At 41.9% G+C, this 54,579-nt stretch carries 64 protein-coding genes, 4 tRNA genes and 1 pseudogene (2 of these 69 cut by a window edge); 37 read left to right on the forward strand and 32 right to left on the reverse strand.

Annotated features, from left to right (window positions below):
- The 4 genes from K217_RS0104805 to serA all read right to left on the reverse strand — a co-directional run.
- Positions 1-388, reverse strand: the 5' portion of a protein-coding gene (locus K217_RS0104805) for a lysylphosphatidylglycerol synthase domain-containing protein (protein ID WP_029551998.1). Its footprint begins 428 nt before the window's first position; the window shows 388 of its 816 coding nt (coding positions 1-388); the start codon lies at positions 386-388; the stop codon falls past the left edge of the window.
- Positions 385-981, reverse strand: coding sequence for an FAD-dependent oxidoreductase (locus K217_RS0104810; protein WP_231476994.1), 597 nt, complete (start codon positions 979-981; stop codon positions 385-387). Before K217_RS0104810 ends, K217_RS0104805 begins: the two co-directional genes overlap by 4 nt.
- 8 nt (positions 982-989) lie before the next feature.
- Positions 990-3,944 carry an AAA family ATPase gene (locus K217_RS0104815; RefSeq protein ID WP_029552000.1) on the reverse strand — a complete coding sequence of 985 codons (2,955 nt, stop codon included), beginning with the start codon at positions 3,942-3,944 and terminating at the stop codon, positions 990-992.
- A gap of 72 nt (positions 3,945-4,016) precedes the next feature.
- Entirely contained in the window at positions 4,017-5,609 is a 1,593-nt protein-coding gene (serA, locus tag K217_RS0104820; RefSeq protein WP_029552001.1) for a phosphoglycerate dehydrogenase, read from the reverse strand.
- Positions 5,610-5,661: 52 nt separating this feature from the next.
- On the opposite strand from serA, the gene pdxA reads away from it, so the two are divergent.
- Positions 5,662-6,639: a 4-hydroxythreonine-4-phosphate dehydrogenase PdxA gene (gene pdxA, locus K217_RS0104825; protein WP_029552002.1), complete on the forward strand. Its 978-nt coding sequence runs from the start codon at positions 5,662-5,664 to the stop codon at positions 6,637-6,639.
- On the opposite strand, the gene K217_RS0104830 is transcribed toward pdxA, so the two are convergent.
- Positions 6,610-7,281 (reverse strand): YggS family pyridoxal phosphate-dependent enzyme, encoded by a 672-nt coding sequence (locus K217_RS0104830; RefSeq protein WP_029552003.1) that lies wholly within the window; start codon positions 7,279-7,281, stop codon positions 6,610-6,612. The two genes, pdxA and K217_RS0104830, sit on opposite strands and share 30 nt — an antisense overlap.
- Before the next feature lie 16 nt (positions 7,282-7,297).
- Here K217_RS0104830 and K217_RS0104835 point away from each other — a divergent pair.
- The 5 genes from K217_RS0104835 (at position 7,298) to K217_RS0104855 (ending at position 11,314) form a co-directional block, all read left to right on the forward strand.
- Positions 7,298-7,381 (forward strand) — tRNA-Leu (locus K217_RS0104835).
- A 6-nt stretch (positions 7,382-7,387) separates the two neighbouring features.
- A complete protein-coding gene (gene queC / locus K217_RS0104840) occupies positions 7,388-8,035 on the forward strand; it encodes a 7-cyano-7-deazaguanine synthase QueC (protein ID WP_029552004.1) in 648 nt (215 codons plus the stop codon).
- Positions 8,036-8,045: 10 nt separating this feature from the next.
- A complete protein-coding gene (gene purL, locus K217_RS0104845) occupies positions 8,046-10,274 on the forward strand; it encodes a phosphoribosylformylglycinamidine synthase subunit PurL (RefSeq protein ID WP_029552005.1) in 2,229 nt (742 codons plus the stop codon).
- On the forward strand, positions 10,244-10,720 hold the full coding sequence (gene lspA / locus K217_RS0104850; protein WP_029552006.1) for a signal peptidase II: 477 nt from the start codon (positions 10,244-10,246) through the stop codon (positions 10,718-10,720). The genes purL and lspA overlap by 31 nt, the downstream gene beginning before the upstream one ends.
- An 84-nt stretch (positions 10,721-10,804) precedes the next feature.
- Positions 10,805-11,314 carry a type II secretion system F family protein gene (locus K217_RS0104855; protein WP_029552007.1) on the forward strand — a complete coding sequence of 170 codons (510 nt, stop codon included), beginning with the start codon at positions 10,805-10,807 and terminating at the stop codon, positions 11,312-11,314.
- On the opposite strand, the gene trpA is transcribed toward K217_RS0104855, so the two are convergent.
- The 10 genes from trpA to K217_RS0104905 are packed head-to-tail and all read right to left on the reverse strand — an operon-like array spanning position 11,294 to position 19,457.
- On the reverse strand, positions 11,294-12,109 hold the full coding sequence (trpA, locus tag K217_RS0104860) for a tryptophan synthase subunit alpha (protein ID WP_029552008.1): 816 nt from the start codon (positions 12,107-12,109) through the stop codon (positions 11,294-11,296). The genes K217_RS0104855 and trpA overlap by 21 nt on opposite strands.
- 13 nt (positions 12,110-12,122) lie before the next feature.
- Positions 12,123-12,623, reverse strand: a complete 501-nt coding sequence (locus tag K217_RS0104865) for a DUF29 domain-containing protein (protein WP_029552009.1) — start codon at positions 12,621-12,623, stop codon at positions 12,123-12,125.
- 30 nt (positions 12,624-12,653) lie between these two features.
- On the reverse strand, positions 12,654-12,848 hold the full coding sequence (locus K217_RS0104870; RefSeq protein ID WP_029552010.1) for a CDGSH iron-sulfur domain-containing protein: 195 nt from the start codon (positions 12,846-12,848) through the stop codon (positions 12,654-12,656).
- 23 nt (positions 12,849-12,871) lie between these two features.
- The gene (locus K217_RS0104875; RefSeq protein WP_029552011.1) at positions 12,872-14,152 is read right to left on the reverse strand and encodes a PDC sensor domain-containing protein; all 1,281 of its coding nucleotides are present in this window, start codon (positions 14,150-14,152) and stop codon (positions 12,872-12,874) included.
- The gene (locus K217_RS0104880; RefSeq protein ID WP_029552012.1) at positions 14,152-15,315 is read right to left on the reverse strand and encodes an LL-diaminopimelate aminotransferase; all 1,164 of its coding nucleotides are present in this window, start codon (positions 15,313-15,315) and stop codon (positions 14,152-14,154) included. Before K217_RS0104880 ends, K217_RS0104875 begins: the two co-directional genes overlap by 1 nt.
- A 3-nt stretch (positions 15,316-15,318) precedes the next feature.
- Positions 15,319-16,104, reverse strand: coding sequence for an iron-sulfur cluster-binding protein (locus K217_RS0104885; RefSeq protein ID WP_029552013.1), 786 nt, complete (start codon positions 16,102-16,104; stop codon positions 15,319-15,321).
- Between the two features lie 10 nt (positions 16,105-16,114).
- A complete protein-coding gene (locus tag K217_RS0104890; protein WP_029552014.1) occupies positions 16,115-16,648 on the reverse strand; it encodes an NTPase in 534 nt (177 codons plus the stop codon).
- Between the two features lie 32 nt (positions 16,649-16,680).
- Positions 16,681-17,316: a superoxide dismutase gene (locus tag K217_RS0104895; RefSeq protein ID WP_029552015.1), complete on the reverse strand. Its 636-nt coding sequence runs from the start codon at positions 17,314-17,316 to the stop codon at positions 16,681-16,683.
- A 33-nt stretch (positions 17,317-17,349) separates the two neighbouring features.
- The gene (locus K217_RS0104900; protein ID WP_029552016.1) at positions 17,350-18,129 is read right to left on the reverse strand and encodes a citryl-CoA lyase; all 780 of its coding nucleotides are present in this window, start codon (positions 18,127-18,129) and stop codon (positions 17,350-17,352) included.
- 2 nt (positions 18,130-18,131) lie between these two features.
- Positions 18,132-19,457, reverse strand: coding sequence for a peptidylprolyl isomerase (locus K217_RS0104905; protein ID WP_029552017.1), 1,326 nt, complete (start codon positions 19,455-19,457; stop codon positions 18,132-18,134).
- Positions 19,458-19,546: 89 nt separating this feature from the next.
- Between K217_RS0104905 and K217_RS0104910 the strand changes: the two genes are divergently transcribed.
- Positions 19,547-20,293: a motility protein A gene (locus tag K217_RS0104910; protein ID WP_029552018.1), complete on the forward strand. Its 747-nt coding sequence runs from the start codon at positions 19,547-19,549 to the stop codon at positions 20,291-20,293.
- Positions 20,293-21,033, forward strand: a complete 741-nt coding sequence (locus tag K217_RS0104915; protein WP_038028117.1) for an OmpA/MotB family protein — start codon at positions 20,293-20,295, stop codon at positions 21,031-21,033. The genes K217_RS0104910 and K217_RS0104915 overlap by 1 nt, the downstream gene beginning before the upstream one ends.
- On the opposite strand, the gene K217_RS0104920 is transcribed toward K217_RS0104915, so the two are convergent.
- Genes K217_RS0104920 through prfB form a run of 6 tightly spaced genes read right to left on the reverse strand, consistent with a single transcriptional unit; the run spans position 21,008 to position 25,939 of the window.
- Complete coding sequence (locus K217_RS0104920) at positions 21,008-22,051, reverse strand: DegT/DnrJ/EryC1/StrS family aminotransferase (protein WP_029552020.1); 1,044 nt, start codon at positions 22,049-22,051, stop codon at positions 21,008-21,010. The genes K217_RS0104915 and K217_RS0104920 overlap by 26 nt on opposite strands.
- A gap of 8 nt (positions 22,052-22,059) precedes the next feature.
- Positions 22,060-22,953 carry a methionyl-tRNA formyltransferase gene (fmt, locus tag K217_RS0104925; RefSeq protein WP_029552021.1) on the reverse strand — a complete coding sequence of 298 codons (894 nt, stop codon included), beginning with the start codon at positions 22,951-22,953 and terminating at the stop codon, positions 22,060-22,062.
- On the reverse strand, positions 22,950-24,026 hold the full coding sequence (gene ribD, locus K217_RS0104930) for a bifunctional diaminohydroxyphosphoribosylaminopyrimidine deaminase/5-amino-6-(5-phosphoribosylamino)uracil reductase RibD (RefSeq protein WP_029552022.1): 1,077 nt from the start codon (positions 24,024-24,026) through the stop codon (positions 22,950-22,952). Before ribD ends, fmt begins: the two co-directional genes overlap by 4 nt.
- On the reverse strand, positions 24,026-24,406 hold the full coding sequence (locus K217_RS0104935; RefSeq protein ID WP_029552023.1) for a DUF302 domain-containing protein: 381 nt from the start codon (positions 24,404-24,406) through the stop codon (positions 24,026-24,028). Before K217_RS0104935 ends, ribD begins: the two co-directional genes overlap by 1 nt.
- Positions 24,390-24,806: a hypothetical protein gene (locus K217_RS0104940; RefSeq protein WP_052178090.1), complete on the reverse strand. Its 417-nt coding sequence runs from the start codon at positions 24,804-24,806 to the stop codon at positions 24,390-24,392. The genes K217_RS0104935 and K217_RS0104940 overlap by 17 nt, the downstream gene beginning before the upstream one ends.
- Positions 24,807-24,823: 17 nt before the next feature.
- The gene (gene prfB / locus K217_RS0104945; protein WP_029552025.1) at positions 24,824-25,939 is read right to left on the reverse strand and encodes a peptide chain release factor 2; all 1,116 of its coding nucleotides are present in this window, start codon (positions 25,937-25,939) and stop codon (positions 24,824-24,826) included.
- Positions 25,940-25,985: 46 nt separating this feature from the next.
- Here prfB and purS point away from each other — a divergent pair, with 46 nt between their 5' ends.
- Together purS and purQ are read left to right on the forward strand one after the other, a co-directional pair.
- A complete protein-coding gene (purS, locus tag K217_RS0104950) occupies positions 25,986-26,201 on the forward strand; it encodes a phosphoribosylformylglycinamidine synthase subunit PurS (protein WP_029552026.1) in 216 nt (71 codons plus the stop codon).
- The gene (purQ, locus tag K217_RS0104955) at positions 26,198-26,881 is read left to right on the forward strand and encodes a phosphoribosylformylglycinamidine synthase I (protein ID WP_029552027.1); all 684 of its coding nucleotides are present in this window, start codon (positions 26,198-26,200) and stop codon (positions 26,879-26,881) included. The genes purS and purQ overlap by 4 nt, the downstream gene beginning before the upstream one ends.
- On the opposite strand, the gene purH is transcribed toward purQ, so the two are convergent.
- On the reverse strand, positions 26,871-28,388 hold the full coding sequence (purH, locus tag K217_RS0104960) for a bifunctional phosphoribosylaminoimidazolecarboxamide formyltransferase/IMP cyclohydrolase (RefSeq protein WP_029552028.1): 1,518 nt from the start codon (positions 28,386-28,388) through the stop codon (positions 26,871-26,873). The genes purQ and purH overlap by 11 nt on opposite strands.
- A 127-nt stretch (positions 28,389-28,515) precedes the next feature.
- On the opposite strand from purH, the gene K217_RS0104965 reads away from it, so the two are divergent.
- From K217_RS0104965 to K217_RS0104995, 7 genes and pseudogenes are all read left to right on the forward strand, one after another.
- Positions 28,516-28,914: a hypothetical protein gene (locus K217_RS0104965; protein ID WP_029552029.1), complete on the forward strand. Its 399-nt coding sequence runs from the start codon at positions 28,516-28,518 to the stop codon at positions 28,912-28,914.
- 2 nt (positions 28,915-28,916) lie between these two features.
- Positions 28,917-29,165, forward strand: coding sequence for a metal-sulfur cluster assembly factor (locus K217_RS0104970; RefSeq protein ID WP_029552030.1), 249 nt, complete (start codon positions 28,917-28,919; stop codon positions 29,163-29,165).
- 4 nt (positions 29,166-29,169) lie between these two features.
- The gene (locus tag K217_RS0104975) at positions 29,170-29,613 is read left to right on the forward strand and encodes a DUF1858 domain-containing protein (protein ID WP_029552031.1); all 444 of its coding nucleotides are present in this window, start codon (positions 29,170-29,172) and stop codon (positions 29,611-29,613) included.
- A gap of 338 nt (positions 29,614-29,951) precedes the next feature.
- Positions 29,952-30,782, forward strand: coding sequence for a hypothetical protein (locus K217_RS0104980; protein ID WP_231476995.1), 831 nt, complete (start codon positions 29,952-29,954; stop codon positions 30,780-30,782).
- A gap of 14 nt (positions 30,783-30,796) precedes the next feature.
- Positions 30,797-31,477: pseudogene (locus tag K217_RS07495) on the forward strand (menaquinone biosynthesis family protein).
- Positions 31,478-31,517: 40 nt separating this feature from the next.
- The gene (locus tag K217_RS0104990; RefSeq protein WP_197017594.1) at positions 31,518-31,694 is read left to right on the forward strand and encodes a hypothetical protein; all 177 of its coding nucleotides are present in this window, start codon (positions 31,518-31,520) and stop codon (positions 31,692-31,694) included.
- 73 nt (positions 31,695-31,767) lie between these two features.
- Positions 31,768-32,676, forward strand: a complete 909-nt coding sequence (locus K217_RS0104995; RefSeq protein WP_425477617.1) for a TerC family protein — start codon at positions 31,768-31,770, stop codon at positions 32,674-32,676.
- Here K217_RS0104995 and K217_RS0105000 read toward each other — a convergent pair.
- From K217_RS0105000 to K217_RS0105025, 6 genes are all read right to left on the reverse strand, one after another.
- Entirely contained in the window at positions 32,651-33,865 is a 1,215-nt protein-coding gene (locus K217_RS0105000) for a hemolysin family protein (protein WP_038028118.1), read from the reverse strand. The two genes, K217_RS0104995 and K217_RS0105000, sit on opposite strands and share 26 nt — an antisense overlap.
- Positions 33,853-34,662, reverse strand: a complete 810-nt coding sequence (prmC, locus tag K217_RS0105005; protein ID WP_038028119.1) for a peptide chain release factor N(5)-glutamine methyltransferase — start codon at positions 34,660-34,662, stop codon at positions 33,853-33,855. Before prmC ends, K217_RS0105000 begins: the two co-directional genes overlap by 13 nt.
- Entirely contained in the window at positions 34,568-34,906 is a 339-nt protein-coding gene (gene secG / locus K217_RS0105010; RefSeq protein ID WP_029552037.1) for a preprotein translocase subunit SecG, read from the reverse strand. The genes prmC and secG overlap by 95 nt, the downstream gene beginning before the upstream one ends.
- Positions 34,907-34,914: 8 nt before the next feature.
- Positions 34,915-35,373: a hypothetical protein gene (locus K217_RS0105015; protein ID WP_029552038.1), complete on the reverse strand. Its 459-nt coding sequence runs from the start codon at positions 35,371-35,373 to the stop codon at positions 34,915-34,917.
- A 16-nt stretch (positions 35,374-35,389) separates the two neighbouring features.
- Positions 35,390-35,461: transfer RNA gene (locus K217_RS0105020), tRNA-Ala, on the reverse strand.
- Positions 35,462-35,468: 7 nt separating this feature from the next.
- Positions 35,469-35,558 (reverse strand) — tRNA-Ser (locus K217_RS0105025).
- 23 nt (positions 35,559-35,581) lie between these two features.
- Between K217_RS0105025 and pyrF the strand changes: the two genes are divergently transcribed.
- From pyrF to pyrG, 8 genes are all read left to right on the forward strand, one after another.
- Positions 35,582-36,277 (forward strand): orotidine-5'-phosphate decarboxylase, encoded by a 696-nt coding sequence (gene pyrF / locus K217_RS0105030; protein WP_029552039.1) that lies wholly within the window; start codon positions 35,582-35,584, stop codon positions 36,275-36,277.
- Between the two features lie 40 nt (positions 36,278-36,317).
- Positions 36,318-36,390, forward strand: a tRNA-Val gene (locus K217_RS0105035).
- Between the two features lie 20 nt (positions 36,391-36,410).
- Entirely contained in the window at positions 36,411-36,596 is a 186-nt protein-coding gene (locus K217_RS0105040; protein ID WP_029552040.1) for a YgaP family membrane protein, read from the forward strand.
- Positions 36,593-36,994 (forward strand): Holliday junction resolvase RuvX, encoded by a 402-nt coding sequence (gene ruvX, locus K217_RS0105045; RefSeq protein ID WP_029552041.1) that lies wholly within the window; start codon positions 36,593-36,595, stop codon positions 36,992-36,994. Before K217_RS0105040 ends, ruvX begins: the two co-directional genes overlap by 4 nt.
- The gene (mltG, locus tag K217_RS0105050; RefSeq protein ID WP_029552042.1) at positions 36,991-37,950 is read left to right on the forward strand and encodes an endolytic transglycosylase MltG; all 960 of its coding nucleotides are present in this window, start codon (positions 36,991-36,993) and stop codon (positions 37,948-37,950) included. Before ruvX ends, mltG begins: the two co-directional genes overlap by 4 nt.
- 18 nt (positions 37,951-37,968) lie before the next feature.
- Positions 37,969-38,382, forward strand: a complete 414-nt coding sequence (locus K217_RS0105055) for a molybdenum cofactor biosynthesis protein MoaE (protein ID WP_029552043.1) — start codon at positions 37,969-37,971, stop codon at positions 38,380-38,382.
- A 27-nt stretch (positions 38,383-38,409) separates the two neighbouring features.
- Positions 38,410-40,164 carry a biosynthetic-type acetolactate synthase large subunit gene (gene ilvB / locus K217_RS0105060; RefSeq protein ID WP_029552044.1) on the forward strand — a complete coding sequence of 585 codons (1,755 nt, stop codon included), beginning with the start codon at positions 38,410-38,412 and terminating at the stop codon, positions 40,162-40,164.
- A 12-nt stretch (positions 40,165-40,176) separates the two neighbouring features.
- Positions 40,177-41,760, forward strand: a complete 1,584-nt coding sequence (pyrG, locus tag K217_RS0105065) for a CTP synthase (protein ID WP_029552045.1) — start codon at positions 40,177-40,179, stop codon at positions 41,758-41,760.
- Between the two features lie 40 nt (positions 41,761-41,800).
- Here the strand turns inward: pyrG and K217_RS0105070 are convergent, their stop codons facing one another.
- Together K217_RS0105070 and mtaB are read right to left on the reverse strand one after the other, a co-directional pair.
- Positions 41,801-42,337 carry a fasciclin domain-containing protein gene (locus tag K217_RS0105070; RefSeq protein ID WP_029552046.1) on the reverse strand — a complete coding sequence of 179 codons (537 nt, stop codon included), beginning with the start codon at positions 42,335-42,337 and terminating at the stop codon, positions 41,801-41,803.
- Between the two features lie 85 nt (positions 42,338-42,422).
- Positions 42,423-43,649: a tRNA (N(6)-L-threonylcarbamoyladenosine(37)-C(2))-methylthiotransferase MtaB gene (gene mtaB / locus K217_RS0105075; RefSeq protein ID WP_029552047.1), complete on the reverse strand. Its 1,227-nt coding sequence runs from the start codon at positions 43,647-43,649 to the stop codon at positions 42,423-42,425.
- Positions 43,650-43,669: 20 nt separating this feature from the next.
- On the opposite strand from mtaB, the gene K217_RS0105080 reads away from it, so the two are divergent.
- The gene (locus K217_RS0105080; protein WP_029552048.1) at positions 43,670-44,416 is read left to right on the forward strand and encodes a YebC/PmpR family DNA-binding transcriptional regulator; all 747 of its coding nucleotides are present in this window, start codon (positions 43,670-43,672) and stop codon (positions 44,414-44,416) included.
- A gap of 290 nt (positions 44,417-44,706) precedes the next feature.
- A complete protein-coding gene (locus K217_RS0105090) occupies positions 44,707-45,438 on the forward strand; it encodes a hypothetical protein (RefSeq protein ID WP_029552050.1) in 732 nt (243 codons plus the stop codon).
- On the opposite strand, the gene K217_RS0105095 is transcribed toward K217_RS0105090, so the two are convergent.
- Both K217_RS0105095 and accC read right to left on the reverse strand, forming a co-directional pair.
- Positions 45,428-46,228 (reverse strand): LpxI family protein, encoded by an 801-nt coding sequence (locus K217_RS0105095; protein WP_029552051.1) that lies wholly within the window; start codon positions 46,226-46,228, stop codon positions 45,428-45,430. The genes K217_RS0105090 and K217_RS0105095 overlap by 11 nt on opposite strands.
- Positions 46,225-47,559 carry an acetyl-CoA carboxylase biotin carboxylase subunit gene (gene accC / locus K217_RS0105100; protein WP_029552052.1) on the reverse strand — a complete coding sequence of 445 codons (1,335 nt, stop codon included), beginning with the start codon at positions 47,557-47,559 and terminating at the stop codon, positions 46,225-46,227. The genes K217_RS0105095 and accC overlap by 4 nt, the downstream gene beginning before the upstream one ends.
- A 358-nt stretch (positions 47,560-47,917) precedes the next feature.
- Between accC and K217_RS0105105 the strand changes: the two genes are divergently transcribed.
- The 10 genes from K217_RS0105105 to gatC form a co-directional block, all read left to right on the forward strand.
- On the forward strand, positions 47,918-48,619 hold the full coding sequence (locus K217_RS0105105) for an energy transducer TonB family protein (protein WP_197017595.1): 702 nt from the start codon (positions 47,918-47,920) through the stop codon (positions 48,617-48,619).
- Between the two features lie 4 nt (positions 48,620-48,623).
- Entirely contained in the window at positions 48,624-49,421 is a 798-nt protein-coding gene (locus tag K217_RS0105110; protein WP_029552054.1) for a 2-amino-3,7-dideoxy-D-threo-hept-6-ulosonate synthase, read from the forward strand.
- Complete coding sequence (locus K217_RS0105115) at positions 49,422-50,246, forward strand: enoyl-ACP reductase FabI (protein ID WP_029552055.1); 825 nt, start codon at positions 49,422-49,424, stop codon at positions 50,244-50,246.
- Between the two features lie 116 nt (positions 50,247-50,362).
- Positions 50,363-51,022: an endonuclease V gene (locus K217_RS0105120; RefSeq protein WP_029552056.1), complete on the forward strand. Its 660-nt coding sequence runs from the start codon at positions 50,363-50,365 to the stop codon at positions 51,020-51,022.
- Entirely contained in the window at positions 51,019-51,645 is a 627-nt protein-coding gene (locus K217_RS0105125; RefSeq protein WP_029552057.1) for a lysophospholipid acyltransferase family protein, read from the forward strand. The genes K217_RS0105120 and K217_RS0105125 overlap by 4 nt, the downstream gene beginning before the upstream one ends.
- A 7-nt stretch (positions 51,646-51,652) precedes the next feature.
- A complete protein-coding gene (locus K217_RS0105130) occupies positions 51,653-52,618 on the forward strand; it encodes an SDR family NAD(P)-dependent oxidoreductase (protein WP_029552058.1) in 966 nt (321 codons plus the stop codon).
- Complete coding sequence (galE, locus tag K217_RS0105135) at positions 52,615-53,598, forward strand: UDP-glucose 4-epimerase GalE (protein ID WP_029552059.1); 984 nt, start codon at positions 52,615-52,617, stop codon at positions 53,596-53,598. Before K217_RS0105130 ends, galE begins: the two co-directional genes overlap by 4 nt.
- An 18-nt stretch (positions 53,599-53,616) precedes the next feature.
- The gene (locus K217_RS0105140) at positions 53,617-54,099 is read left to right on the forward strand and encodes a V4R domain-containing protein (protein WP_029552060.1); all 483 of its coding nucleotides are present in this window, start codon (positions 53,617-53,619) and stop codon (positions 54,097-54,099) included.
- Complete coding sequence (locus K217_RS0105145) at positions 54,096-54,494, forward strand: secondary thiamine-phosphate synthase enzyme YjbQ (protein ID WP_029552061.1); 399 nt, start codon at positions 54,096-54,098, stop codon at positions 54,492-54,494. The genes K217_RS0105140 and K217_RS0105145 overlap by 4 nt, the downstream gene beginning before the upstream one ends.
- A protein-coding gene (gatC, locus tag K217_RS0105150; protein WP_029552062.1) for an Asp-tRNA(Asn)/Glu-tRNA(Gln) amidotransferase subunit GatC crosses the window boundary here: on the forward strand, positions 54,488-54,579 show its start. The gene runs 193 nt beyond the window's last position; the window shows 92 of its 285 coding nt (coding positions 1-92); the start codon lies at positions 54,488-54,490; its stop codon lies off the right edge, out of view. Before K217_RS0105145 ends, gatC begins: the two co-directional genes overlap by 7 nt.

Genomic DNA, 54,579 nt, shown 5'->3' on the forward strand with positions numbered 1-54,579 from the left:
AAGCATAAAAAAAAGAAAGGAGCACAAACAAAGCAAGCAAGTCCATAAGTCTTCCCAACAGAAAAACTCCAAGAGACCTTTTGAACTCCACACCCATAGCTTTTGAGTAGTAAAACCAGCTTAGCTCTCCAGTCCTTGCGGGTAGTAAGTTGTTCAAAAACACGTTAGCACTGTTCACAAGAAAGGTCTGAAAAAAAGACAGGTCTTTCAGAAGAAGCTTCCACCTTATGGTCCTTGCAAGATGGCTTAGTCCATAAAAGGCAAAGGCAATAGCAAGGTTTTGCAAAGAGACAAGGCTCAAAAAGTTAAAAATTTCCTCCGGTGGAAGAAAGTAAAAAAGTAATACAAAAAAGGTTAAAGAAACTAAAAACGGAGAGAGCTTTTTCAATCCTCTGGCACGTCGTGGATCACTATTCTCTTTCCAGCCATTCTTGAAAGAATTTCTACTGCTACCTCTACACCAGAGCCTGCGCAAGAGGTAAAGTGGGAGCTGATCCCAGCCAAGGTTCCAACCACAAACAGGTTTGGCATTACTTCGTAGTTTTCGTGCTTTATCATCACCCTTCCTGGTTTTGGAGACTTAGGATTTTCCAATACCTCAAAGTCTATACCTTTTATGCTAAACTCCTTAAACCCACCCGCAAGCACAACGTACCTGCCTACGTATTCCTTACCCTCTTCTGTGATTACTCTGTAAGCTTCTCCATCCCTTCTTATCTCCACCACCTTCTCCTGCAAGAATTCCACACCACCCCATTCTTCTATTTGCTTTCTAATAACCTGCAAAAGTTCTGTACCGCGCATTGGCTGGAGTCCTGGGACGTTTTTCAAGTACGCTTTGTGTAGGTCTGACTCGTTTTTATCAAAAATTAGATATTTTTTGTCTTCTGCCCAGCTCCAACCTCTTCCTCTTGAAGAGACCAAGGTTAAAGCACAAGCTAACCCACTTGCTCCACCACCAACTATGATCACATCATACATGATAAATATTATACCCTTTCAAACACAAGATTTCCATTTTCATATTCCACACGCACTCTGTCCCCTTCCTTTATTTCACCCTTTATTATCTTCTCTGCCAAAGGATTCTCTAAGTATCTCTGAAGGGTTCTCTTCAAGGGCCTTGCGCCGTAAGCAGGTTCGTATCCTAACTTAACCAAATGTTTCTTAGCTTCTTCCGATAGCTCTATACTTATGTTCTTCTCCGCAAGACGTTTGTTAATGTTGGCTATTAGCAGGTCTATTATCTGAAGTAGTTCCTTCATGGTCAAAGGCTTGAAGACTATAATCTCGTCTATCCTGTTTAGAAACTCTGGCCTAAAGTAGTATCTCAGTTCCTCTAACACTTTTTCTTTGGCCTTTTCAAACTCCTCCTCTATCTTCTTTTCTTCTCCATCAAGGGGAAGGCTGAGAAGATATTGGGAGCCTATGTTGGAGGTCATGATGATAACCGTATTTCTAAAATCTACCGTTCTTCCGTGTGAATCTGTCAGCCTTCCGTCGTCCAGCACTTGCAAAAATAGGTCAAAGACCCTGGGATGAGCTTTTTCTACTTCGTCTAAAAGAAGCACAGAGTATGGTTTTCTTCTTACTGCTTCTGTGAGTTTTCCGCCTTCTTCATAGCCCACGTATCCTGGAGGAGCGCCTATGAGCTTTGCTACGCTATGTTCTTCTTTAAACTCAGACATATCAAGTCTTATAAGAGCGTCCTCTTCTCCAAAAAGAAGTTCTGCCAGTGCTTTTGAAAGCTCCGTCTTTCCTACACCGGTGGGACCCAAAAACAGGAAACTGGCTATGGGTCTCTTTGGATCCTTCAGTCCTGCCCTTGCCCTTCTTATAGCCTGTGCTACCGCCCTAACCGCATGTTCTTGGTCTATAACTCTTTTGTGAAGCTCTTCTTCAAGCCTTAACAGCCTTTCCATCTCTTCTTCTTTTAGCTTGGAGAGGGGAATTCCGGTCCATTCAGAAACCACTTGGGCAACGTCTTCTGCACTAACTACCAACTGTTGGCTTTTGGCACTTTCTAACTCTTTAAGTTCCTTTTCAAGTTTGATCTTTTCTATCTTTAAGTTTGCTTCTCTTTCGTAGTCTCCCTTTTCGGAAGCTTTGATAATTTCGCTGTCTAACTCTTCCATCCTTCTTTTGATTTCTTGGATCCTAAGGTCCGCGCTTCCCAATTTGGAAAGTAGATCCTGCTTTTCCTTCTCAAGCTGGACTTTCTTTATCTTCAGTTGGGCTTCCTTTTCGTAGTCTCCTTCAAGAAAAGCCTTTTGGATCTCCTCATCAAGAGCTTTTATCTTTCTTTCAAGCTCTTGAACCTCCGGAGGGACAGAAATCACCGAAAGCTTTTTCCTTGCGCAGGCCTGATCCAAAGCATCTATAGCTTTGTCCGGTAGTTTTCTAAAGGTAACAAACCTTTTGGTTAGCTTTACCGCACTCTCTATGGCTTCATCCGATATTTTCACCTTGTGATGGTTTTCCAATCTTGGGCGCAGACCTTTAAGGATCTCTATAGTTTCTTCTTCGCTGGGTTCATCTACGTATATAGGTTGGAACCTCCTTTCCAAAGCAGGGTCCTTTTCTATGTACTTTCTGTATTCATCTACGGTAGTAGCACCAATAAGCCTTATCTCACCCCTTGCCAAGGCAGGCTTTAGCATGTTCCCTGCATCCAAAGAACCCTCAGCCCTTCCAGCACCAACCACCGTGTGAATTTCATCTATAAACAGTATTACGTTAGACTTCTGTTTTACTTCTTCCAAAAGGCTTTTCAGCCTCTCTTCAAACTCACCCCTATATTTGGAACCTGCCACCAAGGAACCCATGTCTATGGCTATAATCTCTTTGTCCTGTAGCTCTGCTGGAACCTCCTTGTTGGCTATTCTTTGGGCCAGTCCTTCCACTATGGCAGTTTTTCCCACACCTGGGTCACCCACCAAAACTGGATTGTTTTTGGACTTCCTCAAAAGCACTTCTATAACCTGATTTATCTCCCTTTCTCTGCCTATAACCGGGTCCAACTTACCTTCCTTGGCAAGCTGAGTCAGGTTTGTACCAAACCTTTCCAACGCAGAGCGTTCTTCCTCTTTCAACTCTTGGCTTACGTCCTTCATCTTTTCACCTCCTAAGCTTTCTTTTAATAGTTTATTACCTACCGATTCCTCCACTTCAAGCAAAGCGCTGGCTATGTGATAGGGTTCTACCTGTGCCTTTCCCTCTTCCACCGCAAGGTCCTGCGCTCTTTCCATCACCTTTACGAGGTTCTGAGAATAGTCAAAAGCTGGCACAATACCAAACACCTTCTGATAGACTATGTCTTTGAACCTCTCAGGAGACAACCCAATCTCTTTTAGCTGTTCCAAAACAGGAGATTGTTCTAAAGCCTTTTTAACCAAACCATCTATGGAAAGTTTATTTTCCAAGAAAGCTTTAACATCCTCCTGTCTAAAGACTCCAGTCAAACTCTTCTCTACGCTATCCAACTGAGCCCTATATTGGGATTCTATCCTTTCAAGCCTTGCGTATTCTACCTCCAACTCCCTAAGGCTCCAGTAGTCCCCATACCTTCTTGCCCTATCTAACTCCCTTTTTAGCTCCTCTTTTGCCCTTTTTAGCCTTTCCAACTCTATTTGAACTTGTCCTATGTCCGACTTTATCTGCATTATCTTGCTTCTTAGGTCTATAAGGTGCTTAGCTTCTTGTTCCGCTACCTTTTGAATTTGGGACTTTACCTTGTTTAGATAATCTCCGATCCTTTTGAGAAACTCTTTTGGCTCAATCCCCCTCCTTTCAAGATATTTTCTAAGAGCGGACTTCTCATCAGCAAGCATTACCAAAAGCAGATGGTCTGTATCCACTTTAGTGTCCTGCTGAGATCTTGCCAACTCCTTTGCTCTGTTTAGGTATTCCAAAGACTTTGCAGAAAGCATATTTTCACTGAACATCCTTATCCTCCAAATTGATATTACTGTTAATAATTGTTAATAATAATCTTTAGTGAGTTATTGTCAAGTTTTTCAGACTGTCACCTGTTTTACAAACAAGATCTCCGGAAGCTTTTTAATTTCCTCCAGCACCTCTTCTGGCACTTGATCATCCAAGTTTAGAATCCCAAGGGCTATCCCACCTTTTCTTTCTCTTCCAAGCCTAAATCCTGCAATATTTACATTTGCTTTTCCAAGCATGGTCCCTATCTTTCCTATTACCCCTGGCACGTCTTTGTTTTCAAACAAAAGCATTATCCCTTCAGGCTCTACATCCACTCTGTATTTGTCTATCTGCACGATGCGTGGAATATTGCCTTCCAACACAGTGCCAACTACTACCTTTTCAGTGCCATCTGACTTGGCAACAACTTTTACGTAGTGCTTAAAATCTACCGTTTCCGTAGATGTTAGTTCCTCAACTTTTAAACCTCTGTCTCTGGCTACATAGCTTGCATTTATTATGTTTATTGGAAAATCCACAATCTCTTTTAGGATCCCCATCAAAACCGCAGAAGCTATGGGATGAAAGTGTTCTGCAATGTCTCCTCTAACCTCTATATGCACCTCCTTTATTCCTTCTTCAGCCCATTGCACCAAAAATTTACCCATTTTCTCAGCCAGATCCAAGTGAGGCTTTATGAGAGTAAGCACAGAAAGGTCTGGAAAGGGAGCATTCACCGCATATTCTACTGTTTGACCCCTAAGGGCTTTAACAACCTGCTGAGCTATTATAACTGCCACATTTTCTTGAGATTCGTAAGTATTAGCTCCTATGTGAGGTGAGAGGGAAACGTTGGGAAATTTTTTGAGCTTTTCTATAAACTCATAAGGTGGAGGTTCCACTGAATAGACATCCAGTCCTACTCCCCCAAGCTTACCTGTCTCTAAAGCCCAAATTAAATCTTCGTCCTTTACTATTCCACCTCTTGCACAGTTGATCAATATGGCTCCATCCTTCATCAGTTCAAACTCTTTCCTCGTTATCATATGTTTGGTTTCGTGTGTCAGCGGAGCGTGAATAGTTAGAATATCCACCTGTTTTAACATTTCTCTCAAATCATCAAAGAGTTTTACCCCAAGTCTTTCGGCCTTTTCCTTTGGAATGTATGGATCATAAGCAAAAACCTTCATTCCGAAGGCTTTGCACCTGATAGCTACCTGAGAACCGATATTTCCCAAACCTATTATTCCTAAGGTTTTTCCGTATAACTCTGTTCCCATAAACTTCTTTCTATCCCACTTCCCCTCCAGCATGGAGTTATGAGCCATATGAAAGTTTCTTATAACGCATAACATGTGGGCTATGGTAAGCTCTGTAGCACCTATAGTATTTGCACCGGGTGTGTTTATAACTAAAATGCCCCTTTTTGAAGCTTCCTCAATATCTATGTTATCCACACCTACGCCAGCTCTTCCAATCACCTTCAAGTTTTCTGCTCTTTCCAGAAGCTCCGCAGTAACCGGTGTTCTGCTTCTTGTTATTATGCAGTCATATCCCTTTACCACCTCCAAAAGCTCCTGATAGGTAATATCCGGTTCATAATCTACCTCAAAGTCTTGTTCCCTTCTCAGTATCTCAATACCCTTTTCTGAAATGGGATCTGTAATAAGAATTCTAAACATAGGAAACCTCCTTCAGTTTAAAATAAGTTATTATATTACATAGTTTTAATAGATGCTTAAAATAGGCATAACCATCGGAGACCCCGCAGGTGTAGGGCCGGAGCTCATAATTAAACTAAGCGAACACTTTGATAAAGAAAAGGCTTACATCATATATGGAGAAGAAAAAATACTAAGAGCCTGTGCAAGGGAATTGGGTAAAAGCTTTGAAGCGAACCTGATAAATACTCCTGAGGAGGTTGAAAAACCCGGCGTTTATATCGTTGATCTAAACATCTCCGAAGTGGAGAAACCTGAGCCTTCTTTTACCTCCGGAAAGGTGGCGGTAGCTTACTTGGGAAGGATAGCAGTAGATGCGGTTTATGGAAAGATAGATGGTCTTCTTACTATGCCTATAAGCAAGTTTTGGGCTAAGTTAGCGGGGTTTTCTTTTGAAGGTCAAACTGAATTTTTAGCTCAGGCCTTTGGTATCAAAGACTACGCCATGCTGATGTATTCGGAAAAGTTAAAAGTGTGCCTGCTTTCAACCCACCTTTCTTTGAAGGAAGCCATAGAAAAGGTTACAAAACAAAACATTGTCAGTAAGGTAAAGCTTATAGCTAAGGAGTATGAAAAATGGTTTGGTTATGAGCCTTCCGTTGGAATACTTGGCTTGAACCCCCATGCGGGAGAAGGTGGGCTTATAGGAGAGGAAGAAGTTAAGGAGATCCTTCCTGCAATAGAGGAGTTAAGATCGGAAGGTTACAAAGTGGAGGGACCTTTGTCTCCAGATTCTGCCTTTTTAAGCAAAAGCTGTGATGTGTTTTTGTGTATGTATCACGACCAAGGGCTTATACCCTTTAAGCTTTTGGCTTTTAAAGATGGAGTTAATATGACACTTGGCATTCCTATCCCTCGCACCTCTCCAGATCACGGAACCGCCTACGACATAGCCTGGAAAGGGATAGCAGACCTTTCTCCTTCCTTACACGCCCTAAGGCTTTGCGAAGAGCTTGCCAAACTAAGAAAACAGGGCAGAGCCAATCCTTAAAATGGTAGCTCCCTCTTCTACAGCTACTTCAAAATCATTTGACATACCCATGGAAAGGTGTGGAAGTTTAATCCCGTAGTCTTTTTCCAACATCTCCTTAAGCTTTCTCAGCTTTATAAAGTAAGGTCTTACCTTTTCTGGGTCTTCTTCGTAAGGTGGTATGGCCATAAGTCCCAAAACCCTTATGTTTTTTAGGTTTAGACAGTATTCAAAGAGATTTTTTAGCTCTTCTGGGCTTACTCCACCCTTTGTTTCCTCACCACCCACATTAACTTCTATAAGCACGTCTTGGACCTTTTGTATTTTTTCTGCCCTCTTGTTTATTTCCTCCGCAAGGTTAGGTCTATCCACCGAATGGATAAGGGAAACTTTGTCTATGATGTATTTGACTTTGTTTGTTTGAAGTCTGCCTATGAAGTGCCAATCTATGGGTAAGTCTTTTAGAAGTTCCAGTTTCTTTAAAAAGTCCTGTGCCCTGCTTTCTCCAAAGACCTTAACACCACATTGATAAGCCTGTCTTATCTTTTCTGCGTCTGCATACTTGGATGCTCCAAGAAGGATTATTTCCTCTCTGCTTCTTCCGGACCTTTGGCAAGCTTGAAGGATTCGCTCTTCTATCCTTTGAACGTTTTGGCAAACCACATTATAATTATAATTAGCCGGAGTGGCGGAACTGGCAGACGCGGGAGACTCAAAATCTCCTGCCCGCAAGGGCGTGGGGGTTCGAGTCCCTCCTCCGGCATAAAAAATGAAAAGCATAATAGTCCTACTCTCTGGTGGAATAGACAGCGCAGTTTTACTCTGGCTTTCAAAAAGGGAATACGAAAGGGTTTTGGCCCTTTCCTTCGATTATGGACAAAAACACAAAGTTGAGCTAAAGTATGCAAAAGAGCTTGCAAAAATAGCAGGGGTAGAACACATAATAGTGGAATTGCCCTCCCTTAAAGGGATAAAAGGCTCAGCCCTTTTGGAAGGTGGTCCGGAGGTTCCCTCCGAAGAATACCACAAGGACACTCCACCCATAACCACCGTCCCTATGAGAAACTTGATCTTTTTAGCCATAGCGGGAGCTTATGCAGATGCTTACGAGATTGACACCATAGGCATTGCGGTTCATTCTTTGGACTCTCCCTATCCAGACTGTAGGCCAGAGTTTATAAGTGCTGCAGAGAGTGCATTGACCTGTGGTTCCACTTTAAGCGCAAAAAGGAAGGTAAGGCTTAAAGTTTATGCACCCTTTTTGGGTATGACAAAAAGGGATATTGTCAGTTTGGGTGTGTCCTTGGGCGTTCCCTTTGAGAAGACTTATTCCTGCTACAGGGGAACTGAGCCTCCCTGCGGAGAGTGTGCTACCTGCAGGCAAAGAGAAGAAGCTCTAAAAAGCATTCTGTTATAATAACATCTTGGTGGTTGAAGCATACGAACTTCACGGACTTTCTAAAGAAGAATATGAGAGGATAGTTGAAAGGCTCGGTAGAAAGCCCAATCACTTAGAGCTCGGCGTTTTGGGAGCTCTTTGGTCAGAACACTGCTCTTACAAGTCTTCAAAGAGACTTTTAAAACTCTTTCCTACGCAAGGGGAGCATGTTATTCAAGGACCGGGAGAAAACGCAGGTGTGGTTAAGCTTGACGATCAGGTCTGGCTTGCCTTTAAGATAGAAAGCCACAACCATCCCTCTTTTATAGAGCCTTTCAACGGTTCCGCAACAGGTGTGGGAGGAATAATAAGGGACATTCTTTCAATGGGTGCCCGTCCTATTGCTTTGATGGACTCTTTGCGCTTTGGTTTTCCGTTGGACGCAAAGACAAGGTATATAGTCAAAGGAGTGGTAAAAGGCATTTCTCATTATGGGAACTCCATAGGTGTTCCCACGGTGGGTGGGGAAACCTTTTTTGAAGAGTGTTATAAAACGAACCCGCTTGTGAATGCCTTCTGTCTTGGAATTATACCTGCGGGCAGAATGCTTAGGGCAAGAGGCACAAAGCCAGGCCAACTGCTTTTTCTTATAGGCTCTTCTACAGGTAGAGACGGCATTCACGGAGCGGTTATGGCTTCAGGTGAGTTTGGAGAGGACACGGAAAGCAAAAGACCAAACGTCCAAGTAGGAGACCCATACTTTGGAAAAAAGCTGATAGAGGCAATAATGAGGATAGTAGAGGAGGGTCTTATTGTTGGTATGCAGGACTTAGGCGCTGCTGGTTTGGCAGGTGCATCTTCAGAGCTTGCCAGCAAGTCCAAAATGGGTGTAGAGCTATATCTGGAAAAGGTCCCCCTCAGAGAGCAAGGTATGACACCTTACGAAATACTCCTTTCAGAAAGTCAGGAGAGAATGCTTTTGGTGGTAGAAGAAGAAAAGGTGGAAAGGCTTAGAGAGTTAGCCAAAGAGTTTCACTTAGAAGGGGAGGTGGTGGGAAGATTGACAGAAGATGGCATTTTTAGAGCTTACTTTAATGGAGAGCTTGTAGCGGAACTTCCGGTAAGCTTGATAACCGAAGAGGCACCCATCTATCAAAGGCCAAGCAGGGAACCGGATTACATAAAGGACTTGAGAGCTTTCAACGAGGATGAGCTAAAGGAAGCAGACTTAAGGGATGCCCTTTACAAGCTTTTGTCTTCTCCCAACGTGTGCTCAAAGGAGTGGATATACAGTCAGTATGATTATCAGGTGGGAACCAATACAGTCTTGGTGCCTGGGGCAGACAGTGCCATTTTAAGGGTCAAGTGGGTAGTCTATCCTGAGCTAAAAAGTGAAAAACTTATAGCTTTGAGCTGTGAAGGAAACGGTAGGATGGTCTTTCTGAACCCTTACGAAGGGGGTAAATACATAATTGCGGAAGTTCTCAGAAACCTTGCCTGCGTTGGCGCAAAACCCTTAGGAATAACTGACTGCTTAAACTTTGGAAATCCAGAAAGACCGGAAATTATGTGGCAGTTGGAAAAGGCAGTAAGCGGAATGGCTGACGCTTGTAAGTATTTTGGTGTGCCAGTAGTTAGCGGAAATGTATCTCTCTATAACGAAACTGTAGAAAGTAAAGAGATAAGAAACGTATATCCCACACCTATAGTGGTTGCGGTAGGCTACATTGAAGGAAAGACTTTTGTATCCCACAGGTTTGAAAAGGCAGGCAGTTTGATCTTTTTGATAGGAGACCTAAGAAGAAAGCTCAGCTTGGGTGGAAGCGAATACCTGAAGGTGGTTCATGGATTGGTCGCAGGGGATGTGCCAGCGGTGGATCTAAGGAAAGAAAAAGCTTTGCAAGAAGTGCTTATAAAACTCATAGAGGAACATGTTGTCCTTTCTGCCCACGACGTATCCACAGGAGGACTTTTGATAGCTCTGCTAGAATGCGCCTTTGGAACTGGGCTTGGCCTTGAGCTTAATATATACACAGAGGAAAGGCTTGATAGATTTTTCTTTTCAGAAAGCCCAACGAGGGTCATAGTAAGCGTAGAAAAGGGCAAAGAAGAACTCTTAAAGAACGCTGTAGAAGAGGCTGGCTTAGACTGGATGCTTTTGGGAAAGGTAAAGGAAGAACCAGAGCTTTCTATAAAGATCTATGAAGAGCTAATCTTAAAGGAAAAGGTCGAGGACTTAGAAAGGGTATGGAGAGAATACTTAACCAACACGCTTTGATATACTTGGCTTTTCTTTCTACTGTTTTCCTTTTGGACCTATTTACGAAACATTTGGCTGAATCGTTTATAAAGGAAGATATTCAAGTTCTGCCATTTCTAAAGCTGGTGCTTGTTTATAACAAGGGTGTTGCCTTTGGACTGCTTTCTGACGTTCCAGATTGGTTAAGGATACCAATATTGCTCGGGGTACCACCCATTGTGATAGTTTTTACTTTTTTCTACACAGTCAAGAGTAGAGATTGGCTTGTATCTTTGTCTATGGGTGCCATAGGTGGTGGTGCGCTTGGAAACTTTTACGACAGACTAATCCTTGGCGAGGTTAGAGATTTTATATACCTCTCTTACGGAAAGTTTTCTTATCCAGCCTTCAACTTAGCGGATGCTATGGTATCAACAGGATTGGTTCTGTTTTTGCTAAGGGAGGTGTTCAGGAAGAAGGAATGAAAGTTTCAGTCTTTAATAACAAAAATTCTGCTTTTCTTTTCAAACCTTCTTGGCTATGCCTTTTACCTTTTACCCTTTGCCCTTGTGCTTTTGTTCCTCAGAAGAAGGTTAATAAGCAAGGAGAACTTAGACAGATACTTTTTGAAGATCCCCATATTTGGAAAAGTTTCCTTTTACTTTCAGCTTTCAAGGTTTGCGGGAAGTCTGAGGATGGCTCTCTTTTCTGGCATACCTATGGTCAGAGCCCTCTCTTTGAGCATAGGCAGTATAACCAACGAATATATCAGAAAAAAGTTGGAAGATTTGCCGGAGCAAGTAGCAAAGGGCAGAAGCCTTTCGGAAGTTCTAAGGTCCAAAGAAGTTTTCCCTCCACTCTTTGTTAGTCTTCTGGCGGTGGGCGAAAAGAGCGGAGAGCTGGAAAGGTCCCTTTCCCTTTTGGAAAGGGTCTATGACCAGCAAGCCATGAGGGTTATAAACCTTTGGCTAAGGTTGGCTGAGCCTATTGCCATGCTGGTTATAGGTATTCTCGTAGCCTTTGTGGTGCTAAGCGTGATCTTGCCAATCTCTGAAATATCAGGAGGAGTAAGAAGGTAATAGCATGCTTTCTTTTAGCTCTCTCACCTTTTCTGCCAATTCCTCAAACCTTCTTTCTCCGCAGAGTTTAACAAGAGCACTTCCAACCACCACACCGTCAGACATTTTGGCAATTTCCCTTGCCTGCTCTCCCTTTGACACTCCAAACCCAACCACCACAGGCTTTTGACATACTCTTCTGTAAAGACTTAGATTTTCCCTTAGCCTTTCCAAGGGCAGTTTTTCCCTTTCTCCTGTGGTTCCAGTTAAAGAAACAAAGTAAGTTAGATCATCTGTGTATTGACATATAAGCTTGAGCCTTTTTTCCGTGCTTGTAGGAGAAGCCAACAGCACCAAAGCCATAGATTCCTTTTCGCACACCTTTTTTAACTCTTCGCACTCTTCCGGCGGAAGGTCCGGCACGATAAAACCATCTATGCCGTTATCCTTCGCAAGCTTTACAAACCTCTCAAGTCCAATCCTAAATATGGGATTGTAGTAAGTCATAAGAAGAAAGGGCACCTCTTTGAACTCTTCTTTCAAAAGACTTGAAGCCCTAAAAACGTCCTTAGATTTTATGCCATTGCTTAGGGCTACCTCGTGAGCCCTTTGAATTGTAGGACCATCCGCCACAGGGTCAGAAAAGGGAAAGCCTATCTCCAAAATATCCGTGCCTTCTTGGAGGACAACTCTAAAGGCTTCCAAAGAATCCTCAAAGGTGGGATAGCCCACCATAAGGTAAGAAACCAAAGCCTTTGCACCGCTTTTTTGTAAGTCTCTTAGCTTTTGTATCAACCTTTCCCTACCGTTTTCCATAGCACATTAAAGTTTATTCTATCCAAGGTTCATACTCAAGCACCTGTTCAAAGGTGTATGGACATTTATCTGGGAAATCCTTCTCAGTGGGTATTCCACCAAAAAACTGTTTTGCTAAGGTTTTGTTTTCTGGATATTTAAACCAACCGATTAAGCTTTTGACCGCATCTTCCCATGCTTCTTGAAGCTCTTCTTCGGATTTTTTTACCAAAGATGGGTTTTTTCTATAAAGCCTACTTAGTTCAAGTCTTGCGTTTATTGTGCTTTTTATCCAACTGTTTTCCATCTCTTGGCTGACCTTGAAGTTTTCTAACTTGTAAAGGTGTTCAAGGATTATGGAGATGTAACTTATCACGCTTCTTAGCTCACTTCTTCCCATGTCCTCTATTTCCTCCAAAAGGTTCTCCCAATCCACTTCTTCGTAGCGCCTCTCCTTCAAAAGCCTTAGGTTCTCCATAACCCAAAGGTAAAAGTCTTTTTCGTAAAGCTCTTTCCAGTTTGTTTTTTGAAGCATCTTGGACCTCTTTCTTGGTTTTTATCCTGGTTAAATTTGTACCTCTACCCTTCCGTTTTGGTCGTAAATATAGAGTTTTCCTTTTTCCTCATCCTTTGTCTTTTTGTGCGAGCCATCGCAGAAAGGTTTTTTGTTGGACAGACCGCACATGCATATGTAATACGTCTCTTCTCCAACTTCTAACTTATAAGGGCCGTTCTCCGTAAATACAACAAGTCTTGCCATAGAAATACCTCCTCAGTAAAAATTTATACAACAGAATAGCTCTTTACAAGCTTGTGCACTTCTGTGTAGTTTATGTCCCCTGCAAGTATGTATGCTTTGTCTCCATATCTGAATTTGGAGGAAAGCGTTATACAAAAATCGTCGGTAGCTTGGGATATGTATATGTCAGATATGTATATTTCGCCTTCTTTTGCCAGTTTGTAGTAGGGTTTTTCTGTTCTATCTGCCCCTTTTCTGCCCGTCTTTACAGGATACCTTATTCTTGGATTTATAACGTTGTTTGATATTTGTATACCTTTTTCGCTGATTATGTAAAAAATTTCAAAGTAGGGATACGTTTTAAACATCTCGTAAAGGGTATGTTCCCACATTTCCTTTTCTGTATGCCTTATCTTCCAGACTATCTGGGAAAAGTCCTCCTTTATCTTTTCCACTACCCTGTTTATGTACTCCTTCCCTCTGTATTCGCATACCACAACGGAGGGCTGTATGCCGTGGTATATAAAAAAGGAAATGTCTGATACGGACCTTAACCTTCCTTTAAGTTCGGCAATCACGCTGAAAAATTCTTCGTAGTTTTTCACGTTTTTTAGCTCCACACAAAAGCCAAGTATATGCACAGGTTTGGCTTCCGCATAAAGAAGAGAAAATTCTTTGTGAAACTCCTCCATGATTAGCTTGATCTTGTTTTCTTCTACGCGCGTGTGGGAAAGGGCATAAACCTCTCCTTCTTCTATTGAAAGAAAGGCATCTCCCTCCTCAATCTGGTCCTTTACGTTTTCCAAAAGAAGTTTGTAAAGGCTTTCTAACCTTGCAGTGCCCATCTGTTCTTTGAACCTCTTGGCTTCCTTTAGTTGGAAGCTGTAGAAATAGCCCCCTTCACCAAAGTATTTTCTCAGCTTTTGGAAGATAGGATAGACTGTTTCTTTGACGTTGCTAAAGTAGTGCAAAAGCACATGGTAAAAAAGAAGACCTGCGTAAGTCCCATCCTTATTTACCACCACGAGCGGTTTTTTGCTAAAGGTAAAAAAGTCAAACAGACCTCCCAGCTTGTCCAAAGAGGACCTAAAGCTTTTAACCTTAGGCAAGGAATAAGCTATGTCTCCAACCTTTAGGTCAGATCTATGCTGAGCCATTAAAAGATCCTTTTTTGAAACCAAACCTATGGGCTTTTTGTCCTTAACTACCACCAGTATGTCGTATATACCGTATTCATCAAAAACTTTGAGAGCTTCCTTTATGGAAAAGTCATACTCTATGGTTGGCACATAGGTAGCAATTTCTGAAAGCTCTACTTCCCTCATTACAGCTTAAGCTTCTTTATTCTTTCCGAAGCTTCCAAAAGCCTTTCTGTGCTAACGGTTAGGGATATTCTAAAGTAGCCTTCCCCGTGTTCTCCAAAACCGTTGCCCGGTGTGCAGACTATGGCGCACTCTTCTAACAAGCGCTCCACAAACTGAGCAGAGCTATAACCCTTTGGAACCTTTACCCAAAGGTAGAAGGTAGCATCAGAAGGGTATACTTCAAGACCTGCTCGCTCAAGAGCCTCCACCATAACTTTCCTTCTTTCTCTGTATAAGTCCCTTATGCTTTGCAGCTCTTGCTCGGGCAAGTTCAGTGCAGTAATAGCTGCTTCTTGAATAGCCTGAAACTGTCCAGAATCTACGTTGGTCTTTATCTTGCCCAAACCTGCTATCAGCTTTTCGTTTCCAACTGCCATACCAATACGCCATCCGGTCATGTTGTAAGTCTTTGAAAGGGAATGGAACTCTATGGCAACTTCTTTTGCCCCTTCTATCTCCAGTATGGATGGAGGTTTTTCTTCTCCAAAGTATATCTCCGAGTATGCCAGATCAGAGGCAACTATTATCCTATTTTCCTTAGCCCACTCTATTAACTCTTTGTAAAACTCCTTCGTTGCTTTTGCAGAGGTTGGATTGTTGGGATAATTTACCCATATGATCTTAGCTCTTTTGAGAACATCCTTTGGCACACTCCTAAAGTCTGGAAGAAAACCGTTTTCTTCTTTCAAAGGTAATACGTAAGGTTCTCCGCCCGCAAGAAGCGTGCCTATTTTGTAAACGGGATAGGCTGGATCCGGACATAGGACCACGTCTCCCGGATTTATAAAGGCTAAGGGAAAATGGGCAATTCCTTCCTTTGAGCCTATGAGAGCTATCACTTCCTTTTGAGGGTCCAAATCTACTCCAAACCTTTTCTTATACCAATCGGCCACCGCCTGACGGAAAGAAAGCATACCCTCGTAGGAAGGATACCTATGGTTTTCTGGTTTTTCTACCGCTCTTTTCATAGCTTCCACAATGGGTTTTGGTGTGGGAATGTCTGGGTCTCCCACCCCTAAGTCTATTACATCCGCACCCTGATCAAGCTTTTCTTTCTTCTTTTTGTCTATCTGGGCAAAAAGGTAAGGTGGAAGCTGGGCTATTCTTTGAGAGAACTCAAACATACCTTACACCTCCGCAGAAGTTTTTCTTAACTCTTTCCTTCTTAAGATTTTTTTATACTCTTCCAAGGCTAATTTTTCTTGCTCTAAAAATAAATCTTCCCTGCTTATCAAGTTATCCCAATCCACTTTGTCCGCAAAAAACCAAGGACCATCGGTGCATGCAAGCTTTACCTGACCATCTACCAACACCCTACAGACTAAACAAAGGCCGACCCCGTCCAGTATGTGCGTATTTACCATAGCTATGTGTTGTGTTCCTTGATTAATAAGTTGAACCTCTCTTGAAAGTTTATTGCTTCCTGCGGAAACCAAAAGGTCCGCATCTATGTGTCCTATCCTATCCCAAACTTCTACCTTATCAAACACGGACTCCAACCTTTCCTTTATTGGCAAAAAGCCGTCCTCTGATATGTGGTAAAGCTCAAGTTGGTTGTTTTCTTTCTTTAAATGCTTTGCTAAGTTGAAGGCAGGAGAAACACCCCAATCTTTCGTGATGAAAACTACCTTTCCGTAGTGCTTTACAGGAAAGGGGACTCCAAGAGGTCCTGCAACGTAAGAAAGGCTTTCCGCCTCTTCCTTTAGCTCTAAGGTTGACCTTCCTACAGTTTTTACCAAAAAGATAGCTTCCTCCCCCTCTACGTCCAATATGGAAAGAGGTAAAGGTTCCGAAAGCTCTTTATACTGAATGAGCGCATACTGTCCCGCTTTAGCACCTTTGAGATGATTTGCTCTTACCTTTATTAGAAGGTAATCTTCCCTTAGGACTTGCTTTTCTGTTATAGGATACATAGAGTGAAGATTATAAACCATTTGCGTTTAGCAGTTTTATAACTTCCTCAGCTAAATAGTCTCTGTTTTCTTTATTAACTTCCAAAAGAACCGCTCCTGGCAATCTTCTTATCTCTTTGACCAATGGATGCACATCTCTTATTGGTATAGTTGCTATAACCTTATACTTTGGATTAAAGAATATTTCTCTAACAAGCTCTCTAAATCGTTGAGAAAAGAGCTCCATCTTACCCACTTCATCTATCACTATATAAATGTCTTTCTCTCTTATAGCCTTCTCCAATATAGGAATGGCCACTGAGTCAAACCTGGAGACATTAACACCGTAAGAACCTACTAAGTGCTTAGAAGTAAAATATTTGCTGGCGAAAACTGTTTCCTGCCCTTCAGTATTTATAACCTTAAAGCCTATTCTCTTTTTAGTATTTTTGTCCCTTATCTCTTCTGTCCAAAATCCTCTCACTTTCTTTCCAAGTTTCTGAAGCAGTTTTTTTATTAGCGTAGTTTTTCCTATGCCGGGCTCACCTGTTAGAAGTATCTTCATAATGTGGGGGCAAAAGCCCCCAGAAAGATATTTTACTTTATAAAGTCCTTTAGTGCTTCGTAAGCTTTCATTGCTTTTTCAAACCTTTCATTCACCACATCCCAGTTTATGTTTTCCAAGAAGGCGTCAATGTAAGGTGGTCTTTTGTTCTTGTAATCGACGTAGTAAGCATGCTCATAGGTGTCTAAGACTATCAGGGGTATAAGTCCAGTGTAGTTATACACGTTGTGGGCATCCAAGCCATTTATCACAAGCCTTCCAGAAAAGATATCCAAACCAAGTACTGCCCATCCTCTGAAGGCTATGCCAGTAGCCTTTAGTTCCTGAACACAGGCATCCCAAGAACCAAAGTCCTCTTCCACCTTTTTCTTAAAGGCTTCCGAAGGCTGACCTTTAGCTCCTAAATGTCCAAAGTAAAGCTCATGAAGGACCACGCCCATGTAGTTGAAGGTCTCTTCCACCTTTAACTCCCTAAACTCAGAGTAGTTCTGATTAGCCTTTGACCTGTCTGAAAAATTAAGGTCTGCTAACTTTTCTTGGATCTCGTTGTATTTGGTAACATAACCCTTGTAGTGTGCCTCAAAGTGAGGCTCTATTTGGTCGTTGGATATGCCCTTTAGGTTTGAGGGCTTTAAGTGGTCCTTAGGCTGAAGTTTATGCACTGCCATGATATTACCTCCTTTTTAAGATTTATTACTATTTTAAACCTTTTTAAACTCAGGTGGTAATTCTCTTGGTGGCACTCCGATGTATTCTACTTCCTTTTCTTCGTCTAACCTCTTTGAGAATGGCTTTTCCATAGTTAGCTCCTCATACACGTGAGCTACCAAGCCCGGAACTCTACCTATTATGAAAAAGCCCTTTCCAAGCCTCCAGTCAAAACCCATCTCCGAGGCTATTGCCGCTATAGCACCGTCTACGTTCAATACCAACCTCTTTCCCTTTTGTCTTTCTATTTCATCCGCTACCTCTTCTGCAAACTTACAGTGAGGTCCATAAAAGCCAAGGTCTTTTGCAATGTCCATAAGCCTTTTGGTTCTGGGATCAAATTCCTTGTAATATCTATGTCCATAGCCCGGTATGGGCTTTTTGCTTTCCAAGTATTCCCTTACTATCTCTTCCACCGCTTTACCACTTTTTACTCCTTCTTGTATGAACTTCATAGCATCTTCTAATGCGCCCCCATGGGCACTGCCGAAGGCAAGCACTCCAGCGGCTACTCCTACGTTTAAAGAATTTCCACCGGAAGCAACAGCCCTTGCGGCAATAGCCGAAGGAGGAGCTGTGCCGTGGTCTATAACAGATACCAGCATAGCTTCCATCATCTTAGATTCTTTGTCGTTTGGCAGTTCCCCCTTGAGTATTAAGTAGATAGCTTGAGCAAAGCTTAGGTTCCCCACCATGTCTAAAAGCCTATAGCCCCTTATGTAGGTTTCATGCCCTACATGCTGAGTTATGGCAGTCCTCCACTTTTTCTCCATACTCAACCTCCTATAAGTTCTTTATTCATCTTTACCTTAGCCCTTTCCCTCAGCTTCTGAACGTAGTAGTTTATCATAGTGTCTCTTTTTAGGGAATATATGTCTTCAAGCATGCTCTTTCTTTGTTGATTGTCCATGCTTACTTGCTCCTTTCTTTCAACGACTAAGATGCCATAACCTTTTAGCAAAGGATAGGGACCGAACACCTTTTCATCAGATAGCAAGATATTGAACAGCTCGTTTTCCTCCAGTCTCAATACGGACATGAGTTGAGAAGCGGATGTTTGGGAAAATTCAATGTATTTGTAAGAAACCGCTCTGTTTTGCTTTAAATCCTCCCTTACCTTTTCTGCAATAGGCTTTATCTGTTCAGAAGCTTTGCTTTCCCTTAGAATGTTTTTTATTTCCTCTTTTACCTCTTCCAAACTTTTGTACTGTCCTTGCTCTTCTTTTACAAGAAAGATCACCACATACTCATCTCCAACCTTTACTATGCCAAGTCTGTTATTTTGGTTCAGTTTGTCTATTTCTACCCTAAGTTCTTCGGGTAGTTCTTCTCTCTTTTGAGGCAGAACAATCTCTTGGAAGTTTTCCACTTCTTTCCCATTACTTAAGGCCTGGTAAATCTCGCTTGCTTTTTGTTTTTCCTTCTCCTTCCAAATTCTTACAACCTTACTTGGCTCTTTTTTAAACATCTCTTTATTTTTTGCATAAAAATCAAGTATTTCTTCTTGCTTAATTTCTATCTGAAGTCTGTCTGGTGTTACAAGGTAGAGCTTACCGCTTATGTTGATGCTTTGGGGCAAAAGGTTTATGTCTTCTTCCTTAGGGGTTAGGTATGCACCGTTTCCTACCAAAGCTAAAAGTTTTTGTATGCTAAGCAGTTTCCTTATGTATTCTTCGTATTCCACAGGCTCTAAGCCGAGTCTGGATAGGCTTTCCTTGTATTTTGAATTGCTAAACACACCGTTTTCTTGAAAGCTTGGGTCAGACTTTATGACTTCTACAACCTCTTGGTCGCTTGCCACAAAGCCTAACTCTTTAGCCTTCTTGTAAAGAATCTCTTGAACTATCAAGCTTTCTAACACCTGGTCCTTTATGATATTCTCCATATCCTTGTTTTGCAGAAAATCGCCGTATCTTAAAAGCTCTCGTCTGTAATCCCTCAGGGTAATACAAGAACCATCTACCTCAGCCACACATCTCTGACCAATTCTAAAAATGTTGGCTACATCTCCTGTCAAAAATAGCCATAACAGAAAGGCTATGGAAACAAAACCAATTACACCTACCACAAACTTTTTGTTTTTATGGATGTAAGAATACATCTCTAAAAAGTTTAACAGAAATCAGCCTGGAAGGAGTCTTTTAGGTTACTAAACAAGTTTGTATATTGGGCGATATACTATTCTTAGTTATGGACTTACTTACTGTAATAGGAATAGTAGGTGGTTTGGTAGCCCTTCTAATAGGTGCAGTTCTTAAGGGTGCAAGCATACTGTTTCTTATACAGCCTGCCGCCTTTGTAATAGTTGTGCCTACTACTCTTTTTGCAAGCTTGGTAACAGTGCCAATTTCTAAGTTTTCTCTAATAATACACGGACTAAAAATAGCTTTCAAAGGTGGTAGCAACGAACTTTTAGAAACTAAGAATCAATTGGTAGAGCTTGCCAATCTTGTAAGGAAGGAAGGAATGCTATCCTTAGAAACAAAAGCAGAAGAAATAACTGATCCTTTCTTAAAAAGGGCCATAGATTTGATGGTGTTGGGCGTAGAAGAGAACGTTTTTGTTGAAAGTCTGGAAGCGGAGATAGCTAAAAAAGAAGAGGATTATGAAATAGCGGTTGAGTATTGGAAAAATTCTGCGGAAAGCGCGCCTACCTTTGGTCTTGTGGGGGCGGTCTTTGGTCTTATGAAAGCTTTAAAGAGCTTAGATAACGCACAAGAGTTAGCTTACGGTATATCTTCAGCCTTTGTAGCTACTGTCTACGGTATAACTTTTTCCTATTTGATCTTTGGTCCAATAGCAAAAAAGATAAAAATCAAATCAAAAGAAGAAATACTGAGAATGTATATGATCGTTGATGCGTGTAGAATGATGCTTAAAGGAGAAAATCCAAGGCTTATAGAAGAAAGGCTTAACTCCTTTGTGGAGGTTAAGTAGTGGCAAAGAAGAAAAAGTGTCCAGAAGAAGTATCTGAAAGATGGGCTATTCCTTACGCTGATTTTCTTACCCTTCTTCTGTGTTTGTTTATAGCCCTTTTTGCAATGGCTCAAGCTGGAAAGCAGGCAGCATTGGAATATGCGCAGGCCTTTGCAAAGGCCTTTGGCATGCGATTGGTCCCCTTTCAAGAAACTTTACCCAAGCAAATATTACCTCAGCCCGTAGTGCCAAAAAGCGAGCTAACCGAAAAAGGCAGAAGAATACAGAGGCAGATAAGAGAACTTGAGGAAATGTTAAAACGCATGGGTCTGGAAGGTGAGTTTAAGGTAGCCTATGAGGTAATAGGAATAAGGCTGATACTACAAGAGAAGATACTGTTTGCTTCTGGGAGCGCAGATATAAGGCAAGAGATGTATCCCGTTTTGGACAAAATATACGAAATAATAAAAGACCTACCAAATCCGGTGGAGGTTGAAGGTCATACGGACAGCATACCCATATCCACGGAAAAGTTTCCGTCCAACTGGGAGTTATCGGTTTCAAGGGCTTCCTCCATAGTTAGATACTTTATAGCCAGAGGCATAGCCCCGGAAAGGCTGAAGGCTTCTGGTTATGCGGACACAAGGCCTATAGCATCAAACGCCACACCGGAGGGTAGAGCTCAAAACAGAAGGGTGGAGATAGTAATTCTTAACATAAAAGGTGCAGAGCTTACTAAACAAACACCTCAACAGCCTTAAGACTATGGATTATTTTCTCTACCTCTTCTTCTGTTAAGTATGGATGGACTGGTATGGAAAAGACTTCTTTTTTAAACCTCTCAGCGTTGGTAAGTGGAAGATGCTCTGCACCTCTTAACTCACTGAGAAGATAGCTATAATACACCCTTGCGTCTATCCCGTTTTCTTTGAGCAAAGATATTATCCTATCCCTCTCTTTGTGCCTCAGAGTATAAAGGTGATACACATGATAGGCACCTTCCCTTTCCGTTGGATGTATAAAGCTTGAGTTTATGCTTTCTGAATACCTTTTGGCTATCTCCCTTCTTCTTCTGTTTCTTTCGTCCAAGTGCTTGAGTTGTATGGCGCCGATGGCAGCTTGAAATTCTGTTATTCTGACGTTAAAAGCAGGATGCTCGCCAAAATCTATCCACTTCTTTACTTCCTTAGCGATCTTATCATCGTTTGTTGCTATAACTCCTCCCTCTCCCATGGGAACATTTTTTGAAGCGTAAAAGCTAAAGGCAGATAAATGTCCTAAGCTTCCGACCTTTTTTCCAAAGAATTCCGCTCCATGGGCTTGGGCAGCGTCTTCAAGAACAACAAAGCCATACTTTTCAGAAAGGTAGTTTATTGCCTGCATGTCTGCAGGCTGGCCATAAAGATGGACAGGAATAACCACCTTTGGGTTGTATCTTTTTACCGCATCCTCCAGTTGATTTGGGTCCATTGTGTAATATTCATCCACATCTACCACTATGGGAATACCACCCGCCAAATAAACCGCATCTATGGTTGCCATAAAGCTCATGGCTGGGACTATTACCCTTTCCCCCTCAACCTTCAAAGCTTTTAGGGCTATAAACAGGGCTACAGTGCCAGAGCAAACTGTAAAGGCATACTTAACACCTAAATACTTAGCAAAGGACTCTTCAAAAAACTTGGTCCATTCGCCTCTTGTTATCTTGTGGCTTTCAAGTATTTGAACTATCGCTTGTTTTTCTTCTTCAAAAAATCTTGGCTCTATTATGTTTATCATTAGTTAAATTATAAGAGAAAACCCTCCCTGTAACCTCTTATAAATTCTTCTCCAGAAACTCTTTTACCTTTTTGATTTATGAGTTCTAAGATTTCCACTGCACCCTCTCCACAGGCAACTACGAGTCTTTTTTTGTCTATTATTTCTCCTGCCTCTCCCACACCATCCGCAAGTTTGGCTCTTAGGATCTTTAACCTCTCTCCCTTTGGAGTTAAACAGTAGGCCTCTGGGAAAAATGCCCTCACCCTGTTTATCACACTTTGGGCCTGTGCCTTCCAGCAAACTTTTAGCTCCTCCTTTATTACGGGTGGTGCATAGGTAGGATTACCTTTTTGAGGCTTTGGCTTGATTTCTCCCTTAAACCAAAGCTTTAGAGTTTCCACAAGCAAAAATGCACCTATCTTAGAGAGTTTTTCTGAAAGGGTTTGGTAATTGTCCTCTGGTTCTATCTTTACTATCTGCCTTGAGAGTATGGGTCCGGTGTCCATTCCTTCGTCCATAAGCATTACCGAATTGCCAGCCCACTTATCTCCAGCCAAAAGACTCCTCTGAATAGGAGAAGCTCCCCTATACTTGGGAAGCAAAGACGCATGAAGGTTTATGCATCCAAATTTTGGAATTTGAAGCATGTCCTTTGTTAGCAACCTGCCGTAGGCAACAACCACCACACAATCAGGCTTTAAGCTCTCTAAGAGTTGATAGAGTTCTGTTTTACTCTTTGGTTGAAAGCAATCTATACCTATTTCTAAGGCAAAGAGCTTTACGGGTGGGGGTGTAAGCTTTTGTCCTCTGCCGGAGGGTTTGTCTGGTTGAGTTATAACCGCCTTGACCGTAAAGTGTTTTGTAAGTTCCATCAGGCTTGGCAAAGCAAAAGTAGGGGTTCCCATAAAGACTATGTTCATTCTTTTACAAATTCCAAGAAAACGTCTTGTTGAAAGGTCTTCAGTTCCCTGAGCCTTAGCTTTATGCCATCCTCTACCTTTCTTATACCAAGGTCTCCTATTCTTACTCCCTCTCCAAGGATGATGGGTGCCACAAAGACGCATAGCCTGTCAAAAAGTCTATTTTCTAAAAAACTTGTTAAAGTCTTGGCTCCTCCCTCCACCAACAGATGCATTACTTCTTTAAAGTAAAGTTCTCTTAAAACTTCTTTAAGGTTGAGCAGACCGTTTTCGTGCTCTGCCAGTAGAACTTCCACTCCTTCCTCTTCTAAAGCTTGGATCTTTTCTTTGTCTTCCACAGCGGTTATAACGATAGTCTTTGCTTCTTTGTCTTTTATAAGATTGCAGTCCATCGGGATCTTTAATTTTGGATCCAACACTATTCTAAGCGGATTTTTTTCCCACTTAAAGGCTCGCACCGTAAGCTTAGGGTTGTCCCTAAGGACTGTGTTTATTCCAACAAGCACCGCAGAGGCTTCAGCGCGCAGTTTGTGGGCGTAGTTTCTGCTTTCTTCTGAGCTTATCCACTTGCTTTGGTAGTCCTTTGTTGCTAAGGAACCATCCAAGCTTTGGGCAAACTTCAAAGTTACGTAAGGTCTTTTTTGGGTGATGTAGGTAAAAAAGTCTTCGTTTATCCTTTTGGCTTGGTCTTCTAAGACACCTACCTTAACCTCTATCCCTGCCTGCCTTAGGCGTTCTACTCCTTTTCCGGAAACCAACGGGTTTGGGTCCAAGACAGCTATAACCACTCTTTTAACCCCTGCCTTGATGATGGCGTCTGTGCAAGGTGGAGTGCGTCCGTAATGGACGCAAGGCTCTAAGGTAACGTAAAGGGTAGAGCCCTTTGCAGAATCTCCTGCGATCGCAAGAGCCTTAGCCTCAGCATGAGGCATTCCAGCCCTTTCATGATTGGCTTTGGCTATAATCTTGCCATCTTTGACTATCACACATCCAACGGTTGGGTTTGGGTGTGTTAAGCCCTTCCTTTCTTTGGCCAGCTCTAAGGCCAATCCCATAAAGTAAGCATCATCCATCAAAGGGATTCTTCCATAATTTCTTTCATTAGCTTTTCTACTTCCTCCGCCACTGGTTTTAATTCTGGTTCGTTATACATGTCAAGCATTGCAGTAGGTGCTATGGTGCTAACTACTGTTTTGTTGTCCCTTTGAAAGATAGCAATTCTACAGGGCATGGCGGTGGATATGAAGGCGTTTTTTGACAGCACCTGGCTTGCGTGCTTTGGAGAGCAAACTTCCACTATTATGCACTCGTAGTCTATAGGCACACCTTTGTTTTTTAGAATGTTAGAAACTTCATGCACAGACATAACGCCAAAGCCCTTTGCCTTAGCCTTCTCTTCTATAGCCTGTCTTACCTCTTGCACACTTTTCTCTGTTTCAAAGTTTATCAACATGCTTATACCTCCTCCTAAGGTCTTCTAAAAGCTTAGGATAAATTATATTCAAAGCGTCGTCTATTGCAAAACGTCTGCCAATATCCCCTTCCGCACCGGAGGGAAGAGAGTAAGAAACTTTCGCACCGTAGTTTTTTTCTTCACCTTTAAATTTGAGCTTAAAGGAAAGGTTCAGTTCATAAACATTTACCCTTTGAGAAGGAGAGATGCCTGCGGGATTTTCCTTTAATTCCAAAACCGCCACATTCACCTCTTGAGTGCCCTCTTTACAACCAAGTTTTGCTCCTGCTTGCAAAAAAGCCCTCTCTACCGTATTTCTCAACGCATGGGTTAGGTATGGTTCAGGAAAAGGATTGTTAAGCTGTTTTATGCAGACCTCCGCACCAAAGCTAATGCTCAAAAGTAAAAGTTTAAGTATTAACCCTTGCTGGATGCGGATTGTTTTGCCCTCCACCTTAGGTATTCTTCTATAAACGGGTCTATGTCCCCGTCCATTACCCTTTGCACATCACCTACCTCTAAGCCTGTCCTTAGATCCTTTACCATTTGGTAGGGTTGAAATACATAGGACCTTATCTGGTATCCCCAACCTATCTCAGTTTTCTCACCTTCCAAAGCCCTCCTTTTTTCTTCCAGCTTCTGAAGTTCCAACTGATAGAGTTTAGCCTTCAAAAGCTCCAAAGCCTTCATTCTGTTTTGATACTGAGACCTTTCTTGTTGGCAGGTGACCACGATACCGGTTGGTTTGTGCCTTATTCTAACTGCGGTATCTGTCTTATTTACGTACTGGCCACCTGCTCCGCTGGCTCTAAAGGTTTCCATCTCCAAATCCTCTTCCCTTATCTCTATGTTTATAGTTTGGTCTATCTGAGGGACTACAGACACTGAGGCAAAGGATGTGTGCCTTCTGGCGTTGGCGTCAAAGGGAGAAATGCGCACAAGTCTGTGAACTCCACTTTCCCCTTTCAAATAACCGTAAGCGTATGGTCCTTTTATAAGCATGGTAGCACTCTTTATGCCTGCTACATCGTCAGGCTGATAGTCTATGATCTCTACCTCATAGCCCCTTTTCTCCGCCCACCTTCTGTACATCCTAAAAAGCATTTCAGCCCAGTCGCACGCTTCTGTTCCACCCGCACCAGCTTGCACGGTAAGGTAGGCATTCTTTTCGTCCATTTCTCCAGAAAGGAAAACCTTAATCTCCATGCTTTCAATTAGCTTTTCCGCATTTCTTAGCTCCTCCTCTATCATTTGCAAGCTGTCAAGATCTTCATCCGAAACTATTTCCATAAACTCTTCAACGTCTTTGAGAGTTTTTTCTAATTCCCTTAGGGTTTTTAGATTGTCTTCAAGCCATTTTCTTCTTTGCGTCAAATTTTTCGCTTTTTCTGGATCGCTCCAAAAGTCCCCAGAGGCCATAGTTTTGTCTATTTCCTGTAACTCCCTTTCAAGATTATCTGGGTCCAAACCGTGTTTTACATCCTCAAACCTATCTTTTAAGTCCTGCAGTTTTTCCTTTAACTCTAACATCATAAAAAATAAATATAATATCGGTTTCGGGTATAATTAAAAAAGACAGATGGCGAAGCTTAGGGTTTTGGTTGTTCCAAAAAGGGGACTTTTGGACCCAGAAGGTAGAGCTGTAAAAGAGGTGCTGGAAGACAACGGCTACAAGGTAAAAGAGGTTAGGGTGGGTAAAATAATTGAGCTGGATGTGGAAGACCCTTCCCAGGTTAAGGAGATCGTAGAAAAGTTTCTTTATAACCCACTCATAGAAGAGTATGTGATAGAATGAGGTTTGGCGTTTGTGTATTCCCGGGTTCTAATTGCGATTATGATACCTACTATGTGCTCAGGGATGTGGTTGGTGTGGATGTAAGATTTTTGGATTACAGGGAGACGAAGATAGAAAACGTAGATTGCGTAGTTTTGCCCGGTGGTTTTTCCTTTGGGGACTACCTCAGGGCTGGTGCGTTGGCGAGTAAAACTCCTCTGGCAAAGGCTATCGTAGATTTTTCTCAAAGGGGTGGGCTTGTGGTTGGCATTTGCAATGGTTTTCAGATCTTAACCGAGCTTCACCTCTTGCCAGGAGCTCTTCTAAAAAACGAAAATTTAAGGTTTGTTTGCAAAGACGTGTTTTTGAGAGTAGAAAACAATTCCACACCTTTTACGAAAAAGCTAGAAAAAGGAGATGTTATAAGACTTCCAATAGCTCACGCAGAAGGCAGGTATTATGTTCCAGAAGAAGAGCTGAGGGAAATGGAAAGGAGAGGTCAGGTGCTTTTTAGATACTGCCAAGAAGACGGCACGGTAAGTCAAGATGCCAACCCAAACGGTTCTGTGGGAAACATTGCAGGAATTTGCAACAAAGAATTTAACGTCTTTGGGCTTATGCCCCATCCGGAAAGAGCTTGTGAGGACCTTTTAGGATATCATGACGGGCTTTTACTTTGGTATTCTTTAGTTAGTGCCTAAAGTGTCTTGTCCCCGTAAAAACAAGGGCTATTCCATGCCTATCGCAAGCCTGTATTACCTCCTTGTCCCTTATGGAACCACCAGGTTGTATGATGGCAGATATGCCCACCTCTGCGCATAGTTCCACGCTGTCGCTAAAAGGCAAAAAGGCTTCGGAAGCCATTACCGCACCATTCAAATCAAAGCCAAACCTCTTAGCCTTCTGAATAGCACACCTTAAGCTATCAACCCTTGACGTATTGCCTGTGCCAATGCCAATGGTTCTACCGTCTTTTGCAATAACCACAGCGTTTGACTTTGCATACTTGCAAACTTTAAAAGCAAAAATTAGGTCCTTTACCTCCTCAGGCGTTGGCTTTCTTTGACTTACCACTTCAAACTTTTGATAATCTACGGTGTCTTCTTCCTGAAGTAAATACCCACCGCTGACCTTTTTAATGTCCCAATAGTGAGACAAACCAAAGAATTGAATGATCCTTAGATTTTTCTTGATCTTTAGAACTTCCATAGCCTTCTCTTCATACTCAGGTGCAAGAATTACCTCAAGGAAAAGTTCCTTTAACAGCTTTGCAGTCTCTAAGTCCACAGGACAGTTAAAGGCAACTATGCCACCAAAGGCAGATTCTGGATCGCTTTCTTTGGCTCTCAAGAAGGCTTCCGCTGGACTTTTACCAAGGGCTACTCCGCAAGGATTGTTGTGCTTTACAATAGCACAGGCTGGCTCCTGAAACTGAGACACGAGCTTAAAGGAAGAGTCCGCATCTAAATAGTTGTTATAGGACATCTCCTTTCCATGAAGGACCTTGGCTTTAGTTATGCCCAAGCCCTCTAAGGGATTCTCCAAAAGCCAAGCTCTTTGGTGTGGGTTTTCTCCGTATCTTAACTCTCCGAGAGATTTCACCGGAATGGCAAATTTTGGAAATATTCCATCTATTTCAAAAAGGTCAGAAAGTGCCCTTGAGATTAAACTGTCGTAGTATGCAGTCATAGAAAAAGCCTTTAGGGCTAAGTATTTTCTGTCTTTTAGGCTAATACTTCCTTCCTTTAGCTTTTGGGCAACCCATCCGTAGTCCTCTGGGTCGCAAACCACCAAAACCCTGTAGAAGTTTTTTGCAGAAGCCCTAAGAAGGGCTGGTCCGCCCACATCTATAAACTCCATAAGCTCCCTCTCTTCCAAACCCTCAAAAAACTTTTCTTCAAAGGGGTATAGATTTACAACTACCGCACCTATTGGTTCTATGCCGAGCCTGTTGGCATCTTCCTTGTCCTTTTCCACCCAATCTCTCATAAGTATGCCACCGTGTATAACAGGATGCAGAGTTTTTACCCTACCGTCAAAGATTTCCGGAAACTTCGTGATGTCTTCCACCTCTACAACTTCTAATCCCTTCCTTCTTAAGTAATCAGCTGTGCCTCCGGAAGATACAAGCTCGTATCCAGCTTCTTTCAAGGCATGGGCTAACTCCTCTACTCCTTCTTTGTAATACACTGAAATAATAGCTTTCATAAGTAGTTATTATAAGGGTTTGCGTAATCACCTGTCTTTTACCTCAGTTAACATGGGTATGTAAATGATTACTATCATATCTCTTCCTCTCTCTTAGTCATACATTTGTCTTTTGGAGGTAAGAAAAATGTTGAAAGTTTTTATGTTTTTCGCCTTTCTTCTTACCATATCCCACGCCCAAGAAGAGCTTACTTTTAGACAGGTGATGCAAATAGTTAACAGTGCTACTTTAAGGATCCTTCAAGGTTTTCTCTTAAACAACGATGAGCTAGTAGTTCGTGGTGCTGAGGAGATTGCTCGCCATCCAATGCCAAAGGGAGGGCCCATTCAATACATAGATCCCTCGAAAAGGGCCGAGTTTCTAAGGGCAATGCCAACCTTTGAAAGACAGGTCCATGGTTCTGCAGAGGAGATCACCAAGCTTATGAGGGAAGGGAAAAAAGATGAAGCTTACGAAAAGTTCAATTGGATGTTGCAGGGTTGTATGGGATGCCACCGATTGTTTAGAGACCTTGAAAGGAGATAAACATGAAAGAAAAATTGTTTGAAAAGCTAAGAGAGGTGATAGATCCCCATACTGGAATGGATATAGTGTCTATGGGTTTGGTAAAGGAGATAAAAATAGAAAATGAAAAGGTTAAGATTTCCATAACTCCAACCAGCCCTTTCTGTCCAGTGGGAGAATACCTACTCCGTGCGGTGGAAGCCAAAATAGCCTCCTTAGGATATATTGCAGACGTAAAGCTTGAGAACTATCTATTTAAAGAGGGAGATTAAAAACATGAGACTAGATGTTAGGGACTTAGAGCCACCTCAACCGATGATAAAAATTGTTCAGGCTCTTGAAAAGCTCCAAAAAGGTGAAGTTTTGGAGGTGCTCGGTTCAAGACCTTTCGTCCACCTTTTACCTAAGCTCTCGGAGATGGGTTATGAGTATGAGCTAAAAGAAACAGAAGAAGGTTTTCTCCTTAGGATATGGCGCAGTGATAAGACAGAACCCTTAGAAAAGGAAGAGGTTGCCTGTGCAAAGGAGTTGGAGTTTGAGATTACAGAAGAGACAAACGTGGGAGAACTCCTAAAAAGAGTTCCGGAGGCTCTTGATGTGCTTATAAAATATGGCTTTACCCCTCTTAAAAATCCCATATTGAGGAAAATACTACCCCATACAGTAACCCTCGGGCAGGCTAAAAGGATAAGAAGGATGTCAGATGAAAAGTTTCTCTAGATGTTAGAAGATCTGAGAAAACTCATAAGAGAATGATAAGACCTGCATCTTTACTGAAGCTTACTCCTCTTTATGTGCATGTTTTCTTCTTATTACTTTTACTCTCTTTGGTTCTTAAGCTTTTTGGGAGAAACTACACCAACCTTCTTATATTCTATGCCTTCCCCGGCTTAATATCAGGTGTTATTTTCCAACTTTATCCCACAATACAGGGTTACTCTATCAGAGGGGAGGTCTTTACTTACGCCTATATGCTTTTGTGGATCGGGAATACTCTCTATTACTTACTCTTTGGAAAGATAAATACCCTGTTTTACTTCACACTCCCCTTTTTGCATATGATGTTATTAGTTTTCAATACGAAAAAACTAAAGGACCCAATCGTTCTGTTCATCCTAACCGGCAGTTTGTTCTACCTTCTCTCTGGTGTTTTTGTTAATCATGAAAATAGACTATTTTTAAAGCACCTTATAACTGTTGGCTATTTTATGCCCGTTATAGTAGGCTCCTATTACGTTTTTGTTCCCATGCTACAATTAGAGAGTTTGGACAGAAGGTATATACTATGGATAAATTTAGCTATACAAGCTACAAGCTCTATCTTAGTTTCCCTATCTTGGTATCTATCCAACTACACTTACCTTTCTTACTCTGGCATTGTTCAGCTTTTATCCGTGGGTGTGCTTTCTTATGGTGTCTATGATACGCTAAACCAAAGGAGGAGTCCATTAAAAGGGCTTGATGTGTCGGTTAAGTTTCTTATTTTGGGGTTGTTTTTGTGCTGGTTTTATCTTTTAATTGGCGTTTCCATAGCAGGCATCAAGGATTTTGGATTGTTCATGCTTCATTCTGACGGTATGCTCTACGGATTCTTAACTGTGATTACTGTAGGTGCCTCTTATCACATACTGCCTTTCCTGTTTTGGTGGAAGTTTTACGCACCAAAGATGGGAAAAGAAAAGGTGCCCACTCTAAAACAGATTTTGGATGTAAAAGTAGCAGAGAGACTTCTTATTCTTATCCCTCCAATGATAACTGGGCTTTTGTTAGGAAATGTTCTCCATCCTTACATGGAAAAGCTTTTTTCTTTTCTCCTTTTCCTGACCTTTGGTTATTACACCTTCCGCATCACACCCTTAGTCTTAAAAACTCTGCTTAGAGCCAATTAGTTTATTATATTTCCATGCTGATAAGAATAGCCCACAGTCCAGACGCAGGCGATGCTTTTATGTTCTATCCATTAACCGCTGGTATTATAGATACAGAAGGTTTGCAGATAGAACACGTGCTGACAGATATTCAAACCTTAAACGAGTACGCTATGAAAGGTACCTATGAATTATCTGCAATGTCCTTTCATGCCTATCCATACATCTCCGATAAATACTTGGTCCTTCCAAGTGGATGAAGTGTGGGAGATGGCTATGGACCTTTGATCGTAGCGAAGGAGGAGTTAAAAAGCCTGAAGGGAGAAAAAGTAGCCGTTCCTGGACTTTTAACTACAGCTTACTTAGTCTTAAAGCTTTACTAGCCAGAGATTGAATCAGTAGTCTATCCTTTTGACCAAATCCTTGATGCGGTTTTATCTGGACAAGTTAAAGCAGGGCTGGTGATACACGAAGGACAGTTGGGATATCAAGAAAGAGGACTTTTAAAAGTAGTAGACCTGGGGGAATGGTGGAAGTCTCAAACTGGCCTTCCACTACCTTTGGGTAGATTCGTAAGTATGTATGTAAACCAAAGAACTCTGGACTATGGAGAGGATGGCAGAAAGGCAGTAAGGCTACTTTTGGAGCTCGGATACAAACAGGGTATAATAAAAGTTCCACCACCCGATGTTGTATTTTCAGACGAAGTCAGTTAAATTTAGACAATAAATGGAAAAATTGGAAATCGATTTGAGGATGTTCAAAAAATCCTTCAAGGTGGTTATAATAAAAGCTAAGATGTATGTAAAAAAGCTTAAAAGCCTTCAGAGCGAGCCAAGTAATTCCAACTCCCGTCAATCTGCCCTTGTCTTGCCTTTGCTGGAGAAGTTCTTTGTAAGGGACTTTTCTAATATGGCAAAGGCGGGCAAGTAGGTTAGTTCCCTTAGAAGTTGGGGGACGTCCCGATGAGGGATTTTTCCAACAGCCTTAGCCTTAAGTGATTGAGTTGGGTTGGATCATATTTGGGTTCGTGGTTTTGTTTGCGCTGTTTTTAGACCTTTTTGTCTTTCATAAAAACCCGCACAAGATATCCATAAAGGAATCCCTTTTACTTTCTTCCTTTTGGATAGGTGTGGGGTTAGCTTTTTCTGTTTATGTGTATTATTACAAAGGTCCCCAAAGCTTTTTGGAATACATTACCGGCTATTCATTAGAAAAAGCCTTAAGCTTAGACAATATCTTTGTCTTCATACTTATCTTTTCCTACTTTAAGGTTCCAGAGGAATACAGGCATAAAGTGCTTTTTTGGGGTGTGCTTGGGGCTATAGTCTTCAGAGCCATTTTTATATTTGCGGGCATAGAGCTTATAAAGCACTTCCATTGGGTTATCTACGTCTTTGGCATAATCCTTATTGTTTCTGCAGTAAAGCTTTTGATAACCGAAGAAAAGGAGTTTCATCCAGAGGACACAATTGTCTACAGGTTTGCGAAGAAAATAATACCTTTGAGTCCCAAGTATAGCAATGGGAATTTCTTCATTAAAGAAAACCGCAAACTCTATGCGACCCCTCTTTTCTTAGCCCTTCTTTTTGTAGAAAGCTCAGACATTATGTTTGCCATAGACTCGGTGCCAGCCATTTTGGCCATATCAAATGATCCGTTTATAGTATATACGTCCAACATCTTTGCCATACTGGGTCTGAGGTCTTTATACTTTGCTGCTTCTGCCATACTGTCCCTCTTTCACTTTCTACACTATGGGCTTTCCTTCATACTTGGCTTTATAGGCATAAAGATGCTGATCTCTGACTTTTACAAAATACCCGTGTTTGTTTCTTTGGTTTTGATCTTCAGTGCAGTGTTCCTGTCTGTGGTTGCGTCCCTTTTGGTTAAGAAGAAACCTTCTCAACCATAACCTTTTGAACCCTCTTTCCGTTAGATTGCAATACTTTAAACCTTATCTGATCTATGCTTAGGGATTCCCCTTTGTTGGGAACTCTTTTTAGTTGATATGCAATCAGCCCTGCTATGGTGCTGTAAGGACCCTCAGGAAATTTTACAGACAAAAGACGCTCTAAATCTTCTATTTGTAGTCTTCCATCCACTATCCACTTATCCTTTTCCACTTCCTTAACCCTATCCTCCTGAAGCTCTTCAGTGCCCATAAAGAATGAAGAGATGTCATCCATTGTAATTATTCCCAAAACAACGCCCAACTCATCCACCACTATCCCTAAACCTTCCTTTGTCTTTATAAAAGTTTTCAAAACATTCTCCACGGATGCAAATTCTGAAAACACCGCCACAGGCCTTATAAACTCCCTTATGCTCAATCCATTTCCATACACTGGCACTAAGTCAAACAGATCTACGTAACCCAAAATGTCATCCACTCTACTTCTGTAAACAGGTAGCTTTGTATGACCACTTTTCTTCATCTCAGCTATAGCCTGCTCCACTGTAACGTTTTCGCTTATCATGACCACTTCGTGGATAGGTTTTAACACCTCAGAAAGCAGAGTATCCTTTGCAGAAAGAAGCCTAACCGCTAAATTAATCTCTTCTTCCTTTGAAAGGTCTTCAACAGCAGACAAAAGGTCTTTGCGGGAAATGTTCTCCTTTGATAATCTTTCCATAACCTTAGTTAAAAACCTACTGATAAGTCTTACGATTTTAAGAATTGGCAGTAAGACCTTTTTTAGCTTGTTCAACACCCACACGCTGGGAATAAGGATCCTATCTGCATACTTATGAAAGAGACTTTTTGGCACAAACTCTCCAAAAATCAAGGTAAAAATCACGAGTGTGGAGGACAAGATCACCTCAAGTCCCGAAAGAAATTCAAAACGCCTTGCCAAATTAATGACTATCAAAGTGTAAAAAGTGGAGGCAAAAACTATGCTGATCGTGTATCCAAGCATGGTAATGGTTATGTAGTCCTCTGGATTGTCGTAAAAGTCCTTTAGGAAAGAATATTTTGTTTTTTTGTAAAGAGCCAAAACTCTGCTTCTGTCGGTTTTTACAAGGGCTATTTCAGAACCGGCAAACAACCCCTCCAATATTACAAAAAACACCACGCTGGTTAATAGTCCTAAAAGTTCCATCCCACAACCACCCTGTCTTGACCAGAATAATCCTTAAACACCTTTACTTTGTATTCTCTAAGTATATCCTTGACTACCTCTCCCTGATCGTGTCCTATTTCTAATACAAAAAAACCACCAACCTTTAGATGGTTTTTAGCTTCTTTGGAAAACCTTTCGTAAAACTCCCAACCTTTTTCACCGCCTATGAGAGAAGCTTTTCCTTCCAGCTTCAAAGCATCCGGAAGCTCTTCCCAAAAACTTTCTGGTATGTAAGGAGGATTGGAAACGATAAAGTCAAACTTCATACCTCGGACTGGTTCAAAGTCTTTACCTTGAGCCAGCTTTAATCTGCGAGAAACTCCGTGAATTTGTGCATTTGACCAAGAGATTTCCAAAGCGTCCGGGTTTATGTCTGTGCCATACATAAAGAGATTTTCCCTTTCCAAAAGCAGGGTAATAGCTATACATCCACTACCAACTCCTATTTCTAAACCTACGTATTCTTTGTGTTTGTCCAAGAGCTCTAAGGTTTTTTCCACGAGAAGTTCTGTCTCCGGTCTTGGAATAAGGATACCTTCTTTGACTTTGAAGGTTCTGCCGTAAAAGTCCCATTCCCCCAAAAGATACTGTAGAGGATAGCCTTCCTCCAGCTTACTTAAACCTTTCCAGTATTCTTCTACAAAAGCTTCTGGAACTTCTTGATCCATTCTTAAATAAAGTTCAGGGGGTTTTACCTTCAGAAGGTGTGCCAGAAGGAGTTGTTTGTCCCTTTGGGATACTTTGCTGGGTATTAACAGAAGGTCTTTTACCTTCATCTTCCAATAAAGACCCCTTTTTTGATGGGTGGAACAATCCGATCAGCAATGCCAAACCCATAAGGGTAAAACCGAGCCAATAAGTAGCCTTTGTAAGTATAGTATCCACACCGCCTGGACCAAACACCCCCTGTCCCATACCTCCAAAGGCACTTCCCACATCACCCCTACCCCTTTGCATCAAAACTACTACAATAAGTAGTAATGCAACCAATATAAAGAGGGTAATTAGCAGGTAATACATGTCTAAAATTATACACCTTTGCTTACCTTAGCCCAAAGCTGAACAAAACCATCTTTTATTTTGTATCTACTCAAAATGATCCTTTCTCTGAACTGTTTGGGAACTTTCAGATACTCTTCTGTGTTTTTTATGGCCTCCAAAAGATTTATAAATACGTGGTCCCCTTCTTGTAGAAAACCACCTTTTTCAAGAACTTCCTTTAGATTTTTTTCAGTAGCTATCAAAAGTCCTATACTTCTTTCGCTAGGTTTATTCCTTACAGCCTTAGGGTCTTCTCTGAAAAGCACCTGAACGTTTTTGGAAAATATCAACCCCTTCTTTTTAAATCCTACCCTCATTATACCTTCTGCTAACTCAAAGCTTAAACCTTTTACTGTAGAGCTCAAAAGCGAAGCGGGAACCTTTATCTCAAACTCTACATCTATAAGATCGCCAAGGTTTATTAGATCCTCCGAAAAGATGCCCATAACCTATAAATATAATTGGAGACGAGGGGATTTGAACCCCCGACCTCCTGCTTGCGATGCAGGCGCTCTCCCGCTGAGCTACGTCCCCTTACAACCGGAGGGGGAGGGATTCGAACCCCCGGTGGGCCGTCAAGACCCACAGGTGATTTCAAATCACCCGCCTTCGTCCACTCGGCCACCCCTCCTCAAAATATATAATATTAAAGCAATGCCAAAACTTTGTATAGCGTTAGATACAGATTATGACAAAGCTGTTGAGCTTATAAACGCCCTTAAAGATAAACCCATCGTTTTTAAGGTTGGGTATAAGCTTTTTATATCTCATCACAGAAAGATAACGGACCTGATAAAGCAAAAAGGTTTTGAGCTTTTTTTGGACCTAAAGCTTCATGATATACCAAGCACAATAAGAAACGCTGTGTTATCGGCATTAGATTTGGGAGCAGATTATCTTACGGTGCATATAGTTTCAGGGAAGGATGCTCTAAGGGAAGCGGTGAATACAGCAAAGGGTATTAAACTTTTGGGCGTAACCCTATTAACGAGCTTGGAAGAAGATCAGCTAAAGGAGTGGGGACTGTGTATCTCTAAGGAAGATTACATCCTCAACTTGTCGTCTTTGGCTTTGAATTGTGGCATTGAAGGTTTAGTATGCTCTGGAAAAGAGCTTCCTCTTTTAAAATCTAAGTTTAACTTTTTTGCGGTTGTTCCGGGAGTAAGACTTTATGGAGAACCACAGGATGACCAAAAGAGAGTAGTAAGAATTGAAGAAGCTATAAGAAACGGAGCGGATATGATAGTAGTGGGAAGAAGTATTTTGACTGCTAAGGATCCTATCAAGAAGGTTGAAGAAATTCTGAGGTTGTTAGAAAATCCCTCATTGGGACATCCCCCTAAGCTCTAATGTCTTCCATTTTTCTCTTGTGTTATTATATTAAAGCAAAAGGCGCGTAGCTCAGATGGAAGAGCGCCGCCCTTACAAGGCGGAGGTCGGCGGTTCGAGTCCGCCCGTGCCTATTTAACAAGGAGGTAAAGCCATGGAAAAAAACTTAGCAGTGTGGGACAGAGCCATAAGGGTTGTTTTGGGTCTTATATTTATCTACCTTGCCTTTGCTAACGGTGGTCTTTGGTGGATACTTGGAATAGTTGGACTTGTGTTAATAGGTACAGCCGTAACAGGCTTTTGTCTGCTTTACAAAGTTTTAGGCTTTAGGACTGGTTGAAGGTTTTAGGAGTAGATTGGGGAAGTAAGAAAATAGGTCTTGCCTTAGGGGACACACGCTTAAAGTTAGCTATTCCCCTCAAACCACTCAAAAACGGGGAAGGGGTATTTTCAGATTTATTAAACATAATAAAACAACATAACGTAGATGTTGTCCTTGTGGGTCTTCCTCTCACACCCAGCGGTAAGGAAGGGCAAAGGGCATCAGAAGTTAGAAAGTTTGTTGAAAAGCTAAGAACTTTTTTGCCAGAGGATGTGCTTGTTGAGTTGTGGGATGAACGCTACACCACAGAAGAAGCCTACAGGCTGATGGTAAATGTCAAAGAAAGCAAAAAAAGAGAATTTAAAGATTCCCTTTCTGCTTACGTTATCTTAATGGAGTTTTTTGAGAGCTTATGAAATACTTCAAGATCTTTGCACCCTTAGGTTTAGTTTTTGTTTTTCTAATATACGCCTTTTTTCCTGTTAGGACGCACAAAACTGTGGAAATCACTTACGGCAAAAGTAGTGTAGATATAGCCATGATACTCTACAGAGAGGGGCTCCTAAAAAGCCCTCTATCCTTTATTGTAATTCACACCTTTTTGAGGGATAAGCTTGAAGCTGGTGAATACGAATTTAGCGGATTGGTATTTCCGTGGGATGTCTATTTGAAAATAAGCAGAGGCCAAAGAAAGCTTTACAAAATAACTATACCTGAAGGATACGATATATACGACATAGCAAGTTTATTGGAAAAATACTCAATATGCAAGGCGGAAGACTTTATTGAGCTTGCCAATTCTCCAGATACTGCAAAAAAGTATGGATTGAAAACCTATACTATGGAAGGCTTTTTATTTCCAGACACCTACTACTTCTCTAAAAACACACATCCAATGAGAATCATAGATACTATGTTTAGAAACTTTCTCAAAAGAACTGAATCTTTGAGAAGTCAGCTTGAAGAAAAAGAACTGACATTGGAGGAATGGGTAATTATTGCATCCATGATAGAAAAGGAAACGGGTGTGGATGAAGAAAGGCCTCTTGTGTCCTCGGTTATATACAATAGGATAAAGAAAGGTATGGCCTTACAGATAGATCCAACGGTTATATATGCCCTAAAAAGAAGGGCTGAGTGGAACGGTAAGCTCACAAGGAAGCATCTTCAGCTGGAAGATCCATACAACACTTACTATTACAAAGGCTTGCCTCCGTCTCCTATATGTAATCCAGGGATAAAATCCTTAGAGGCTGCTCTAAATCCGGCAAAAACTAACTACTTATACTTTGTTTCTATGGGGAACGGTAGGCACGTCTTTAGCTCCAGTTATGAGGAGCATTTAAAAAATATTGCCATGTACAGAAGATAAAGTATATATTTAACTTTCATGGTGCCGAAAGTCTATTTAGGTGTGGAATGGTTTGGAGTGGATAAAGTGCTTTCTTCTTATGAGATGCCACAAAACTGCGGAGCAAATGTGGTATTTTTGGGTATAGTTAGGGAAGACGATGGTGTGCAAGAACTTCACTATGAAGCGTTTCCAGAAATGGCTATAAAGGTTATGCAAGAAATAAGGCAGGAAGCTTTTAATAAGTTTCCTGTTAAGGAGATCTTCATCCATCATAGATTGGGTGTGGTAAAGGTAGGAGAGCCCTCTTTCATGGTAGTAGTTTATGGGGGACACAGAGAAGAAACCTTCTCTGCTTGCAGGTATGTAGTGGATGAGGTTAAAAAAAGAGCACCTATTTGGAAAAAGGAAGTTTTTGCCAATGGAAGGGAAGAGTGGGTTTTGGGAGCATAAAAAAGTAAAAAGTAAGGAGGTATTTTTATGCTAAGGAAAGGTGCGGACATAGTAATAGAAACGCTAAAAAAAGAGGGTGTGGAAGTTATATTTGGTATTCCTGGGGGAGCCATTATGGAGGTGTACGATGCCCTATACAGGGATGGGTCTATCAAGCACATACTGGCAAGGCATGAACAGGGGGCAGGTCATATGGCAGAAGGCTATGCAAAGGCAACAGGTAAGGTAGGTGTGGCGATTGCTACCTCTGGACCCGGAGCAACCAACTTGGTTACGCCTATAGCAGATGCTTACATGGATTCTGTGCCCGTTGTCTTTATTACCGGACAAGTGCCTACCCATCTCATAGGTAATGACGCCTTTCAGGAAGTGGATATAGTAGGCATAACAAGACCAATAACAAAGCACAACTTTTTGGTCAAAAGAATAGAAGACCTTCCGCTCATAATAAGGCAAGCTTTTTATATAGCATCTACAGGAAGACCGGGACCAGTGCTTATAGACATCCCAAAGGATATAACTCAAAAACTTTCGGATGTTCCTATACCCACCGATGAACAGGTTAGAGAGTCTTTACCCGGATACAAACCCCATTTGGAAGGTAATCCTCAGCAGATAAGGAAGGCAGCAAAATTAATCTTGGAAGCTAAAAGGCCCGTGCTTTATGTGGGTGGCGGAGCGGTTAATTCGGAAGCTCAAAAGGAACTGATAGAACTTGCTGAACTTGCAAAGATACCCGTGACTACCACCAATATGGGTAAAGGTGCCTTTCCCGAAGACCATCCCTTAGCTCTTCATATGCTTGGAATGCACGGCACTTACTATGCAAACATGGCTGTGTATAACTGTGACCTTTTGATAGCGGTGGGTGCAAGATTTGATGATCGGGTGACTGGAAAGATAGAAGAGTTTGCCCCCCAAGCACAGATAATACACATAGATGTGGATCCCGCGTCTATTTCTAAGAACATAACCGTGGATGTGCCAATCGTAGGCGATGTGAAGATCGTTCTAAGAAAACTCTTAGAAGAACTAAAGCGGGAAGGGGTAAAACTTCTCTTTCCTAAGGAAAGACAGGCGTGGATAGAACAGATAGAAATGTGGAAAAGGAACTATCCCCTGAGGTATAGAAACTCAGACACAGTGATAAAACCTCAGTATGTGATAGAACAGATATGGGAGGCGACAAAGGGAGATGCCATAATTACCGCAGGTGTGGGTCAGCACCAAATGTGGGCGGCGATGTTTTATAAATATAAATTCCCAAGACAGTTTATAAACTCCGGCGGACTTGGGACTATGGGCTTTGGCTTTCCCGCAGCCATCGGTGCAAAGATAGGAAGACCTGACAAAGAGGTTATTGCAATAGATGGAGATGGATCATTCTTGATGACTATGCAAGAGCTCGTAACTGCAGTGCAGTATCAGATACCGGTAAAAGTAGCCATAATAAACAATGCTTACCTTGGGATGGTTCGTCAGTGGCAAGAGCTTTTTTATGAGAAAAGATACGCAGAGGTGGATTTGAGCGTTCAACCTGATTTCGTAAAGCTTGCGGAGGCTTGCGGAGCGGTGGGTTTCAGGGCAGAAAAGCCAAAGGAAGTGAGGGAAATTATAGAGGAAGCTCTTAAGATAAAAGACAAACCAGTGGTGCTTGACTTTGTAGTGGATAGGGAAGAAAACGTTTTGCCCATGGTCCCAGCGGGCAAATCTTACAGAGATATGATACTGGATGATGGCAAAAAAGCTGTTGAAGCAGAAACTATGTATTTAGTGGGTTAAAATAGTATATCCGTGGCAAAGTATATCTTTATAACAGGTGGTGTTCTTTCTTCTTTGGGTAAAGGTGTTTCTTCGGCAGCCATTGCATCCCTTTTGGAAGAGATAGGCTATAAAGTGACCCTTCAGAAATTGGACCCTTATCTAAACGTAGATCCTGGGACGATGAGCCCTTATCAACATGGGGAAGTTTATGTTACAGAAGACGGCGCAGAAACGGATCTGGACCTTGGACATTACGAAAGATTTACAAATGCAAAGATGGGGGCAGAGAACAACGTAACTTCTGGTAGGGTTTATTTTAACGTAATACAGAGGGAAAGGAAAGGAGACTATCTTGGAGCTACTGTTCAAGTTATACCTCATATAACAGACGAGATAAAGAGGCTTATAAGGGCTGTTGAGAAGGATAACCAAATTGTAATAGTTGAGGTGGGGGGGACTGTAGGAGACATAGAAAGTCTTCCCTTTTTGGAAGCTATAAGACAGCTTGGTATGGAGCTTGGCAGAGACAACTGTGCCTATGTGCATGTAACTTACGTTCCTTACATAAAAAGCGTGGGGGAGTTAAAAACAAAACCAACACAGCACTCAGTAAAGGAGCTTAGAGCTATAGGCATTCAACCGGATGTTTTGATATGCAGATCAGAGCGAGAGATTCCAGAAGACTTAAAGCTAAAACTTTCCCTCTACACAAACGTAAGCCCCGACGCAGTTATATCTGCTCCAGATGTGGATTATATATACGAAGTGCCCCTCCTTTTTAAAAAACAGGGACTTGACCAATGGCTGGCAAAAAGGCTTGGTTTGAACTTTGTGGAGTCCAAGAGTAAGTGGGAGAAGATAACCTATGTGCTCAAAAACGCTCAAGAAACAGTAAAAGTAGCAATAGTTGGCAAGTATGTGAGCTTAAAGGACTCTTATAAGAGTTTGACCGAAGCCTTGATCCACGGAGGTATAGCAAACGGTGTAAGGGTAGAGATCCTTTGGGTTAACTCGGAAGATCCCAAGGAGGAACTTTTGGAAGAGGCGGATGCTATAGTGGTTCCTGGTGGCTTTGGGGAGAGGGGAACAGAGGGTAAGATAAGGGCTTTGAACTATGGGAGGATAAGCAAAAAGCCCACGCTGGGTATATGCCTTGGTATGCAACTTATGTGCGTGGAGTTTGCAAGAAACGTGCTTGGGTTAAAGGATGCTAACTCTACCGAATTTGACCCAAATACCAAGCATCCTGTAATTGATATCATGCACGAGCAGAAGCAAATAGAAAATCTCGGAGGGACTATGCGACTTGGAGCTTATCCGTGCGTGCTGAAAGAGGGCACAAAGGTAAGGGAAATATACGGAAAGGAGGTTATTTACGAAAGGCACAGACACAGGTATGAGTTTAACAATTCCTACAGAGAAGCCTTTGAAAGGGAAGGGATGGTGTTTTCTGGTCTTTCTCCCGACGGCAGGCTTGTGGAAGTTATAGAGCTAAAAGACCATCCTTGGTATATAGGCTGTCAGTTTCACCCAGAGTTCAAGAGCAAGCCCTTTGAACCACACCCTTTGTTTGTTTCTCTTATAAAGACTGCAAAGGAAAAGAAAAAACTATAATCTTGTTTTCTGAAAAAGCCCCCGGAGGGGCATGGGATTATTAATTGGGTGGGAGTATGACCTTGTCTATTACGTGGATCACACCGTTGGATGCTTCTATGTCCGTTTTTACTATGTTAGCGTCGTTTATCTTTGGCCCACCCTTAAGAGTTACCTTTGCATTCTGTCCTTGCAGAGTTTTAACATCTCCTTCCTTTAGCTGTTTTGAATATACCTTACCTTCCACTACGTGGTAGAGAAGCACCTTTTTGAGGGCTTCCTTGTCCTTTAGTAAAGCCTCAAGGTCTTTCTTTGGAATCTTTGCAAAAGCTTCATCTGTGGGAGCAAAAACTGTAAAACAACACTTGGTGGCTAAGGTTCCTTCTAAGCCAGCTTCTTTGAGGGCTGTGAGAAGGGTGTTGAACTGACCTGCCTTCTTGGCAGTTTCCACTATGTTGGCTTGGGCTTTCTTTTGGTACATACTGGCCTGAGTTCCACTACAGCTCAGAGTCATGGCCGGTATCCCAATCGCCAAGCCTAAAAAGATGGCCTTTTTAAGAAGCATGCGCTTCTTTGCTCTGATAATGTATCTAAGCATGGCTCACCTCCTTTTGTGGGTTTTTTCAAAAAGTATCAGCTTAGTGTCTTCTTTTGAAGCTTGATTTTTACCGTTTAACAAAACTTTATATCCTTACAAGCCTTATGTTTCCCACATCTTCAAAGTCTGGGTTTTCCAAGTAAATGTAGTTTTCAGTAAGAGCCCTACCCTTCTCTATGATCAAAGCTCTCAATGTTTTTCCTTCCATAGCCTTTTTAAACTCCCGCCTTTTCTTTTCATCCAGAGCCTTCAGCAGTTTTACCCTTTCTTTTATAACCTCTTGCTTTACCTTTGGTGACATTTTACTCGCTTTTGTATAGGGCCTGTCTGAATAGCTAAAGATATGAAGGTATGCAAAGGGAAGAGCTTCAACCAAGCGATAAGTTTCCTCAAAGTCTTCCTCGCTTTCTGTGGGAAAGCCTACGATTATGTCTGTGCCAATGGCGGACAGAGGTCTTTTTTTCAGTATTTTTTCTACAAGCCTTTTGTAATCCTCAACTGTATAGCCCCTTTCCATAAGTTTTAGAATTCTGTTGGAACCGCTTTGCAAAGATATGTGAAAATGGGGCGCTATCCTTTCTTCACTTGTTATAAGGTCCAAAAGCCTTTCGTCTATTTCGGAAGGATACAGAGAAGAAAGTCTAAAAATTTCAATGTCTTTTACACTAAGAAGTTTTAGCATAAGCTCGTATAGACTTGTGTTTAAATCCCGTCCATATTGAGTAAGTTGGGTGCCACTTAGCACTATCTCTTTAAACCCCCTTTCCGCAATTAGCTTTACTTGTTCTAAAACCTTTTGCACAGGCACACTCCTTAGCTTTCCCCTTGCGTAGGGTATAATGCAAAAGGTGCAAAAGTTGTTACAGCCTTCCTGAATCTTTAAAAAGGGTCTTGCCTTTTCAAAAAAGATAACAAGATCAAAATTTTCCAAACGATTTTGTTTAAAGATGTTATCCACAAACACCCCTTTGCCCTTTGACTGTAGGTAGTCTTCTAATATCTCTACAAGCATGTGTTTGTGGGAGTTGCCTATTACCAGATCCACTTCCTTCAGACTTGCAAGGGCTTTTGGATTAGTTTGGGCATAGCAACCTGTTGCTACAACTATTGCCTGTGGGTTTTCCCTTTTGGCTCTGTATATCTGCTGACGGGAAGATCTGTCCGCTTCGGAGGTCACCGTGCATGTATTTATTATGTAAATGTCCGCCTCACCATCAGTTCTTACATAGCCTTTTTGTAGTAATCTTTGGGCTATAAACTCACCGTCAAAGTAGTTGCTTCTGCACCCAAGATTTATGACAGAAAACCTCACAAAGATTAAAATATAATACCATGGCAGGGCACAGTCATTGGGCACAGATCAAACACAAAAAAGCAAAGGCGGATGCACAAAGGGGAAAGTTATTTAACAAACTTATAAGAGAAATAACCGTAGCGGTCAGGCAAGGAGGACCAAATCCTGAGACAAATCCAAGACTAAGGAACGCAATAGAAAATGCCAAAAAAGCAAACATGCCTATGGAAACCATAGAGAGGGCTATAAAAAAGGGAACGGGAGAACTGGGAGGAGAAAACTATGAGGAGGTGATCTACGAAGGTTATGGACCTGGTGGTGTAGCTTTGATGATCCTTGCGACCACAGACAACAGAAACAGGACAACCTCTGAGATAAGGCATGTGCTTTCCAAACACGGAGGAAACCTTGGTTCTTCTGGATGTGTATCCTTCTTGTTTGACAGGGTAGGTCTTATAGAGGTTCCAAAAGATAGCATTTCGGAGGATGAACTTTACGAAAAGGCACTGGAGGCAGGAGCAGAGGACATCTTAGTTGGGAATGTAGCCTATACGATCTACACCCTTCCGGAGGAGCTATACCAAGTAAAGGAAAAGCTTCAATCCTTTGGAGTTCAGGTGGAAAAAGCAGAGATAACCTACAAACCAAACAGCACGGTATCTATAACAGACCCAGAAACTGCCAAAAAGCTTTTAAAACTCTTGGATGCCCTTGATGAGCTCGAAGATGTCAAAGAGGTTATAGCCAACTTTGACATGGCAGAGGAGCTATTGGCGGGTATTTAAATAGTGGAGGATTTTTACAAGCTCTTAGGAGTTTTAATACTTATACTTTATCTTATCCTTAGCTACTATGGAAGAGTCATAAAATTTTACAAAAAACTCGGAGCGGATATAACCTCTTACCTTTTTCCAAGGGCTCTTCTTACACTGGGCAACAGGAGATTTAAGATAAGTTTTTTAAGCGTAACTTAGAAATAAGCACCCCAATATCAATTAACGGTTTCCTATCCATAGAAAAGTGGCTCTTTTCCAAAGAATTTAAAACCTTTTACGACGATGAAAATTGGGCAAAAATGGTTTTGGAAAACTCTAAGATCAAACTCCTTACAGAGCGGGGAGAACTTCCTCGCCTTTCCTCAGTAAATATAGGTGGTAGGACATTAAAGCTAATCCTAAATGCAAAGAGAATAGATGAAAGATTGGAGTATGAAGTAAAAAGAGCAATAGAGTTGATGCTTGATGTAATACCAAGCTTGGAGGGTTTGCCCAGCTCCTCCGTTGGCCCAGAAAAAGAAAGGCTCAGGAACTGGATCCTTTACTATACACCGGCGGGCATATTCATTCCTCTGTCTGCCCTTGGGATCTATTGGATGACCAAAGGATACAGAGGTGCCCTATGTGAGAACGAGCTATTTTTGTTGGGCTTTAAAGTTCTAACTCCCATATTCCTTGCTCACTTTTTTCTGGCTATTTTTTTGTTGGGAAAACACCTACATCTAAGAGCCCACTTATTGCCTTTAGCCATTCTTTACTTTGCGGGATATTACTTTATACCCCTGACCATACTTAAGCCTTTTAACGCAAAGTTTGATAAATCTGAGCCAAAGATGATTAAAACCAACATCCTAAGGAAATATCATGCTCATAGGGGAGGGTTTAGGGTAGTGCTTGAGCTCACAGGATGTTCCTTTCGTGTATCAGAAGGGGTATACAATAGGGCACAGGTGGGAGATGTGTTAGTCCTATACATAAAAGATGGAGCCTTTGGCATAAAGTGGGCTTACAGATACTATCTTAAGGATTAGCTTCAAGAGGCAAACCCACCACCGAGATCTTATACCTATCCGCAAGCTTTAAAAACTTTTCTTTATCCACTACATAGACCTTTCCCGCTTCCAAAAAAAGGGCATCTGCCTTTATAGACCTAAGGGCTTCTAAGGTCTGAAGTCCCACCGTAGGCACATCTATCCTAAAGTCTTGGGTTTTTCTTGCTACCTTTATAACCCTACAACCCTTGCCCGCAATCTTTCCAGCTCTTAGTATAGCCTCTTGCGTTCCCTCCATAGCCTCCACGCTCACCACCGTCCTTTGCTTTACCACTACCGTTTGCCCTACGTCCAAGCTTGCGATCTCCTTGGCTATACCATATCCAAATAACCCATCCTCCAGTGCTTCTTGGGATGGCTCTACTGCGTTTAAAAGCCCACTTCCCGCTATGATATCCTGAAGGTAGGGTGTGGGGTCTATGAACTCAAAGCCTATCGTTTCCAACTCTTCGATGAGAGCCTTTATAATGCTTTGGGCTCTTCTGTCCTTAGCCTTAGATAGGATCTTGAGAGCTAATCCGTCTAAGGTCAAAAGATGTGAAAAAAGCAGTTTGTGTTCAAACTTACCCAAAAGAACTATCTTGTTTATTCCTCTTTTTTCCAAAAGCTTAACCAAAGAACCAACCTTTCCAAGGGGGAGATAAGCTTGAGCTTCTATGTCCGTAATACCTTTTACACCAACTACGAAAACTTCCTCTCCAAGTTTTTCTGCACTCTTTTTAAAGACCGATGGCAAACTACCAGACCCTGCCACTAAGCAGACCTTCAAATCAGCATCTCCTCCAAAAATCGTACGTGATGTTTTGCGGTTCTAAACTCCCTTGTCGCCAACAGTCTTTTGTGAAAATCTATGTTAGTCCGTAGGCTTTCTCCTTCTATGATAAACTCCTCCAAAGCCCTTTTCGCCCGATTTATGGCTTCTTCTCTGGTTGCGCCCCATACTATGAGTTTGGCAATCAAAGAATCGTAAAAGGGAGGGATCTTGTATCCACAGTAGATATGAGTATCCACTCTCACGCCCGGACCACCAGGAAGAAAAAGTTTATCTATTCTGCCGGGAAACGGTAAAAAGGTATTGGGGTCCTCCGCATTTATCCTAAACTCTATGGCATAACCTTGTTTTTCTAACTTCTTTATGCTGAGCTTTTCCCCCTCTGCTATTCTAATTTGTTCCTTTACTATGTCTATGCCTGTAATCATCTCGGTTACAGGATGCTCTACCTGTATCCTTCCATTCATTTCCATAAAGTAAAAGTTTCCCTCTTGATCCATAAGGAACTCTACGGTTCCCGCACCGACATAATTTATTGCCTTGCAAAACTCTACAGCCATTTCCTCTAAGGTTTTCCTTTGTTCTTCTGTAATGCTTGCGCTTGGTGCTTCCTCTACGAGTTTTTGGTATCTCCTCTGGATTGAACACTCCCTTTCCCCCAAGGCTATTACATTTCCATACCTGTCTGCTAGCACTTGCACCTCTATATGTTTGGGATTTACCAAATACTTTTCTATATACACCCTATCGTCTCCAAAGGCTGACTTTGACTCCTGCATAGCCAAGGGTAATTTTTCCCTTAGCTCTTTTTCGTCATAAACCACCCTTATGCCCCTTCCACCGCCACCGCCCGCAGACTTTATAACCACAGGATACTTTATCTGCTTAGCTATTTCCAAAGCTTTCTGAAAATCTACAGGACCATCGCTTCCGGGAACTAAAGGAATACCAACCTTCTTAGCAATTTCCTTAGCCTTTATTTTGTCCCCTATAAGCGCCAACGTTTCTGAAGAGGGGCCGATAAAGATCTTATTACTTGCTTCTACAATCTGGGCAAATTTTGGGTTTTCAGAGAGAAAGCCATAACCGGGATGAACCGCATCCGCAGAAGACACCTCAATGGATGCCATGATCCTTGGAATGTCCAAATAGCTCTTTGAAGGCTCTGCAGGACCTATGCATATGCTCTCGTCTGCCAGCTTTACATGCATAGATTCTCTATCCGCTTCCGAATAAACAGCAACAGACCTTATACCTAACTCTTTGCATGTCCTTATTATCCTTACCGCAATCTCTCCTCTGTTAGCTATCAAAAGCTTTTTAATCATTAGAGCTTTATCCAATTATTCATTCAGTATCGAAGATTTACGCTCCCAAAGCCGAAAAAACTAACCCACTTGCCCACCTTTGCCATCTCCCTTCAATTATAACAGACTTTAAGGGAGAGAAGCCCCCTGTGAAAGATTTCCCAAGCACTTTGACTGGTTTTTACCAGCCTTTGCTTAGGATTCTTTCCGTTGACCACAGCTTAAACTGAACACTTAAAAACATCACTGTGGAATAATTATACTCTGCAGGTTTTCTGCTCTACAACAGAGGAATAAAAGTGGTTTATGGAGCAAGGATAAGGTTGAGGGCTATGGAGAGGGCAAGGCTTTTGGACAAAATAGATTTATAATAAACTATGTGAATAATCCATTAGATAAGGGCAATTTGCTTGAAAAAAGCTTGTATCTTTTTATCGCTATCAGTATAAATCTTATCTTGTTTTCTTACCTTTCACTTCACTTAGTAATCAAAGATATAAACACGCAGGTTAGCAAGCCTATAAAACTTTTGTTGGAAGAGAAGCCAAAGGAGGATGTCTTTAGTTTAATCAAACCTGTCAGTAGTTTAGCTAAAGCTCCATCCCAGAAAACAGTTAATGCGTCTGGCTCAGCTCCTTTAAAAGCTGAAAGGGGGGATATTCCTATTAGTCCTAAGAAAGAGGAAGAGCAAAACGAGGAGTCCATACTTTCAGAGATAGAAAAGAAAGTGCTTAGTAAAAAAGCAGGAGCTGATCAAAGTAATGTCAAAGTCGGTGAGCAATTAGGTGAGATAACCGCAAGCATAGTTCAAGGCCATGTAGGCTTTGCAGGTGGTTCAAGGCAGGTTGTATTTGTCCCACCCTTTCCAAAGATAGCGGTTACTGAACTGCCCTCTACTGTGCAGTTGAAGATCTGGGTGGATCCTTCCGGTAAAATCTCAAAGGTTGAAATATTAAAAAGAAGCGGTGTGCCAGAGGTGGACAAGTCCATAGTAGATTTTGTAAAAGGTATAAGGTTTGAACCTATTAGAGATAATATAATACAAACGGGGATTATGACATTCAGGTTTAAAGGAGGTTAAAAGTATGATAGGCAAGTTGGTGAGATTGGAAAGGATCATAAATAGGGAAACGGGTAAGACGATTATAGTGCCCATGGATCACGGAGTAAGTTCTGGTCCTATAGAAGGTATAACGGACATAAAAAAGGCTGTGGATGATGTAGCCGAAGGCGGAGCTAATGCGGTAGTCTTACACAAAGGCATGGTAAAGGTAGGCCACAGGGGTCGTGGTAAAGATATTGGGCTTATAGTCCATCTTTCTGCATCCACAGACTGGGCTCCAACTAAGAATGACAAGACCCTTGTTTGCACTGTGGAGGAAGCTATAAAGCTTGGAGCAGATGCGGTCTCTATTCATGTAAACTTGGGAGCAGACTTAGAAAGGGAGATGCTAAGAGACTTTGGTTTTGTATCCAGAGTTTGTGAAGAGTGGGGTATGCCCCTTTTGGCTATGGTCTATGGAAGGGGAAAGGACATGAACCAGTATGACCCTAAGGTAGTTGCTCACTGTGCAAGGATAGGGGCCGAGTTGGGGGCGGACATAGTTAAGGTTCCATACACGGGCTCACCAGAAACGTTTTATAAGGTAGTGGAAGGTTGTCCTGTGCCCGTGGTGATAGCGGGTGGTCCAAAGATGAAAACAGAGAGAGAGGTTTTGGAAATGGTCTATGGAGCCATGCAGGCTGGAGCAAAGGGCTTATCTATTGGAAGGAACGTCTTTCAGGCTAAGGACAGGGTAAAGATGGTAAGGGCTCTGTATGAGTTGGTTCATAAAAATGGCTCTGTAGAGCAGGCATTGAGCATACTGGAAGGAGGTGAATAGATGGGTCTTCTATCGGGTAAGAGGGCTTTAATAACAGGTATAGCAAATGAGAGAAGTATAGCTTATGGCATAGCCAAGTCTTTCCACAGAGAAGGTGCCCAGATGGCTTTTACCTACGCCAACGAAAAACTTAAAAAGAGGGTGGAAGATATTGCCAAGGAATTTGGCAGTGAGCTTGTGTTTGAGTGTGATGTGTCAAAGGATGAGCATATACTTGCTTTGAAGGATTGGCTACAAAAGGAGTGGGGAAGCTTGGACATAATAGTCCATTCCATAGCTTATGCTCCAAAGGAAGAGTTTAAAGGTGGTGTAATAGATACTTCAAGGGAAGGGTTTAAAGTCGCAATGGACGTGTCCGTATACTCACTGATAGCTTTAACAAAAGCACTGCTTCCTTTGATGGAGGGAAGAAACGGTAGTATTATAACCTTGTCTTATTATGGAGCGGAAAAGGTGGTTCCCCATTACAACGTTATGGGTATAGCAAAGGCTGCTCTTGAATGCACAGTCAGGTATTTAGCCTACGATATAGCAAAGTATGGACATAGGATAAACGCCATATCGGCAGGTCCTATAAAGACCCTTGCCGCATACAGCATTACTGGCTTTCACCTACTTATGGAGCATACCACAAAGGTAAATCCGTTTGGAAAGGCTATTACCATAGATGACGTAGGGGATACTGCGGTTTTCCTCTGTAGCGATTGGGCAAGAGCTATAACCGGAGAGGTTGTGCATGTAGACAATGGATACCACATAATGGGTGTGTTTGGGAGGGAAGAGGAGATCAAGAAAGAGGTTTTTGGTAAAAAAACAGAGTTGTGAATACTTAGGGTAGTGCTGAGTAGTTACTGTTTCCTGACCTGCCTACCAATGGTGGAAACCATGTGGAACAGTTTTAGGAAAAGGTTAGTTCCATTAGAGGTTGGGGGGATGTTTCGATGAGAAACTTTTTCGAACAACCTCTGGAGAAGATACAGATAGAGTGTTCAAAAAAGGTCGTGCTTAAGGATAACTTCAAAAAGTTAGAACTTATAGGTGGCATAGACTTAACCTTTGAGAGTTTAAAGGATACTCCCACAAGGGCATGGGCATGTCTTGTGGTAATAGAGCTGAAGACTTTAAAGCCCGTATATTACAAGGTTGTGGAAGGTATTGTAGATTTTCCTTACATTCCAACCTTTTTGGCCTTTAGGGAAATGCCCCTTATGCTTGAGCTATACAAACAGGCAGAAGTGAAGGCAGACGTCTATTTTATAGACGGTCAGGGAGTAGCCCATCCGCGAGGTTGCGGAATAGCATCTCACTTTGGTGTGGAGACGGGAGAACCTACCGTGGGAGTAGCAAAAAGCAAACTTGTAGGATATGCAAAAGATCCAAGCTGGAAAAAAGGTAGTTATCATTACATGACTTATAAGGGGAAAGTTGTGGGGGCAGTTGTTAGGACAAAGGATTATGCAGAGCCTATATATGTATCTGCCGGAAATAACATAAGCTTAAACACCGCTATAGAGCTCGTTTTGAGAACATCCATCTATCGTATCCCTGAACCTACCAGACTGGCACACAACTATTTGCAAAGGATAAGGAAAGAAGCATGAAGAAACACAAGTGCATAAACAGTTTTTTAGCCAACCGCATATTATCACCCCTTTGTCCTTTTGTTAAGCCCCTCTTTAAAAAAGTGTTTAGAATAGAGGTGGTAGGTTTGGAAAATGTGCCTTCTGAAGCTTGTATTGTAGCATCCAATCACAGGAGTCACTTGGATCCACCAGTTCTGAACGCAGTATTCCCTGAACCTTTAATTTTCATCGCAAAGGAAGAGCTTTTTAAAGTTCCATTACTTGGAAAACTTCTGCCCCACATGGGTGCAATTCCGGTCAAAAGAGGTTCAGGTGATATGCAAGCCTTAGAGCTATCTCTTAGCTTCTTAGAGAAGGGTTGTAAAGTGTGCATATTTCCAGAAGGTTCAAGGGCAAACCCCGGGGAATTTCTGAGACCAAAGCTCGGCGTGGGTATCTTAGCCATAAAAAGCAAAAAACAAGTTTTGCCGGTCTATATAGACGGGACAGATAAAGTAATGCCAAGGGGCAAAAGCTTTCCAAAGCCCGGTCCTACCATAAGGGTAATAATAGGAAAACCCAAAGATTACTCTAAGGAAACCAACTACAAAGAAGTAGCTATCAAGATAATGGAGGAGATAAAAACCTTGAGTAAGTTATAATTTGTTTGTGCAGATTTTAGTTACGGGTTGTGCGGGATTTATTGGTTGGGCTGTTGCAAAAAGGCTGTTGGAAGAAGGACACAAAGTAATAGGCGTAGATAACTTAAACAGCTATTACGATGTAAGGCTAAAGCACTACAGACTGGAAGACCTCAGAAGTTATAGAGATTTCAAGTTCTTCCAATTGGACATAGAGGACTACGGAAAGTTAAAAGAAGTGTTTAAGAATTACCGCTTTGATGCGGTTATCAACGAGGCTGCAAGGGCAGGAGTGAGGGCTTCTATAGAAGATCCCTTTGTTTATATGACAACAAACGCAAACGGCACGCTAAATTTGTTGGAATTGTGTAAAAACTATGGTATTTCTAAGTTTGTTTTGGCTTCCACCTCTTCCCTTTATGCAGGACAGCCTATGCCCTTCAAAGAAGACCTTCCTGTGAATACACCTATCTCCCCTTACGCAGCTTCCAAAAAGGCAGCGGAAGTTATAGCCTACACATACCATTACCTTTACGGAATTGATGTTTCTATCCTGAGATACTTTACCGTCTATGGTCCTGCTGGAAGGCCCGATATGAGCGTTTTTAGATTTATAAAGTGGATAATGGAAGACTCTTCTTTGGAAGTTTTTGGCGATGGTAGTCAAAGCAGGGATTTCACTTACATAGAAGATATTGCAGAAGGAACCATTCTGGCATTAAAGCCCTTGGGTTATCAGATAATAAATCTTGGAAACAACAAACCCCACAGTTTGCTGGAGATGATAAGTTTGGTGGAGCGATTTACTGGGAAAAAGGCTAAGATAGAAAATAGGGAATTTCACAAGGCGGACATGAAAGCAACCTGGGCAGACATAACTAAGGCAAAAGAGCTTTTGGGATGGCAACCTAAGACTTCTTTGGAGGAGGGAATAGAAAAGACAGTGGATTGGTTTAAGAAAAACTGGCACTGGCTTAAAGAGGTTAAACTTTGAAGATTTTGGTAACTGGTGGAGCGGGATATATAGGCTCCCACATGGTAAAGCTTTTGGTGGAAAAGGGTTACGATGTTCTGACTTTTGATAATCTTTCCAACGGATATGAGTGGGCTGTGGTAAATAGGAAGTTGATAGTGGGGGATCTTTTAAACTACAAGCTGTTGGAAGAGGTGCTTTTAGATTACAAACCCCACGCGGTAATGCACTTTGCAGCAAAGGTATCTGTTCCAGAAAGTGTGGAAAAACCTCTGCTCTACTATGAAAACAACTTTTGTGGAACCTTGAACCTTTTACAGGCAATGAAAAGGTCAAACATCAAGCTTCTTATCTTTTCTTCCACCGCAGCGGTCTATGGCATACCAAAGGAGGTGCCAGTTAAAGAACATAGCCCTACACACCCCATAAGCCCTTACGGATGGAGCAAGCTTTTTTCAGAACAAGCCATAAAGGACTTTTCAAAGGCTGAAGGTATAAAGTATGGCATACTCAGATACTTCAACGTAGCAGGCGCAGACCCAGAAGGAAAGATAGGACAGGTTAGCAAAAACCCAACCCATCTTATCCTTAGGGCCCTAAAGACCGCAAAAGGCGAGCTTCCTCATCTTGAGGTTTATGGAACAGATTATCCTACTCCCGATGGGACCTGCATAAGGGATTACATACACGTTATGGACCTGTGTCAAGCCCACTTGGACGTGCTAAACTACCTTATGAACGGTGGAGAGAGTGAGGTGTTTAACGTAGGTTATGGAAGAGGTTACTCTGTTCTTGAAGTGATAGAGGCGGTAAAGAAAGTGACTGGCGTGGATTTTAAGGTGGTTACCGCACAAAGAAGAGCAGGAGATCCACCAGAGATAGTGGCGGATCCCTCTAAGCTTAAGCAGTTAGTAGGTTGGAAGCCCGTATACGACGACCTTCACTACATAATAAAAACCGCATGGGATTGGGAAAGATCTTGTGATAAACTATGTATTTGAGCTTTTTGGGAGTATAGAATGGAGCCTTTGGGGGACAAGTTTAGAGCGCTGGCTGAGGCTATAGAAAGAGAATCTGTACTCGTGCATAGAGCCGCACTAATAGACGGATATAGAGATATATACAAGTATTCTACATTTGGTATAGACAAGTTGATAAAAAAAGCTGCTGAGTATGGAGGGAAAAAGGGGGCAAAGATACTAAAGGAAAGGTACGGAGTATATACAGATAGGTTGGATGAAGCTTTGGAGATGCTTACCGTGATAGCGGAATCTTCTAGGCTTATAGAGGTGTTTGAGTTTGACGTGGAAGCTAAGGAAATAAGAGTGGAAGGGTCCATATTGGTGGAGGCGGTAGGTAAAAGCAGTAAGCCTGTCTGCGAGCCAATGGCTGGTTTCTTTGCAGGTTTTTTGAGTGAACTTTTGGAGAAAAAAATAGACGTTAAAGAAACAAAGTGCGCTGCACAGGGACACGAAAGGTGCGTGTTTAAAATATCTATATGAGCTTGCTTAGGGTAAAGACTACGAAAAAAACAAGTATTGTTAACATAACTCCCTTAGTTAAAGAGGAGGTAAAAAAGTCCGGCGTAAAATCTGGGTTGTGTTTGATTTATGTGCCCCACACCACCTGTGCGGTCTTCATAAACGAAGGAGCAGATCCTGATGTGGTAAGAGACATAACCTATATGTTAGAAAAGCTTATACCTTGGGACGATAAAAACTATGCCCATGCGGAAGGTAACTCTGCAGCTCACATAAGAAGCTCTATCATAGGCAATTCAAGGATAGTCCCCATAGAGGGCGGGGAACTAATGCTTGGAACTTGGGAATCTATATTCTTGGCGGAGTTTGACGGTCCAAGGGAAAGAAAGGTTATAATAAAGATTATAGAATGCTAAGTAAAGAAGTGGTTGAAAAAGTAGCGCAGTTGGCTAAGTTAAAGCTAACGGAAGAGGAAAAGGAAACCTTGAGCAAGCAGTTGTT

The organism is Thermocrinis jamiesonii (genome assembly GCF_000702425.1).
GTDB classification, from domain to species: Bacteria; Aquificota; Aquificia; order Aquificales; family Aquificaceae; genus Thermocrinis; species Thermocrinis jamiesonii.

Bases quoted from the DNA above. Each gene is read 5' to 3' on its own strand.
- K217_RS0104880 (WP_029552012.1), bottom strand. From the start codon at position 15,315: ATGTTTGAGTTCTCTCAAAGAATAGCCCAGCTTCCACCTTACCTTTTT.
- K217_RS0104975 (WP_029552031.1), top strand. From the start codon at position 29,170: ATGAGACTAGATGTTAGGGACTTAGAGCCACCTCAACCGATGATAAAA.
- K217_RS0105040 (WP_029552040.1), top strand. From the start codon at position 36,411: ATGGAAAAAAACTTAGCAGTGTGGGACAGAGCCATAAGGGTTGTTTTG.
- pdxA (WP_029552002.1), top strand. From the start codon at position 5,662: ATGCTTAAAATAGGCATAACCATCGGAGACCCCGCAGGTGTAGGGCCG.
- accC (WP_029552052.1), bottom strand. From the start codon at position 47,559: ATGATTAAAAAGCTTTTGATAGCTAACAGAGGAGAGATTGCGGTAAGG.
- secG (WP_029552037.1), bottom strand. From the start codon at position 34,906: ATGTATTACCTGCTAATTACCCTCTTTATATTGGTTGCATTACTACTT.
- K217_RS0104990 (WP_197017594.1), top strand. From the start codon at position 31,518: ATGTTCAAAAAATCCTTCAAGGTGGTTATAATAAAAGCTAAGATGTAT.
- K217_RS0105055 (WP_029552043.1), top strand. From the start codon at position 37,969: ATGGTGCCGAAAGTCTATTTAGGTGTGGAATGGTTTGGAGTGGATAAA.
- ilvB (WP_029552044.1), top strand. From the start codon at position 38,410: ATGCTAAGGAAAGGTGCGGACATAGTAATAGAAACGCTAAAAAAAGAG.
- K217_RS0104905 (WP_029552017.1), bottom strand. From the start codon at position 19,457: ATGTATTCTTACATCCATAAAAACAAAAAGTTTGTGGTAGGTGTAATT.
- K217_RS0104890 (WP_029552014.1), bottom strand. From the start codon at position 16,648: ATGAAGATACTTCTAACAGGTGAGCCCGGCATAGGAAAAACTACGCTA.
- queC (WP_029552004.1), top strand. From the start codon at position 7,388: ATGAAAAGCATAATAGTCCTACTCTCTGGTGGAATAGACAGCGCAGTT.
- K217_RS0104970 (WP_029552030.1), top strand. From the start codon at position 28,917: ATGAAAGAAAAATTGTTTGAAAAGCTAAGAGAGGTGATAGATCCCCAT.
- K217_RS0104885 (WP_029552013.1), bottom strand. From the start codon at position 16,104: ATGTATCCTATAACAGAAAAGCAAGTCCTAAGGGAAGATTACCTTCTA.
- ribD (WP_029552022.1), bottom strand. From the start codon at position 24,026: ATGGATGATGCTTACTTTATGGGATTGGCCTTAGAGCTGGCCAAAGAA.
- serA (WP_029552001.1), bottom strand. From the start codon at position 5,609: ATGTTTAGAATTCTTATTACAGATCCCATTTCAGAAAAGGGTATTGAG.
- K217_RS0105140 (WP_029552060.1), top strand. From the start codon at position 53,617: ATGGAGCCTTTGGGGGACAAGTTTAGAGCGCTGGCTGAGGCTATAGAA.
- K217_RS0105015 (WP_029552038.1), bottom strand. From the start codon at position 35,373: ATGGGCATCTTTTCGGAGGATCTAATAAACCTTGGCGATCTTATAGAT.
- K217_RS0104865 (WP_029552009.1), bottom strand. From the start codon at position 12,623: ATGCTTCAAAAAACAAACTGGAAAGAGCTTTACGAAAAAGACTTTTAC.
- K217_RS0105125 (WP_029552057.1), top strand. From the start codon at position 51,019: ATGAAGAAACACAAGTGCATAAACAGTTTTTTAGCCAACCGCATATTA.
- K217_RS0104900 (WP_029552016.1), bottom strand. From the start codon at position 18,129: ATGGAGAAAAAGTGGAGGACTGCCATAACTCAGCATGTAGGGCATGAA.
- K217_RS0104920 (WP_029552020.1), bottom strand. From the start codon at position 22,051: ATGATAAACATAATAGAGCCAAGATTTTTTGAAGAAGAAAAACAAGCG.
- prfB (WP_029552025.1), bottom strand. From the start codon at position 25,939: ATGATGTTAGAGTTAAAGGAAAAACTGCAGGACTTAAAAGATAGGTTT.
- K217_RS0105120 (WP_029552056.1), top strand. From the start codon at position 50,363: ATGAGAAACTTTTTCGAACAACCTCTGGAGAAGATACAGATAGAGTGT.
- K217_RS0105000 (WP_038028118.1), bottom strand. From the start codon at position 33,865: ATGGAACTTTTAGGACTATTAACCAGCGTGGTGTTTTTTGTAATATTG.
- purQ (WP_029552027.1), top strand. From the start codon at position 26,198: ATGAGGTTTGGCGTTTGTGTATTCCCGGGTTCTAATTGCGATTATGAT.
- K217_RS0104980 (WP_231476995.1), top strand. From the start codon at position 29,952: ATGATGTTATTAGTTTTCAATACGAAAAAACTAAAGGACCCAATCGTT.
- pyrF (WP_029552039.1), top strand. From the start codon at position 35,582: ATGCCAAAACTTTGTATAGCGTTAGATACAGATTATGACAAAGCTGTT.
- lspA (WP_029552006.1), top strand. From the start codon at position 10,244: ATGGAGAGAATACTTAACCAACACGCTTTGATATACTTGGCTTTTCTT.
- K217_RS0104810 (WP_231476994.1), bottom strand. From the start codon at position 981: ATGTATGATGTGATCATAGTTGGTGGTGGAGCAAGTGGGTTAGCTTGT.
- K217_RS0104870 (WP_029552010.1), bottom strand. From the start codon at position 12,848: ATGGCAAGACTTGTTGTATTTACGGAGAACGGCCCTTATAAGTTAGAA.
- K217_RS0104875 (WP_029552011.1), bottom strand. From the start codon at position 14,152: ATGAGGGAAGTAGAGCTTTCAGAAATTGCTACCTATGTGCCAACCATA.
- K217_RS0104910 (WP_029552018.1), top strand. From the start codon at position 19,547: ATGGACTTACTTACTGTAATAGGAATAGTAGGTGGTTTGGTAGCCCTT.
- K217_RS0105080 (WP_029552048.1), top strand. From the start codon at position 43,670: ATGGCAGGGCACAGTCATTGGGCACAGATCAAACACAAAAAAGCAAAG.
- K217_RS0104965 (WP_029552029.1), top strand. From the start codon at position 28,516: ATGTTGAAAGTTTTTATGTTTTTCGCCTTTCTTCTTACCATATCCCAC.
- K217_RS0104815 (WP_029552000.1), bottom strand. From the start codon at position 3,944: ATGTTCAGTGAAAATATGCTTTCTGCAAAGTCTTTGGAATACCTAAAC.
- prmC (WP_038028119.1), bottom strand. From the start codon at position 34,662: ATGAAGGTAAAAGACCTTCTGTTAATACCCAGCAAAGTATCCCAAAGG.
- K217_RS0104895 (WP_029552015.1), bottom strand. From the start codon at position 17,316: ATGGCAGTGCATAAACTTCAGCCTAAGGACCACTTAAAGCCCTCAAAC.
- purS (WP_029552026.1), top strand. From the start codon at position 25,986: ATGGCGAAGCTTAGGGTTTTGGTTGTTCCAAAAAGGGGACTTTTGGAC.
- K217_RS0105070 (WP_029552046.1), bottom strand. From the start codon at position 42,337: ATGCTTAGATACATTATCAGAGCAAAGAAGCGCATGCTTCTTAAAAAG.
- mltG (WP_029552042.1), top strand. From the start codon at position 36,991: ATGAAATACTTCAAGATCTTTGCACCCTTAGGTTTAGTTTTTGTTTTT.
- trpA (WP_029552008.1), bottom strand. From the start codon at position 12,109: ATGGAAAACGGTAGGGAAAGGTTGATACAAAAGCTAAGAGACTTACAA.
- K217_RS0105110 (WP_029552054.1), top strand. From the start codon at position 48,624: ATGATAGGCAAGTTGGTGAGATTGGAAAGGATCATAAATAGGGAAACG.
- K217_RS0105115 (WP_029552055.1), top strand. From the start codon at position 49,422: ATGGGTCTTCTATCGGGTAAGAGGGCTTTAATAACAGGTATAGCAAAT.
- K217_RS0105145 (WP_029552061.1), top strand. From the start codon at position 54,096: ATGAGCTTGCTTAGGGTAAAGACTACGAAAAAAACAAGTATTGTTAAC.
- K217_RS0105090 (WP_029552050.1), top strand. From the start codon at position 44,707: ATGGTTTTGGAAAACTCTAAGATCAAACTCCTTACAGAGCGGGGAGAA.
- K217_RS0104935 (WP_029552023.1), bottom strand. From the start codon at position 24,406: ATGTTGATAAACTTTGAAACAGAGAAAAGTGTGCAAGAGGTAAGACAG.
- purH (WP_029552028.1), bottom strand. From the start codon at position 28,388: ATGAAAGCTATTATTTCAGTGTATTACAAAGAAGGAGTAGAGGAGTTA.
- fmt (WP_029552021.1), bottom strand. From the start codon at position 22,953: ATGAACATAGTCTTTATGGGAACCCCTACTTTTGCTTTGCCAAGCCTG.